This window comes from Rhodococcus sp. USK13 (genome assembly GCF_018343855.1).
Classification (GTDB): domain Bacteria; phylum Actinomycetota; class Actinomycetes; order Mycobacteriales; family Mycobacteriaceae; genus Rhodococcus_F; species Rhodococcus_F oxybenzonivorans.
The window spans coordinates 1,551,541-1,608,106 of the sequence record NZ_CP069242.1 but is presented as its reverse complement, the minus strand read 5'-3'; the positions used below and the strand labels follow the sequence as shown (position 1 = coordinate 1,608,106).

Sequence of the window (56,566 nt, the reverse complement as noted above, 5' to 3'; positions counted from 1 at the left end):
CGCCCCGAACGTGGTCGGACTGTCGACCGTGGTCACGACACGCTCCCATTCTTGGCCGCGGTCGACAATGCGGATTCGAGAGATCCGATGTCGCGGTTGACCGACAGCACCGCCTTCGCCTCCGTCGTGTCGAACGTCTCGGCCATCATGGCTTTCCGACGTGCCACGAACTCCGGGTGCCAGCCCTCTTCGATGTGGATCAGGCCCGGGCGGCCGGCGACGACACAGCGCCCACCGGCGTCGTGGGATTGGAGTCCGCCGGCCGGCCAGACCGCGAGCGCCGTGCGATCTTCGGCGACGATCTCGGTCTTCCGGCCCAGCGCGTCGACGAGGACGAATTCGGCTGCAGTGTAGGAGTAGTGCTCGAGGTCGCGCGTGATGTCGACATCGATCGAGGTGATCGGCGACTGCTGCCCGTCGCGGTCGACGTATCCGAGGTGATACGTCTGATCGAGTGCGGAGCCGTGCAGGAAGTTGATGGCGATGTCGGGACCCGACTGCACGTTGACCCACCGATATTGGTGGATCGCGGTCCAGTCGCGACGTCCCCACGAGTGGTCGCGATGTCCCGTCGTGTCGAACGGGATGACCCGGTCTCCCACCGTGAGCGTTCCGTGTACCTGCCCACTCTGCTCGAGCCGGTTGTCGGCCAGCCAACTGGGGCAGCCGCCCTCGTTGTCGTGGTACGTGAAAGCTGGTGTGGTGGAACTGAAGTGGTAGTCGAGGGCGACACCGTCATGTTCGAAGAAGACGTGTGCGTCCTTGTGTGGTGCACCGTGCCTCACGGTCAGGGGACCGACGGTCCAGTCGTCGAAGTCCGCGTCCGGTGACACGGGGACTCCTTCGGTGTGGAACTGTGCGAATCGCTCGTTGTCACGACCGAACACGAGTCCCATCGAGCCTGCTTCATGGGAACCGTTGACCCAGGTGTAGGCGATCACCCCGAGGTCGTGCTCGGGCAGGAACAGAATGAAAATGAGGCTCTCTCGCTCCAGCGGGCTGTCGGCGAGTCGGTGGCGGCGGTCGTCACGGTCGGTAAGTGTAGTGCTGGTCATGGCTTCCTTTCGATCAGAACTGATGGGGTCGGGTGCGTTGTCGTCGGCGACTGACCGTTCACGACTTCGGCCGGACGCTGGGGAAGCCGTCGCCCATCATGAACACGGGCGCAAGGATTTCACCGGCCCGTCCGCTCGCGAGAGTGGGCCATGCCTTCTTCGTGAGCTCGGTGGGTGCGTCGAACCCGCCCTCACGGATTCGGTCCCAGATCCCCACCCGCTGCGCGATCGGCCTGAGAAAGTCGTGGGAGTACACCGTGATTCCGTCCCAGATCTTTTCGTCGACGCTCTTCTTCGCGTACATCCGATAGAGGGCGAGCACACCTTTTTCCGCCTGCGCGGAGATCGCCCGCATTTCGTCGTCGTCGAGTATGCGCAGTTCCGACATCGGTGTGTCCATCGTGTCGCGTGCAAAGACGACGACGCTGTCGAGCCGGTCGAGGTAGGTCGACGGAGTGGTGAACGTGGTACCGATGTCGTTGATGGTGACGTCGATGGTGTCGTCTCGGAACACCATTACCTCGGTCACCGCGTACGGCATGCCCTCCGCGACATCGGCCCAGGGGTACGCCGGCTCGTGCAGGAAGTGGTCGCGCACGAGTGCGAACCCGCCGCCGGGCAGCGGGTACGGGCCGGTGTCGCCCATGCCGAGCCGATTGTCGTAGTGCAGCATGAAGCCGAAAAGTTCTGTGGCCGCGTTGAACCTGCGGAAGACGGCGCGGTGCTCCGGGTCCTCGACGGACACGGCTGCTGCAACCAGCGGATCGAGTACGTCGCGATCGAGGTGCGGAAGCGTGAAGCCGCGGCCCGACGCCAGCCCGGGACCGTCCCCCCACGTGCCGTGCCACAGCCTGCGACCGAACTGGATACACGTCTCCACGTCGGACCGCGACGCCACCGGATCGACGAGATCCAGCTTGACGCCCACGCCGCGTCCGAGAATCGCCATGAGCGAGCACGCGTAGTTCCGCAGGTGGTTCACCTTCGTTCCGACTTCGCGCTTGGAGACCCGGCCGAGGTCGACGAGACCGTCGACACCGACCTCGGCGGTGATCGCACGCATCGCCTCTGGGTAGACATCCCATTGCTGGACGAACGAGAGCGTCTCGTATTCCTGGCGCGGGATGAGCCCTGACTCGCCTTCCGTCGAGCGTGAGGCGATCAGCTCCCACAGATTCCACGCCATGTAGTCGAACCAGCTGTCAATCTGGTCGTCGTCGAGGTGGTCGGGCCTGATGTCGGCCGCGGTCGTGTCGACGAACGGATGCGGGTCCCGTCTCCGCATCTCCGCATCGCCCGCGACCCCACCGGGTACCTCAGCCATGAACTTCTCCACGAATGCAGCGAAGTCGATCATCTCAGTCATTGTGTCTCGCATTCTCGCCAGTTTCGGCATGACCATTCCGTATGTATGACCACACCGCGGTACACCTGTCACATTGCCCGCTGGGCGCCGCCGCGCCCATCCCCCGAAAGAGGGAACTGTGGCCTGTATCACGATTCAGGCTTCCGCCGTGCGGGTCGACGCTGTTACGTTACGGCCATTCCAATAACGGTCAGACCAAACAAATTCCCGGGAGGCAATTGTGACGTCGGGTGTCTATTCCTTCGATCACGACCACGGCGTGCCGGCTCGAGAGCTCGGCGAGCTTCTCGGCGGCAAGGGCGCCGGCTTGGCGGAAATGACTGCGGCACTGAGGTTCAGTGTGCCGCCCGGATTCACCATCTCGCTACCCGTGTGTCGCGAGTACCTGACCGACGGCTGGCCGGCCGCCCTCGACGACGCGCTCCGGGAACACGTGGACGCGCTGGGCGCGAGAATGGGCCGGCGCCTCGGCGATCCGCACGACCCACTCCTCGTCGCGGTCCGCAGCGGCGCACCCGTGTCCATGCCCGGCATGCTCGACACAGTCCTCAACCTCGGCCTGAACGACGCCACGGTCCACGGGCTGGCCCGATCGTCCGGTGACGACTGGTTCGCGTGGGACAGCTACCGCCGGTTCGTGACGATGTTCGCGACCACAGTGATGGGCATCGACGAGGCGACCCTACGCATCGGCGCCCCGGGGCGAACGGCCGACGAGGTCCGCACCCACGTCGGACGCCTGCGCGCACTCGTCGAGCAGCACGCGGGCCGGCCGGTCCCGCACGACCCCATGCAACAGCTGCGCGAGGCCGTGGAAGCGGTCTTCAGATCGTGGGGGTCGGACCGAGCCCACGCGTACCGCGCCCACGAAGCCATCGACGGTGACCTCGGCACCGGCTGCAACGTCCAGGCGATGGTGTTCGGTAACCGTGGACCGTCGTCCGGAACCGGTGTCGTGTTCACCCGGAACCCCGCGACCGGGGAACCCCGTGCGTACGGTGACTACCTTCCCCGAGCGCAGGGTGAAGACGTCGTCGCAGGCACCGCGAAAACCATGCCGGTCCAACACATGGCCGAACATCAGCCCCTGGCCTACGCCGACCTCACGGCGGCGCTGCGCCGACTCGAAGTGCACTACCGCGACATCTGCGACGTCGAATTCACCGTCGAGGACGGCCATTTGTGGTTGCTGCAGACACGCATCGGCAAGCGTGGCGCGGTCGCTGCAGTCCGGATCGCGGTCGACCTCGTCGACGATCCGGAGGTGAAGCTCACCGAGGCCGAAGCGCTCGACCGGGTGCCACCGACTCTGCGAGCGAAGGCCCGCGCGGAGATCATGGCCCGTTGCGGCGCAGACGGCCCCGAGGAAGACCTGCTCACGACCGGACTCGGTGCCTCGCCCGGACGAGTCACGGGACGGGTGGTGTTCACGGCCGACGAGGCCATGGACGCGGACGACGACGTAATCCTGGTCCGCGCCGAGACGAGTCCGGAAGACGTCGCCGGCATGGCGGCATCGGTGGGCATCCTCACCACACGCGGCGGACTCGTCAGCCACGCTGCCGTCGTCGCCCGCGGGTGGGGTGTCCCCGCGGTCGTCGGCGCCGACGAACTCACCCTCGACGGCAACACGATAGCCAGTATCAACGGAGTGAAAGTGACTGTCGGCGAGACGATCACGATAGATGGTGGGACCGGATCCGTATGGCGTGGGACCGTGGTCGGAACGTCGGCAGGTGACGACGTCGTGGCCGCGCAACTGCCGCAACTTGCCCGGCTCGAGCAGTGGGCACTCGAGCGAGAGGTGTCTCCGGCATGAGCGGCCCGCTTCCCGGTCACGTCGTGGTGGTGGGTGCTTCCCTGGCGGGGTTACGGGCGGTGACCACCGCCCGCGAGAACGGGTACACAGGACACATCACGCTGGTGGGCGAGGAGTCCCATCTGCCCTACGACCGGCCACCGCTGTCGAAGGAGTACCTCGCCGACGGCCCCCTCACCACGGCCCACCACCTCCCCGACGCCGACACCCTCGCCGACGACCTCGACGTCGATGTACGCACCGGTACCCGAGCGACGGGCATCGCCCTCGACGAGCACGTACTGACACTCCTCGAGGGCGAGATCCAATACGACGCAGCGCTGATCGCCACCGGCGTCCGGGCACGCACGCTGCCGGGGTCCGACCACCTCGAGGGTGTCCACACCCTGCGTAGCCTCGACGACGCGGCCTCGGTCCGCGCCGGACTGGACGCGGGCGCGCGCACCGTGGTGATCGGGGCCGGGTTCATCGGTGCCGAAGTGGCCTCGGCCGCCCGGCGCCGAGGTCTCCCGGCCACCATTCTCGAGATGCAGAACGCACCTCTCGTCCGGGCGGTGGGGAGCACCGCGGGCACCGCACTCGCGGCCCTGCACTCCCGGAACGGCGCGGACCTGCGGTGCGGGGTCACAGTCGAGGCGCTCCTCGGCGACCGCCGAGTGGAAGCGGTTCGACTCGGTGACGGGACGGAGATCGCAGCCGACCTCGTCGTCGTCGGGATCGGAGCCGACCCGGCGACCGAATGGTTGACATCCTCCGGACTCGGCCTCGACAACGGTGTCGTCTGCGACAGCACACTCCATGCCGGCCACGACGTGTGGGCGGCCGGAGACGTCGCGCAGTGGACCAACCGCCTCTTCGACCGCCGGATGCGTCTCGAGCACTGGACCAACGCCGGAGAGCAGGCGGCCCACGCCATGGTGAACCTGCTCGATCCCCCGCGGGCCACGGAGTACCACCATGTCCCCTACTTCTGGTCCGACTGGTACGGGCAACGCATCCAGTTCGCAGGCCTCCCGATCGGCGAACCCGTCGTCGTGAGCGGTCACTGGGGTGGCGACGCGTTCGTCGCGCTCTATCGCGAGTGCGATCGGCTGATCGGCGCGCTAGCGCTCAATCGACGCGGCGACATCATGAAATACCGTGCACTGCTCGCGCGCGGCGCCGACTGGAACGCGGCTCTCGACCTGGCCAGCCGACGCAACGCATCCGCTCCCATCCCGGCCTGACCAATCGACCAGGAGTCCATTCCATGCAGCAGCACACCGACGTCTTCATCGCAGGGCGCTGGGTCCCGTCACACTCGGGCGCCCGCACCGACGTGGTGAATCCGACCACCGAGGAGACGTGGGCCTCCGTCCCCGAGGGCGACGAGCAGGACATCGACGACGCCGTCACTGCGGCCCGCGACGCGTTGCCGAGTTGGGCCGCGCGCAATCCGTCCGAACGGGCAGAGTTTCTGCGTCGCCTCGCCGACGAGATCGACCGGCGCGCGGCCGAATTCACCCGGATCATCACCACCGAGAACGGCACCCCGATCGCCGAGAGCAGCGCGGCACCGGCACACAGCGCCGCACATCTGCGCCTCACCGCGGGACTCGCCGACCTGCTGACGGGACCCGATGTGCGGCCGAACCCGATGGCACCCGGAAGCTCGGTGGTCCACCGGCGGCCGGTCGGTGTCGCCGGACTGATCACACCCTGGAATTTTCCCCTGGGACTGGTCGTCATCAAGCTCGGACCGGCGCTTCTCGCCGGATGCACCGTGGTGATCAAGCCCGCCCCGGAGACCCCGATGGCGACGAGGCTGTTGATGGACGCTGTCGACGCCGCCGGCATTCCCGCCGGTGTAGTGAACCTGATTACCGGCGGCACCCGAGCCGGCACGGCACTTGTCGAGCACCCCGGTGTCGACAAGATTTCCTTTACCGGTTCGACGAACGTCGGGCGCACCATCGGCGCGTCGTGCGGTCGTCGGCTCCGATCGGTGACGCTCGAACTCGGCGGCAAGTCTCCGGCGATCGTGCTGGACGACGTCGACCCGGAGCTTCTGGCGCACAACATCTTGAAGGTGTCGATGCGCAACACCGGCCAGACCTGCAAAGCGTGCACGCGGCTACTCGTGCCGGCTTCCCGCCACGACGAGCTGGTGGATCTCGTCGGAGACGTCGTCTCCGCTGCACCGGTCGGCGACCCCTTCGACCCGGGCACGTTCTTCGGCCCCGTCGTCTCCGACCGGCAGCGCGAGCGTGTGCTCGGCTACCTCGACCTGGCTCAGCGCGAGGGCGCGAAGGCGGTGACCGGAGGCGGACCCGCGACCCGATTCGACCGGGGTTACTACGTGGAACCGACCGTGTTCCGCGACGTGACACCGGAGATGCGCATCGCGCGCGAGGAGGTCTTCGGTCCGGTGCTGGCAGTCGTCCCCTACCGGGATCTCGACGACGCCGTTGCCATCGCCAACGACTCCCCCTACGGACTTGCCGCCACCGTGTTCGGTGAGGACCTCGACCGCGCCGCGGCCGTCGCCGAGCGTCTCGAGACCGGGAACGTCGGGATCAACCACTACGGGTCGAACGCGGCGGCGCCCTTCGGTGGGCACAAGGACAGCGGACTGGGTACCGAGTTCGGGCCCGAGGGCCTCGCCTCCTACCTGCACTACACCTCGATCCACCGTCAATTCTGAGCAGAACGAGAGAAAGACACCATGAGAGCAGCAGTGATGTGGAAACCGGGCACACCGTTCGACGTCCAGGACGTGGATATCGCGGCCCCCGGCCCAGGACAGGTCTCCGTCGCGATCCACGCCTGCGGGGTGTGCGCCTCCGACCTGTCCTTGACCACTTCGTTCGGCCAGCCCACCCCGGTCGTCCTCGGGCACGAGGGGGCGGGCATCGTCACCGAGATCGGGGAGGGTGTCGACTCCGTCGCCTTCGGTGACCATGTGGTGCTGGTGTGGGTCCCCCCGTGTGGTCGTTGCGCACCGTGCCGGCGAGGTGACGACTACTTGTGTGCGAATCGACGATCCTCCGCGGATGCTCGCGCGGGCAAGGCGGCGGCGCGGCCCTCACCCCTCAGCGTCGACGGCAACGCGGTCCACCAAGGGATGGCCACCTCGACGTTCGCCGAACAAACCGTGGTCCCCGCCAACGCCGTCGTCCGCATCGACGACGACGTCCCCTTCCCCGTAGCCGCGATGATGGGCTGCGCCGTACCCACCGGCGTGGGATCCGCGCTGCGAAGCGCACGAATCGCCCCGGGTGACGATGTAGCCGTAATCGGCTGCGGAGCAGTCGGACTCAATGCCGTAATGGGTGCGGTCGTGGCCGGTGCAGCCCGCGTAATCGCGGTCGATCCCATGCCGGGCCGCCGCGCGCTGGCCGAGAAGATCGGCGCCACCGAAACTGCCTCGGCTGAGGAGTTCGGTGACATGCGCGGTCTCGACGTGGTCATCGACGCAGTCGGCCATCCGCCCACCGTGAGCGCAGCGTGGAAGGCGGTGCGACGCGGCGGCACCGTGACAGTGGTGGGCGCGGGCCGCCCCGACCAAGTTGTGGAGATCAACGCCTACGAACTCTTCCACGACGACAAGCGACTGACCGGAAGCTTCCACGGCGGCATCAGCATGCACCGCGACCTGCCCGTTCTCGTCGGACTGTGGCGCAGCGGCCGACTCCCGATCGAGGCGTTGATCGACGGCACGGCCGAGCTCGACCGAATCAACGACGTCGTCACCGCACAGCAGGCCGGCGCCGCACTCCGCGTCGTGCTCACACCGCGCCCCTGACCTCTGCAACGCGTTACACACGAAAGGATTTCACCGATGGGTATCACCCTCCTCGGCAACTGCGCCGAGCGGCGCCACATCTTCTTCGACGCCGATGCGCACCCCGACGTCCGCGAATCGCTCGCCTACCTGCTTCCGCTGCCGCATCTCGGTCTCGGCGTCATCTTCTACACCTGGGTGCACGCGCTCGGCCAGAACGGCCAAGGCCGCGCGGGTGTTGCGGGCATCGTCTTCGGCCCCGGAGTGGACGAGACGGTATTCGAGGTCCACGACCACATCGGCGTTCCCGACTCGATGTCCTTCGACGACTGGCAGGTCGGGCCGGGCCGGCTCACACTGTCCGACGACATGATGAAGTCCACCATCGAATTCCGCGGCCAACGCCTCACCATCGACTACCAATGGACCGGACTCAATCCCTCCTTCGGTTTCGCGGCCAACCGCAACGGCTGCCCGGACTGGCTGGCATGGGATCGCACCGAACAAGGCGGCCACGTGACGGGCACGCTCACCCTCGACGGCACCACACACGAGATCGACGGGTACGCCCATCGTGACCACTCGTGGGGCATGCGCGACTGGGGCGGACCCACCCACTGGAAGTGGTGGAACATCCTCACCGACGGCGGAACCGCCATTCACGCGATGGAACTGCAGTACCGCGGGAAAACCACCTTGCACGGGTACGTACAGAAGGACGACGTGATCGCGACCATCGTCGAAATGGACTCCGATATCACCTTCGACGAACGATTCATGCACACGCGGGTGGAAGCGCGAATCGTGGACGACGAAGGTCGGGTCACCGAAGTGACCGCTCGACAGGGCGCCGATCTGCAATGGCCCGTCAGTCCTCGGCTGTGGATCCACGAGGCCGCGATGCACACCACCGTCGACGGCGTCGAGGGTGTCGGATACATCGAATGCGCCTGGCCGCCCGAGTACGTCGCCCACCATCGCACCGACGGCATCGGGATCGGCGAACGCAGCGACCTCACCCTCGACCGCGACTGACCCCTCACGACAACTCGAAGGACGAACACATGAGCTACACGACCAAGGAGGAGTACGACATCCTCCACCGCCTGCGGGTCCGCGGCCTCGCCACGGCGCAACCGTTGACGCAGAGCACCGGCCACTCCCGGCAGACCATTCAGAGCATCCTCGACGACGCGGTCGCCCGCGGGCTTGCGAAGTCCCGGACCGGCGGCCGCGTCGAGGGATACATGCTCACGTCGACGGGACGTGAACGCCACACCGAACTCCGCTCGCAGCAGGTGTCACCGGATGAGGTGGACGCCCTGACGGTTGCCTACGAAGCCTTCCTCTCGCCTAACCGTGAATTCAAACAACTCACCACCGAATGGCAGACCGAAGCGGCGGGCGATATCAATCGGATCCTCCCTGGACTCCTCCAGTTGCACGAACAGCTGGGCAAGGTGCTGTTACTCGCGGTGTCCGCGACCCCCCGGATGAAGCACTATCAACCTCAGTTCGACACCGCACTCGCCGCTTTCCGCGGTGGCGACGCCGGTGCACTCGCCCGCCCGATGTCCGGCTCGTACCACGACATCTGGATGGAACTGCACGAAGACTTGCTCCTCACCCTGGGCAACGAGCGAACGGACGCAGACGAATGACCGACGGCCCGGTGCTCCGTCTCAGCGGAACGCTCGCGGACAGTCGTGTGCTGCTCCCCGGCACCACCAACGTCCGCGACCTCGCTGGGTATCCGGCGGGGCCGGACCAGGTGATCGGTCCGCACCGGCTGTTCCGGGGCGAAGTTCTCGCCGACGCCGACGCCTCCGAATTCCAGGGGTTGTGGGATGAGAAACACCGCACCGACTTCGAGGATCTCGGACTTCGGACGGTCATCGACCTCCGCGCCGAACACGAGGTGCGCCGGACGCCGTCAGCGTGGCGTCGTGCCACCGGAGCGGATGTCGTCACCCTGCCCATCGAAGAAGGCGGAGAGGGCACTGACACGAACTACATTCGGAAACTGCTCTCCGGCGAGATGCCCCGGTTCGACGAAGAGCACATGACGCAGTTCTACTGCGAGATGCTGGACCGGCGGGCGTCCACCTTCGCGTCGGCGATTGCCGTGCTCGCCGACACGCGACGCCTCCCCGCGTTGGTGCACTGCTCCGCAGGAAAAGATCGCACCGGCCTCCTCGTCGCGCTTGTGCTCGAACTTCTCGGCACTCCGCGCGCCCTCGTGGTGGAGGACTACGCGCTCACCGGCGTCTTCCGGCCCAACCGGATCGCCGCCTACGCCGCCCTCTTCACCGGCGTCGGGGTCGACCCCGACGCCGCGCGGGTACTCTTCGAGACGCCGGCAGTGAGTATGGACCGCGCACTCGCACACCTCGACGACTCCTACGGCGGCGCCGCCGACTACCTCGTCAACGTCGGCTCCGTGCTTCCTCGGGCCCTCGAGGACCTACGCAGTTCCCTGCTCGTGCCGGCGCCTGCACACTGACAGCCCGCGGCCTGCCGCTCTCCTACGAGTACACAGCAAAAGCCTTGTTGGAGTTGAAGACGTCGGTCACCACCAGGTCGGACCAGTCCCGGCGCAGGCCTAGTTCCTCGACCGCACCGAGCATGCAGAACCAGTTGAGGATCTCGTGCTGGCCGGCATCGACGACTTCTGTGCTGGTGTAGGCGCGCGTCAGGGCGAAATCGTCTTCCAGCAGCGCTTTGTATACGCGCAGGTCGGCTTCGGTATCGGGACGCAGATGCCACAACTTGTCGGTTAGGAACGCATGCGACCAGCTCGAGGAGGCGACGAACGCCACCCTGAGGTCGCGGTCGCGGAAATGTTGCGCTACCGCCCGACCGACTTGGAAACACCGCGCAGGCGTCGGCCCTGAGGGATCGAGGACCTCCGATTCGATCTCGGCGAATCTAGCCAATCCACCTTTACGCGCGATGGCGTGCTGCCCATAGCAATTGACGGTCATCGGGATGAACGGGTAGGACATCTCGGCGCCCGCATTGGCATAGTCGAGGAACAATTGTGTGTTGAGGATTGCGTGCGGAAAGTGTGCGCCGGCGCGCTTTTTGTACGAGTAGGCCATGTCGAACCCGCGTTCGATCAGACCGTCGGTGAGTTGTCTGGCTCCCGAGGCGTCACCGTGCATGACGATCTGGAAATCGTCCGGCTTTCCCCAGAAGTTGGGACTCCCTCTTTCGTTCATGACCTCGAAGGCGGGTACCTCGAGGTCACCGTAGGCGAGCACGCAGAAGGGTGGCACTACCTCCTCGCGGAAATTCTCGTACTGGTCGTCGCCCCACACCACGACGACATCGGGGGCGAACTCGTCGACCGCTTCACGCACCCGGGCCAGATTCGCCACCAACTCCGCGCGATGTGCCGCTGCGGCAGCGGTTCCACCGTCGTCGGACCATTCGCGACGCATGCGGTCCGGCCAGTGGGCGGGATCTTTCTCCTCGGCGGGGATGTCCGGGTCGGTGAGCGTCCATCGCAGCAGACCTGCCATGTGCTCGTCGGTTCCCGCCAACAGCGGGTAGTGGGTCATGCCGAGAGCGAGGAAGTCTCCCATTGGCCGTCCTTTCTGAGGTGGCGCCTCGGGCGCCGTCACACGCGCCGGGCGGATCGCCCCTCCATCGTGCGGCGTGCCTGTGACGCACGCACAGCAAGTTCCAGTGCCCGGAACGCGGCGTCAGTCGTCGAACGGAAAGAGGTTTGCTCTGCCCTGGGACAGCATCTGGGTGGTGTCGCGGCTGATGCGGTGGGCGGTCAGTTTGACGGCGTTGATGACCGACACCGAGACCTCCTTCGACGAGTCGAACTGAACGGCGACGGCACCCATCGGCCGGCCCTTGATCAGCACGGGAGCGGCAATGTTTCCCAGACCCAGAATCACACCATCCTTCTGTACGGCAACCCCCGACACTCGAACGTGCTTCAACTCGTGGCGAATTCGGACCGGATCCGTGATCGAGTTCGGCGTCAGTCCGACGAGAGGGCCGTCCAGCATTTCGGTGAGTTCCTCTTCACGCAGATGCGCCATCATCGCCCGGCCCATCGCGGACAGGTGCGCGGGGATCCGGGTGCCTACCTCCCCTATGGGTCGCGCGTGGTTCACCGCGAACAGCGCCTGCAGCACGACGACTTCGTTGCCTCTAAGGACGCCGAAGTGCACGGATTCCTTCGACCAGGCCTGCAACTGGGCCAAGTGCGGCAGCGCAACCTCGCGCATTCCGTCCACTGGCATGGATGAAACCAGCCGCAACAGTCGGATACCGAGTCGGTACCCCGCGCCGTGTTCCTCGATCACCGCCAGCTCACCCAAACGCTGCAGCAATCGGTGAACCGTCGACTTGGGCAGACCAGTCTTCCGGCTGATCTGGGTGAGGGTCAGAACCCGATCGCGCTCGTTGAACGCATCGATGATCGAGAACGCCTTTGCCAGGATCGAGGGCGGGGAACTCCCCGCACCGTCGTCGTCCTGCTTGTCTTGTTCCATGTGCATGATCCGGGCCTCCGCACTCTTCGCTCCGCCGACCCCGCGGGAGAACTACTGTAATGGCGGTCACAGCGCGCTGGCATTCAGGGTACGTGCCCGCCGATCGGTTCCAGCCCCCGGAACAGCAGCGGCCGCAGCCGCAGCCGAGCCCCTAACGTTCCCTCCGTCCGGCTTGTCCGACGACGTGGGCGAGCCGACGAACCAGAAACGGATGCGTGCGAAAGGAGACACCCTCGTGGTTCCACCCGGCACCATCGATGTGCATGCGCACTACTTCCCCCGTGACGCCCCTCCCGTCGAGGTCATCGCAGGTTTTCCGCGAGGACCTCGGTTGGTGGTCGACTCTGCTGCGGAGGGACGGTTGGTCCGCGGATCCGAAGACTTCCGCAGCGTCCGGCGCGCCCTCTGGGATGTGGAGGCGCGCTTGGCGGACATGGATCGGGCGGGCGTCGGGGTTCAGGTGATTTCTCCCGTGCCGGTCGTATTGGAATACGGTGCTCCGGCAGCACCGTTTGCCGCTTACTGCCGATGGATGAACGAGTCCATCGCCCGTGCGGTCGAAGCCGCTGACGGTAGGCTCGTCGGAATCGGAACCGCCCCCGTCGCATCACCGCGTGATTGCCTGCCCGAACTACGTTATCTGTCCGATGTTTTGGGTCTTCGCGGTGTCGAGATCGGCACGCGGATCAACGGAATGGAATTGGACGACCCAACGCTGGGGTACTTCTTCGACGCCGTCGACAGCCTCGGGCTCGCGGTACTCGTTCACCCGATCGACGGTGGTGGCGGCGCAGTGCGGCGTTCCGGCTTCACCTATGACTTCGGGCTGGGAATGCCGTCCGACACTGCGTTGGCGGCCACTGCCCTCGTCTTCGGCGGGGTTCTGGACCACCATTCAGGACTGCGGGTGGCCACGGTGCACGGCTGCGGAACCTTCCCATGGGCATATCCGAGACTTCGCCTCGGCGCCCAGCTTGCCGCCACGCACCTCCCGGACGAGCTGGATCGCCTCGTATCGCGCCTCTACGCAGACACCCTGGTGTTCGATCCGGCGCACCTGCCGAATCTGGTGCATCACTTCGGTCCGAACAGGGTCCTCCTCGGCAGCGACCACCCGTTCATCCCAGACCAACCCGAAGAGGGAATAGCGGACTTGTCCTCTATGGCAGCGCATTTACCGCCCGGGACCGTGCCGAGAATCCTCCGTGACAATGCACTCGAATTCCTCGGACTGTCATCCGGTGCGCTCGTCACCGCACACTTCTCACCGACAAAGGAAGACCACAATGGCACTTACTGATGAAAATCTCGTCGACGTCCCCGGAATGGCCAGCCGATGGGTACGCCTGGCGAACGGCGCCCGCGCGCACTACATGACTGCCGGCACCTCCGGCCCCGCCGTGATCCTGCTTCACGGCGGATTGCCCGGCTCGTCAGGCCTCGCGGGATGGCGCTTCATGGCCCCCTACCTCGGCGAGAACGGTTTCCGCGTCTATTGCCCCGACATGCCCGGCTTCGGACTGTCCGACACCCGGGAAGAATACTGGCCGGACGGCATGGAGTCCTTCGTCGACTTCATCGACCAGTTCGCCGCCGCACTGTGCCTCGACGAGTTCCACCTCGCAGGAAACTCCATGGGCTGCATGAACACGGTCAACTACACGGTTGCACACCCGGACAAGGTCAAGAGCTTCATTCTGATCGCGGGAGATGTCGGCGACGTGGTCCCGGAGCACTTGACCCCGCCGGCGGGCGAGTTCCGTCTGACGGCCTACGACGGCACACGTGAAGGCATGCGCACCATGATGGAGGCGATCATCCACCGCGGCGAGGCCATCAGTGACGATCTGATCGACATGCGTTACCTCTCTGCAAGGGACCGGATGGACGCGCACGCGAAGTTCTGGCCCACCCTCCTGCAGTACCGTCGAATTACAGACTGGACGGACGAGAACCGCGCCGCCCGGTTGGTCACCAAGGGGCGCCTCGACCGGTTGAGCACCCCCGGTCTCTACCTTTATGGCCGCCAGGACATCCTCACACCGGTCGAATGGGGGTACGTCCAGGAAGACCACCTGCCCAATGTCCAGTTCTTCTATCCCGACGAGTGTGGCCACCAGGGCCAGACCGACCGGCCCGACCTGTTCAACCCGGTCTTCCTCGAATTCTTCCGCGATGGGAAGGTCTCCGGAGATCTGGCCGACGCCGCTGGTGTTTCCGATCGCCGCCCAGAACTCCCTTTGATCGACCGTTCGCTGGTTTCTGCCTGAATCTCCGGCGGCGACCGATGGCCGACTCCGGGTCCATGATCCGGCGTCGGCCATCGGTCGTTGCCACCTCCGCGCACCGAGGAAGTGTCCGATGGCTCGACCGCACACTGTGCCGACCGCACTATCACCCACTGTTCCGGCAATGTCGGTGCGAACCGGTCGTCCTGACCGGACTTGGTTCTCGATTTGCGCGACAATGTTCGTGGTCGCGTGGGGTGGCAATCAATTCACTCCATTGCTGACCATGTACCGGACCGAACGCGGGTTCAGCGAACTCGCCGTCAACACCCTGCTTTTCGCGTATGTCGTCGGCCTGATCCCCTCGCTCTTGCTCGCACATCGGCTGGCGGCGCGCTGGGGCACCCGGGATCTTCTCGTTCTCGCCGCACCCCTCAGCGCACTGGGCTCGGTCCTGGTCGCGGCCGGGTCACACAACCCTGCCCTGATGTTCGCGGGGCGTATGTCGACCGGTGTGGCGCTAGGGATCGGGATGGTGGTCGGTGGGCTGGCGCTCGACTCGCTCTCGACCACATCTGGCCACGCCCCACGCGCAGCGGCAATGAGCCTGACCAGCGGGTTCGCGGTGGGAGCAGGTGCTGCGGGCGCACTCGCCCAGTGGGCTCCTGCACCGACCACCACGCCTTTCGTGCTGCACGGAGTGCTCTGCGCGGGTGGCGCCATACTGATTACGCGATCCACGACCGGTACTGCGCGCACACGGTCAGTGCCGCCGAAGCAAAACCGAACACCACTTCCGCGAGCATTCCATCTCCTGGTGATACCCGCCGCACCGTGGATCTTCGGCGCCCTGGGCATCGCCTACGCGATCCTCCCGCCCGTCGTGGCGTCCGAGTTGGCCGGCTTCGATTCAGCATTCTCCGGACTGCTGTGTCTGCTGAGTTTAGGACTGGGCTTCTTCGCGCAACGACTCGTGGGGCGCTCGCCGAGACGATCGGCTCCGACACGGGCGATCGGACTCATGTTGTTCGTCGCCGGCACGCTCGCTGCCGCCGTTGCTGCCGCAACCGCGTCGGTCTGGCTGGTCGTAGTCGCGGCATCCGTGCTGGGGATCGGATACGGATTGACGTTGGTCGGGTGCTTGCGCGACTGCGAGCGATCAGCCCCGCCCGGTCGGCTCGGGACGATGACCGGCCGGGTCTACTGTCTGGGTTATCTCGGGTTCGGACTACCGACCGTGATCGCATGGCTGCACAGTTCATTTGCGGTCGGCACGACGACCTCGTTGTTGTGGGTCGCCGCTGCGGCCGTCGTGACCAACATTGCGGGTACTGTCATTCTCGGCATCACGCGAAGGAAGCAGGCGGCCGACGTGTGCGCAGTTCCAGCGGTCGGAACTACGCACCACCTGGGCGTGTGACGTGGCTAGGTTTCGAGTATGTCCTTCCTGATCGTCGGCGCCTCAGTTGCAGGCACTCGAACAGCAATCGCTTTGCGGCAGCGCGGCTTCGCCGGGCACATAGTGCTCCTCGAGAGCGAAGAGCACTGGCCGTACGACAAACCCCCTCTGTCCAAGGACCTCCTGGCCGAGGGACCTGATCCGGACGTTCCGCGGCTCCTCACACCGGAGCTCGCAGCGGAGTTCGCCCTCGACGTCCGGCTGGGCGTGCGAGCGACCGCTCTGGACCCGGCACGGCGGGTGGTGGTCACCCACACCGGCGACGAGTTCTCGTACGAGCAGTTGGTGATCGCTACCGGCGCTCATGCGCGGTCCCTCCCCATTCCTGCCGTACCGGGGGTTCACACGCTGCGAACGCTCGACGACGCGACGGCTCTGAGAGAAGCTCTCGCCAGCAGGCCGCGGGTGGCCGTGGTGGGCGCCGGATTCATCGGCGCCGAATTCGCATCCGCGGCGCGTGGGCGCGGCCTCGACGTCACCCTGATCGAGGCACTCGAGATCCCGATGAGTCAGGTTCTCGGCGACGAGGTCGGACGCGAGATCTCCTCGATCCACGCGCTGGGCGGTGCCCAGCTCGTCGCCGGAGCGCGGGTGGAGCGTTTCCGCGGCAGTGAGCACGTCGAGGGCGTCGTCCTTGCCGACGGAAGCGAGGTACCGGCGGACCTCGTCGTCGTCGGCGTAGGCGCAGCACCGAACACCCAGTGGCTCGCGGGCAGTCGGCTTCCCATCGACGGCGGGGTGCACTGCGGCGACCTCTTCGAAGTCGAAGGTTTCCCGTCGATCTTCGCCATCGGCGACCTCGCCCTGCATCGACACCCGCTGCTCGGCGTCCGGGCGCGAATCGAGCACTGGACCAGTGCCGGCGAACAGGCCGATGCGGTCGCAGCGATCGTGACAGGTGCGGAACCTCCTGCGGCCCAGCTTCCGTACGTGTGGTCGGACCAGTACGGCTCCCGGATCCAGATAGTCGGGAGGCCCTCGCTCGGTGAACTCGCCCATCGCGAGGGATCGATCGCGGAGGGCCGCTTCCGTGCCGTCTACACCGACGCCGACCACAAACCGATCGCCCAGGTCAGCGTCAACGACGCCAGAGCAGTCGCTGCGTTTCGCAAGAACCACCGTCGCGGCGGGAGTCTCGAGGACCTCGTCGGCGGCCAGATCCCCGCCCGATAAAGGAGGCACCCATGCGTCAGATCCAGCATTTCAAGGACGGTCCGGACAAGATCCTTCATATCGAGACCGAGGGCTGCAAGGTCAACGTGATCATCGGGACGCACGACCTGAGCAACGAAGTCTTCACGACCATAGAGATTCTGCCCGCGGAACCGGACGACGACGGACGGAACTGGATGGCAATCGGTCCCACGGCCGTGCTGGTCGTCCCGGCCACCGGCTCCGATCCCGACAGTTGGCTCTTCCGGGACCTCGCCATGACCGATCCCAGCGTCGCCGACCACCACTAATACACGCCGCCGGCGCGGCCCGCACTCATCAGAACGGATCATCCCATGACCGCAGAGCAATTCATCATCGACGACCGCGACAACCACCTCTTCCGGGTCAACCGCGAAGCCTTCACTTCCGAGGAGGTGCTGCAGCGCGAGCGCAAAGAGATCTTCGACAAGACGTGGCTCTACGTCGGACACGAATCCGAAATTCCCGGCAAGAACGACTTCCAGACCCGGGACGTCGGCGGCCGACCGGTGATCTTCAACCGCGACCGCCACGGTGATGTCCGGGTGCTGCTCAACACCTGCCTGCACAGGGGATCCTCCGTCTGCCGGCACAGCTCCGGCAACGCCAAAATTTTCACCTGCTTCTACCACGGCTGGGCGTACCGGAACTCGGGCGAGTTGGTCAATGTGCCCGGCAACGAGGACTACAAGAGCGAGCCGGCAGCGGTGTACAAGGGTCTCCAGTCGCCCGCCCAGGTGGACTCCTACCGCGGGCTCTACTTCGTGAACTTCGATCCCGACGCGCCTGATCTGCTGACGTACCTCGGCGACGCCCGCTATTTCATCGATCTGGCAGCCAACCAGTCCCCCGAAGGCGTCGCGATCCTGGAGGGAACACACAAGTACTCGCTCAAAGCCAACTGGAAGCTCCTCGTCGAGAACAGTATCGACGGATATCACGCCAAGTCCGTTCACCACACCTACTTCGAAATGATGATGGAGCTCGGTGCCACACCACCGATGCTGGGCAAGGAGACCGTCAACGGTGTGGCGCCGGCCGGTATGGGTACCGAATTCCCCAACGGGCACGCAACATTGATGTATCCGGCCAACGGACTACCCCTGGCCACCGACAGTGTCAAGCGGACCCTCGCCGGCCTGCGGTCGCAGGCCGAACAGTCCTTCGGTGAGAACTATGCCAACGCGATGTTCGGCTTGGCGCGAAATTCGGTGTTCTTCCCCAGCCTCATCCTGATCGATCTCAGCTTCGGTTTGACGCTGCGCACGTTCTACCCGGTGAGTGCATCGGAGACACTCGTCACCGGTTGGCAGATCATCCCCAAGGGTGTCGACGAGGAGTTCGTCAGATACCGCATCAACAATGCACTCACTTTCTGGGGACCGGCGGGTCTCGCGACCCCCGACGACGTCGAGGCCCTCGAACAGGCGCAGAAGGGGTTCGGCGCACGCGGCGAGGTCGGCTGGTCCGACGTGTCGAAGGGAATGGGCAAGCCCGTGCCTGCGGCCAACGACGAACTGCAGATGCGGTCCTGGTGGCGGGAATGGAACCGGCGCGTCACCGGACAGCAACTCCCCACCGAAGGCACCTCGTTCGTTCCCTTCGACAAGCAGGCTGCCGATGCCTGACCTCGTTCGATAAGAGCCTATCCGCCAGTCACCTCAAAAGGACACCCCAATGACTTCCGTGTCAGAGACACCAACCATCACGACGCGTAACGCCGTCGAGGAATTCCTGTTCCACGAAGCCGGCCTGATCGACGAATGGCGACTCGAGGAGTGGCTCGACCTGTTCACACTCGACTGCACGTACGAAGTGCCCGCCACGGACCGGCCGGACGCGGACCCCGGTCTCACGTGGTCACTCATCCACGACGGTCGCACCATGCTCGAGCAGAGGGTGATTCGTCTGAAGAAGCCGGAAGCGCATGCCGAATTTCCCCATTCACAGACCAGTCGGATCGTCGGCAATGTGCGAATCCTGACGCAGAGCAACGAGTCGATCTCCGTCACAGCCAATTTCATCATCAGCCGCGCGAAAGCCGGCAAGTTCGACACATACGTCGGTCGCTACGACTACGACTTGACCCCTCACGGTTCCTCCTTCCTGATCCGCAGGAAACGGGCCGTTCTCGCTCACGACATGCTCGATCCCCAGGGCAAGATCAGCTTCATCATCTAAAACGAATCACACCGTACGCCACCCACGAATCGACACCGCCGGCGAAACGGCGATCCCGCATCCGCGCTTTACGAGAGGTCCGACCATGACACCGGAAATGTCCACCGAAGCACTGATCTTCGCGTGCAACGAGGAGGATCTGGCCGACGGCGAAACCCTACGCTTGGACGCCGAAGGTGGGATCGCCGTCTACCGCGTCGACGGCGAGTTCTTCGCGACATCCGACTCGTGCAGCCACGAGAAGTGGTCGCTCGGCGAGGAGGGCGAACTCGAGGGGCACGAGGTGCTCTGCACGCTCCACATGGCCCGGTTCGACGTCCGCACCGGTGCACCCCTGTGCTTTCCCGCGGTTCTCGCACTGAAGAAGTACCGAACCGTCGTAACCGACGGCCGGGTGTACATATCCCCGAACAACGACTGAACACGCTCGCGCCCAGCGCATTCCAGCGGAAGGTAGTACCACCACATGAACAGGTTCAAAGGCCGGACCGCGGTTGTCACCGGCGCAGGCAGCGGCATCGGCCGCGCCATCGCCATGCGATTGGCGGACGAGGGCGCCGATCTCGTCCTAGGAGACCTCAGTGCGGAAGCAGTAGAGGCGGTGGCCGAACACATTCGGCCCGGCAACGCGGCGTCGGTGACCACCGTGGTCGGAGACCTCTCGCAACGAGAGGATGCCGCCGACCTCATCCGTCGGACAGTCACCGAACGCGGCGCGATAGACGTGCTCGTGAATTGCGCTGGCGGCGGCGTCATCCTTCCCACGTTCGACCACACCGAGGAAACCTTACGGGCCACCATCGACCGCAACCTCTGGACGACCCTGTACACCACGCTCGAGGCACTACCCCACATGGTGGACGCCGGTTACGGCCGAATCGTGCACATAGGAGCCGAATCCGTACGCAATGGTCTGTACCGGCACGCGATCTACAACGCGGCTAAGGGTGGAGTTCATGCATTCGGAACCGGACTCGCGCGTGAGTTCGCGGATTACGGAATCACCGTCAACACGGTCGCTCCGGCGTGGATCGAGACGCCGGAGGCCGCCGCCAAGTTGGCCTCCGCACCGCCCGAGGTGAAAGACGACATGGCGATATTCGGCGCCCAGATGCGCAACCTCATTCCGATGGATCGTCCAGGAACGGTCGAAGAAGTAGCGGCCACAGTTGCCTTCGTCGCGTCCGAGGAAGCGTCCTACGTGACGGGTCAGGTGATCAGCGTGAACGGCGGCAGTTCCATGCTGTGACACGTCCCAGCGGTGGACGTGCCTTTGGAGCGCAGCGGGGAGGACGGCGATCAGTGCATCAGCCGCCTTATTCCCGATCCCTGGCGTCGGTGAGCGCACGGGTAATGCTCAGGGCGGTGGTATGCACGGCCGGTCCGACGCGTCGGATGTCGACCTTGCCGATCCATCCGGACGCGGAAACGGCGGCCACCGGTGGACCCTCGTCAATGCGGACGGCGCTGGCGACGCAGGCGACGCCGGGCGCTGACTCCTCGTGCTCGTAGGCGATGCCGCTCGAGGCTATGCGGCGCAGCTGCCGCACCAGCGGTCCGGGCGAGGTGATGGTGCGTGGACCCACCCGGACCAGGCCGGCCGCGAGTACCTCGGCGAGCACCTGCGGCGGTGATCCCGAAAGCAACGCCTTGCCCACCCCCGTGGCGTGCGCGGGTAGACGGCTACCCACACCGGACGGCAGCCACGGTGCGTCCCGCCCGGGAAGTATCTCGACGTAGACCACCTCGGTGCCGTCGAGGATCGCCAGATGCACGGTCTGCCGCGTCGCCTCCCGCAGATCGGCGAGGAACGGCAGCGCCACCTCACGGACCGACCGGCGGCGTGAGGCCCGTTCGCCGAGCTCGAACAGCCGCAGGCCGAGCCCCACCTTGACACCCCGACGTTCGAGGAACCCGACGCCTTCCATCTCCTTCACCAGCCGCGACACCGTCGCCTTCGGTATCCCGGTCCGCCGGGTCAGTTCGTTCACACCCAGCGCGGTGTCGGTGGGGCCGAATGCGGCGAACAGATCCGACATCCGCCGGACCACCGACGTCGGCTCGCCACCGGCCGGCGAAGTGTTCCGTTCTACGGGACTCACTCGTTGAGTATCACCATCCGGCCCGGCACAGTACAAGCCACACGCGCCGTCCGAATCCCACGAGCGAAAGCAATCGGAGGACACTGATGTCAGCTATCACGCCCACCACTCGACGAAGTTCGTCGATCCTGGACGCGGCCGCCCGCCTTGCGGCCGCAACCGCCCGACCGTGCGCACCCGTGCGGGACTTACTCGGAGTCACCGATATCGACTCCGCCTACGCGGTCCAGCAGCGGTTGACCGACGACCGGGTAGCCGCCGGCGGCACCATCACCGGCCGGAAGATCGGCCTCACCTCCCCCGCGGTGCAACAACAGCTCGGGGTGAATCAACCCGATTTCGGTGTGCTGTTCGCCGACATGGACGTCACCGGCTTACCCGAGGTGCCGAGTAGCCGGTTGCTTCAACCGAAAGCCGAGGCCGAGATCGCGTTCGAACTCGGTGCCGATCTCGTCGACGGCGACCTCGGCCTCGCCCAGGTGCGCTGCGCCGTCGCCCGTGCCGCAGCAGCGTTGGAGATCGTCGACTCCCGCATCGCCGACTGGGACATCACCATCACCGACACCGTCGCCGACAACGGCTCCTCCGGACTCTACGTCCTCGGTGAGAACTGGCTCACGCTAGACGATTTCGAGCCGCGTGAGGTGTCCATGCGCCTGTTCTCCGGCGAGGAACTGGTGTCCGAGGGCACCGGCGCCGCCTGCCTCGGTGACCCCCTCGAAGCCCTCTCCTGGCTCGCCCGCACCGCCCGCGACTACGGCCAGCCCCTGCGTGCCGGGCAGGTCATCCTCTCCGGGGCCCTCGGCCCGATGGTCCCCACCCCACCCGGCACCACCGTCCGCGCCGAACTTTCCACCCTCGGCACCGTCACCGCCACCTTCTCGAAGGACACCCACTCATGACCGACACCCCCAAGATCAAGGTCGCGATCATCGGATCCGGCAATATCGGCACCGACCTGATGATCAAGGTGATCCGCAACTCCGACATCCTCGAGATGGGCGCCATGGTCGGCATCGACCCGGCTTCCGACGGACTCGCCCGCGCCGCCCGACTGAACGTCCCGACCACCGCCGACGGCATCGACGGCCTGATCGGCCTCGACACCTTCGCCGACATCGCCATCGTCTTCGACGCCACCTCCGCCGGGGCGCACCGGGCCAACGCCGCCGCCCTCGCCCCCTACGGGAAGAAGCTGGTGGACCTCACCCCCGCCGCGCTCGGCCCGTACGTGGTGCCGCCGGTCAACCTCGAGCAGCACCTCGACGGTGACGTCGACAACGTCAACATGGTCACCTGCGGCGGGCAGGCCACCATCCCCATGGTCGCGGCCGTCTCCTCGGTCACCCCGGTCGCCTACGCCGAGATCGTCGCGTCCATCGCCTCCAAATCCGCCGGCCCCGGCACCCGCGCGAACATCGACGAATTCACCGAAACCACCTCGCACGCCATCGAACAGGTCGGCGGCGCCGCCCGCGGCAAGGCCGTGATCATCCTCAACCCCGCCGAACCACCCCTGTTGATGCGGGACACCGTCTTCGCCCTGATCGGCGACGCCGATCACGACGCGATCCGCGCGTCTGTCGCGGAGATGGCCGCCCGGGTCGCCGAGTACGTCCCCGGCTACCGGCTCAAACAAGACGTCCAGTTCACCCCGATTCCCGACGGGGAACCCGTGCATACCCTGCTGCCAGACGGCGCCGGCCCGGTCACCACCAAGGTGTCGATCTTCCTCGAGGTCGAGGGCGCCGCCCACTACCTGCCCGCCTACGCCGGCAACCTCGACATCATGACCTCCGCGGCCCTGCGCACCGCTGAGTCCATCGCCCGACGCATTCAGAACACGATTCCCGCGGAGGCCCGCTCGTGACCACTCCCCAGCTCTACATCCAGGACGTCACCCTCCGCGACGGCATGCACGCCGTCCGGCACCGCATCACCCCCGACGACGTCGGCCGCATCGTCGCCGCCCTCGACGCCGCCGGGGTCGACGCGATCGAAGTCGCCCACGGTGACGGTCTCGCCGGCGGCTCCCTCAACTACGGGCCCGGCTCCCACACCGACTGGGAATGGATCGAGGCCGCCGCCGACAACCTGACCCACGCCACCCTGACCACGCTGCTGCTGCCCGGCATCGGCACCATCGCCGAACTCGAACACGCCTACCAGCTCGGGGTGCGCTCCATCCGCATCGCCACGCACTGCACCGAGGCGGACGTGTCCGCCCAGCACATCGCCAAGGCGCGCGAGCTCGGCATGGACGTCTCCGGATTCTTGATGATGAGTCACATGAGCTCCGCCGACGACCTCGCCAAGCAGGCGAAGCTGATGGAATCGTATGGGGCGCAATGCGTTTACGTCACCGACTCGGGAGGCCGGCTCACCATGGACGGTGTCCGTGAACGCGTCCGCGCCTACCGGAACATTCTCGACCCCGGCACCCAGATCGGTATCCACGCCCACGAGAACCTCTCGCTGTCGGTGGCCAACAGCGTCGTCGCCGTCGAAGAAGGCGTCACCCGCGTCGACGCATCCCTCGCCGGGCACGGCGCGGGCGCCGGCAACTGCCCACTCGAGGCATTCATCGCCGTCGCCAATCTCCAAAGGTGGAAACACCGCTGCGACCTGTTCGCCCTCCAAGACGCCGCCGACGACCTGGTTCGCCCCCTCCAGGACCGGCCCGTGCGCGTGGACCGAGAAACCCTCACCCTCGGCTACGCCGGCGTCTACTCCAGCTTCCTCCGCCACGCCGAAACCGCCGCGAAGCAATACGGAATCGACGTCCGCACCATCCTCCAAGAAGTCGGCAAACGCGGACTCGTCGGCGGACAGGAAGACATGATCACCGACATCGCCCTCGACATGACGGCCCTGTAGGGCGGGTTCGTCATGACGGAGATCGTCTCGCGCTGCCGTGCACGTATGTCGCGAGCGATATCGTTCACGGACGCGCCCTTCAGTTGTCGTCCGACGGACGGATCTCACTGATCGCAGGGGAAATCCTCCGAGCGGTCGCTCGCATCTGTGCGACGAGACCGGACCCGAGAGCGGCGTGGAATCGGATTGTCGGCATCGCGACGACCAGTGCCCCGAGGACCGCTCCATCGCCGTTACGCAAACAGATTGCCACAGAGGAAAGTCCGACCTCTACGGAGTCGACCGCTGTCGCATAACCGTTCTCGACTATCGTCCGCAGCTCCTTCTGAAGTAGTTCGAACTCTGCGGCCGACATGTGATCGGGCGCGAGAGCGTAATCCGAACGGTATAGCTGGGCGAGCGCATCCTCGTCGAGTTGGGCAAGCAAAATCTTGCCTCCGGCAGACATCCGCGCTAGCGGCACATGTCCTTGACGGTTTCCGACCCTGAGCAGTTTCTCGGATTCGACGGTACCGATCACACGGGACTCGACTCCGGTACGAACCACGAGATTTACTGTCTCGCCGGTGCAAGAGGACAATTGGTTCATCGGCTCGAGGCAAGCATCGCGGAACGTTCGAGTCCAAGACGAGCCTGTGGGGCCGACCCCTATCGACGGACCTGGAAGGTACCGTCGAGACTCGTCCTGGACGACAAAGCCGTGGTAGATCAGCATGGCCAAGAGCCGGTGAGCGGTCGATTCGGCCACCCCGATCTCCTCGGCTGCATCTTTGAGCCGGAGGCTGCCGTGGTCTCGGACGGCGTTCAGGAGCAGAAGCGCGTTGTGGACAGACTCGATCATATAAGTCGGCTTACTGATCGGCCTCGTCTTCATACCGGGATGATAGTCCGACATCGCTCCGCCCGAAATGCCTGCGTGCGGGTCTCCGGCCCTCGCTCTACCCGCTCCACTCAGACATTGACAAGCCCCCGCGTGTCTGACTGGAACCGCCCGAACTTCTGGTTTAACTCGGACAGGTGCCGAGTGCTCATGACTACCCCGTAACCGTCCCTGCCCGAGCACGTCCACTTCATCAACGCGTTGTGCACCATCGCGGTCGGCGCCGCAATCCAGGGTGCACCGACATGCGGCGTGGCCTGGAGCCGGAATTTCTTCCCGCGCACGTCTGTGACGGTCATATCAATGCCGGTACACACCATCCCGAGGTGGTTGCTGGTCATCTCGAGCTGGTCGGTGAGGCCGTACACCTCTCCGTTCTCCATGACGTACCCGTGCGAAAGCTGGAACGCGTCCGGATTCGCCGTCTCGGGGCTCCACGGGCAGATCATGTGAAAGGCCAGGTCCTCCCCGAAGGTTGCGGAGACGATGTGATTCGGCTTGCCGGCCTTCATCGGATCGCGGGGACCCCAACTGCGATCCATGCGCTCGATGGAATCGACAACGTACTCCCGACCTCTGACGATCATCGTGCCGGTCGCCCGTCCAGTCGCGTCCGCATGACCCACGACCTGCTTCTTCCCTGACTCCAAGTCTGCGTGGATATCGAGGACCGAACCCGCCTGGGGGCTGTGCGTCGGATCGTGAATGTCGAATGGGTCCATCAAATTCGTCCAGTCGACGTGAATCTCCGTGCCGTCGTCCGCAACGTAGTCGATCCGGAACTTACGCGGGGCGTCCACCGCATCGATCGACAGGCCGATCGGAGAGTCGATCCGACTGAATCGCACCGGCGCGGGTAGATGCGGATTCTCGTTGTAGTGCAGTAGTTCCGCACGAGTATCGGTAAGCGATCCGCAGACCATTACCTGGTTCCACATCACTCCTAGGCCAGGGCGCACGTTCGTGTAGATCAATGCATAGAGATCGGCCTCCGGAACCACGATCGGGAATAGGATCGTCTCGACCCACAAGTAGTCTGCCTCGGGCGGGTTCTGATATTCGAAGTGCTGAGCATCGAATGCCATTGTCGTTTCACTCCTCAGTTGTCGGTCGTTCGGTCAGTTGGATCGGGGTTTCGCCAAGGTCCGGGCAGCGATAACGCCGGCGACGACAGTGATGGCAACGACACCGATCGCGTAGAAGGACGGTGCGGTCGCCCCACCGAGTCCGGCGATGGCCGCAAGGATGATCGGCGTCGGACCCGCGAATATCGTTGTGGCCGTCTGCCATCCAAGCGACAGTCCCGTGTATCGGGTGTCGGTCGCAAACATTTCCGACAGCAGTGGGGTCACCGCGGCGATGTTCGCCGCAACCACCGGGGTGACAACCACCATTGCGGCAACCGCAAGGGCAAGCACCCCACTAGACAGAAGCACGAGGGACGGGTAAATCAGCACGATCAACGTTGCCGAGGAGGCGAACAGGAGCGGGATCCGGCCCACCCGGTCCGACAGTCGCGCAAACGGTAAGACGGCGGTGCAGTAGGCGACCAGGCCGACGAAGGTGATCAGTTGAGCATCCGCAGACGAGAAGTCCGTGAATTCCTTCAACGCGGAGGGTAAGTAGATGAAGTACAACGCCATCATGCACGAGTTCGTCGCCGCGATGCCGATCCCGATCAGAACAGAACGGTAGTCTCGGCGCAGCGTGGTCAACAGCGGCGACTTCTGCACGCCACCTTCCCGGGACAGCGCGGTGAACGCCGGTGTCTCCTCCAGCTTGAATCGGATGTACAAACCGATCAGCCCCAGCGGCAGCGACATCAGCAATGGTAACCGCCACCCCCACTGCGACATCGACTCGGCCGACAGTGTCCGGGTCAGCACCATCGCCGTCCCCGATCCGAACAACATCGCCCCACCCACGGTCAGTGAGATAAACCCGACGAAGAACCCCCGCCGGGACGGCGGTGCGAACTCCGCAACCAGCGAGGCGGCTCCCCCGAACTCACCGCCCGCAGAAATACCCTGTACGAGGCGCAATATCATCAGCAGAATCGGTGCCGCGACACCGATCTGGTAGTACGTCGGCAGGACCCCGATTCCAGCCGTCGCGAGCGTCATCAAGAGAATGACGACGGAAAGGACGGTCCGCCGGCCGTACCGGTCCCCCAACGGTGCGAAAATCACCGCACCGAGTGGACGGGCCAGGAAGCTCACCGCGAACGCGCCGAACGTCAGCAGCAGGCTCACGAACGAGTTCCCGGTCGGGAAGAATGCCTGGGCGATGAACGTCGCCACATAGCCGTAGATGACGAAATCGTAATACTCGACGAAGGTTCCGAAGCTGGCAGCCACGATCGCTCGCCGGCGAACAGCGGTCGCGACCGTACTATCGGGTGTGGTGATCACCGCTGATGGCATATCTCCTCCTGATGCATGCGTATGAACGACGGGGCTAGTGCGCACTGTTCGTGGCTATCGGGGTGCCGAGTAGGGAGCTCAGGGGCGGAACTGCATCCGGGTCCGGATCGACTCCCTGGGGAAGAAACCACGACCGCTGCATCTCGACGAGCGGTCGCGAATGGTCGAGAACGAGCCGAGAGACCTCGGCGAAAATGCCCGAATCGGAGGTGTGTGCAGATCTCACGAAGTCGGAAATCGCTCGCGTCAGAGAGTCTGTCACCCGATCAAGAAGTCCATACTCCGGAATCGCGACTTGCTCAGCGGCATAAGCTTCCTCGAGTACATCGGCGAGCCGGACTCGCGCGCCATGCTCGACGTCATAGCAACTGAGGCACTCTGCCAGAACGCGATACGTCCGAAACTCGTACAGCTTCCGTGGATACTCGTATTGCGCCCGGTCTCGATAGAAATCGAGAACGCCGGTGATCACCCGTACCTGCTCGGCGGCCAGCGAGTTCGAGCCACCCAACGCCGGCGTGACCGTCAGGCGCAGCGAGCGAGAGGCGGCTTCGAACGTGTTCGCAGATTTGTTCACCATCACAAAACCTCCTCGAGATCCTTACCGAGTTGAAGAGCCATCAGGTATCCGGTCGCCTCGAGCCCAGTCAGCAGTACGTCCTGATGTGTCTTTCCAAGCTTCGAAACGCGGTAAGCCGACCCCAGGGCGGTGACGACCGACTGGTACTCGTTCAAGATCCGGTAGAAAGTCAACTTCTCGGGATCGACGGTCAAGCCCGACGCCTTCTCGTACCGTTCGAAGAAGGCGGTGGTCGGCAGCAGCCCTGTAGCCAGGAATTCGGAGCCGTCCTCGGTCGGGTGGCCGAACGGGTATAGCGTTGCCCACGCAAGGTCTCGGTGGCGATCACCGAGGAAGCTGCGCTCCCAGTCGAGGATTGCGGTTATCCGTCCGGTGTCTTCGTCGAACAGGAAGTTCCCGCCGCGGTAGTCACCGTGGACGAGACTGACATGGTCGAGGGCCGGAAGGTTGTCCATGAGCCACCCTGCTGCCACATCGAGAAGCGGAAGATCTTCACCGCGATCCTCCTCCCACACCCGTCTAGCGCGGTTCACCTGCCATCGGGCACTTTCGCTGCTGCCGACGCTCGGCCATTCGTAGTGATCGAGCGACACCGACTCCAGGTCGAATGTGTGAATACGCGCCAAGAGGTCGACGAACTGTGGCGCCAGCGCGGCCCGCAGATCGGCACCGTAGTTGATGCCGATGCCGGCGATCCGGCTTTGCGCGCGACTCGGCTTCGCAGATCCAGGTACCCAGGTGTAGACGAGGGCGGGTTCGGGGAACCATCGACCGTCCTCGTCGACCCAGCGGACTGTAGGAACAGGCACTGTTCCTGCGAGGGCGTTGATGACCTCGAACTCGCGCACCCGACTCGTGGCGTTCAGAGACTCCGGCGGTTCCATACGGAGCACCAGGTGTTCGGTGACCGGACCGTCGTCGGGACCGTCATAGGTCAGAGTAAAACCCACCTGGATCTTCGAGGCACCACCGGTCAGCCACCGTAGGTCCTGAATCTCGAATTTCGACGGTAGAACGTCTCGCAGCATGGCTTCGAGTGCCTTCGCGAGGAGGCCGAGATCGTAGTTGCGAAATCCCGCCCCGGTCCGGCGCTCCATTTTGCGCGTAAGCATCCGGTCGTATTCGGTTTCGGTGGGAAACCGCGCTCGAATCCGCTGGATGAGATCCGGCATGGGTTCGTCTCGATCGGCGTCCGAGATCACTACGGGAGCGTGCCGATCCCAATTGACGGTTGCACTCATAAATTCCTCATCGCGCTCAGGGCGGGAAACGCCGTGATCGGAGACCTGCGTTTCGGCTCCGGGAAGTTGGCCTTGCAAGTCGGACGGTGATCGCCTCGACACACGAAACGCTAATGTGACCGGCCCCACAGGTACAGAAGGTTCTGCTGTGCAGAAGATGGGAGACCGGGCACTTCCACCAATCCGAAGGGCAGCAGCTCAATTGGAACTCGCCGGTTCGCGTAATCACGAACGGGCTCCGCCGCGAGCATCCACCAGCGGCAGTCCTTAACTGGACATGACACGGAGCATGCGTGCGAAGTAAAGAAGTACTCTGGTGTCGTCCGCCTGATCTCCGAAGTGAGTCGGATCGACGGCCGATACACCCCGCACGCCTATCGGCGACCCCTCGTGGAGCGTTATCTGCAAATCATCGCGGTCCTTGCAACGGCCGTCTGAGCAGTTTATGGTCAGTCCATTCGCATGAGAGGAGATCAGCGTGTCGATCAGAGTGGGGTTGTCGGTCACTGATGCACTCCTCGTCCCGAAACCCGCAGATCGGCGGCTTCTTCTCGATTCCGCGGCCGAAGCCGGGCTCGACCACATCACCGTCGGTGACCACATCAGCTTCCACGGCGGTACCGGGTTCGACGGCATGGTGTCGGCCACGACCGTGCTGTCCAGCCACGACACTCTGTCGGTGATCATCGGTGTCTACCTGCTCGGCCTGCGGCACCCGATGCTCGCCGCCCGTCAGATCGCGACGCTCTCGCAGATCGCGCCCGGACGGTTGGTCGTCGGTGCCGGCGTCGGCGGCGAGGACCGATCCGAGATTTCGAACAGCGGGGTCGACCCCAGCACCCGCGGCCGTCGGCTCGACGAGACCCTCGAGGTTCTGCGTGCCGTTCTCACCGGTGAAGAGGTCACCCATCACGGTGAGTTCTTTACCCTCGACCAGGCACGAATCTTGCCGGCGCCGCGGCCCGCGGTCCCGATCCTCATCGGCGGCCGAGGTGAATCCGCCATTCGCCGCACCGCCCGCTACGGCGACGGCTGGCTCGGAATCTTTTGCACACCGCGACGGTTCTCCGAGACGCGTACCGCAATCCTTGACGCCGCCGCACGGGAGAACCGCGCTCCCGACTCGTTCGGCGTGAACGTCTGGTGTGGCCTCGACACCGACGCCGATGTTGCGGATCGTCTGGTGGGCGAGAAGATGCAGGCGTTGTATCAGTTGCCGCGCGACAAGTTCCGTCACCTGGCACCTTCCGGAACATCCGAGCAAGTGGCCGAGTGGCTGAACTCGTTCGTCGAGGCAGGTGCCGACAACATCACCCTGGTCCCGGCAGCCACCTCTATGGAAGCGGCGATCGAGCACACGGCCTCGGTCCGTGCACTACTGCTCGAGCATCACAGCTGACCGGGCACACAGCACCACTCGTCCCACGACTACGCGACCATCCGTCGCTACACAGGGAAAGTCGTTGCGTCGAAACGAAGGAACACACGGTTCCACTTCCCGACGAACGGAGATCCGCATGACCGACCCGCACCGCCGCAAGGCATTGGTGACCGGTGCCGCGCGTGAGGGTGGAATCGGCAAAGCCATCGTCGCCCGGCTCGAGGCCGATGGGATGGAGGTGGTTACCCTCGACCGTGCACCCGGGTGCACGTACCAGGCCGACATGTCCACCGACGAACTGCCCCCGCTCGACGACATCGACGTCTACGTTGCGAATGCCGGTGTGACGACGATGTTCGGGGCCGCACACAGTATGTCGATCGACAAGTGGCGGAAGGATCTCGACGTCAACCTCACCGGGACATTCCGGTTGCTTCAGCAGTGCCTGCCCGGGATGCGCGAACGACGGTATGGCCGCGTCGTTGTCATCTCCAGTACCGCAGGCACGCAGGGCATGCCGGCTCAGGTGTCGTACAGCACCACCAAGGCAGGGTTGCTCGGTCTGGTCAAGACGGTCGCGGCAGAGAACATCGCTTTGGGCATCAGCGCAAACGCCGTCCTGCCCGGAATGACCGCCAGTTCCGGAATTCTGTCCATGCCGCAAGACATCCAGGACGCCTGGCTCGCGTCGATGCCCAACGGATTCGTCGACCCCGCCGACATCGCCGACGCCGTCGCGTTCTTCGCCTCCCCCACCGCCCGCAGCGTCACCGGCCAGTTCCTCACCGTCGATGCAGGTGACAGTCTCAACACCCGAACGGTCACCTCCTCGGTTGCACAGCACTGACGGAGTGCGCGCACGCTGACCGGTCATAGAACGAGCTCTACCGCGATCTCAGGGTTCCCCGATTAACCCACTGCAGGCGTTCCTACCGTCCCACGCGTCGGTTCCCGACTCGGAGGACGCTTCGACTTCCCGCGCCGTCGCATGTAACCCCTTTTGGACAGTCCTTTACATTGGACTATCCATATGGTGTCATCTGTGACAGGCGCCACCCGGAGGGGGTCTTCCTCCGCGGCATCCCGCCCCCATTACAGATTTCGATCGACAGGAGCTTCCATGAGCGCAGTCGGCACGACTGGGTTGCAGGCGCCCACGCGGCATCTGAACCGCTGGTGGTATGTAGTGACGGGCTTTCTGACTCTGTTGTTCGGCACGACCGCGGTGAATGTCTTGTTCAACATCCTCGGCAAGCCGATGACCGAGGAATTCGGCTGGGAACGAAGCGTCATCAGCAACGGTCTGTCCATCGAAACGGTGTTCGTGGGTATCAGCATCGTCATCTTGGGCTTCCTCGTCGACCGGTACGGTCCCAAGATCCCGTCGGTTCCGATGTCGCTGGCATTCGGAATCGGTTTGATGCTGATGTCCGTCCTGCCGAACAACCAGCTCGCGTTCTATCTGCTCTGCGTGGTGATCGGCGCCGGAGCGGGCGCCGTGAATCCGGTGGCGCACTCGACCGTGGTGAGCGCGTGGTTCCAGGACCGTCGCGGTATGGCGCTGGGCATTCTCATGGCCGGCCTCGGCTCGTGCGGGGTGCTCATGCCGTATCTGGCCAACTGGGTGCTCGGGTTCGGCGGCTGGCGCATGGCGTTCCTGGTCATCGGCACCCTCTGCACGGTGATCCCGGCCTCGGTCTACGCGTTCGTCACCCGGATGCCAGCCGAACACGAAGCCGAGCGTAAGGCGGCGCGTTCAGAGGGGCGGATGGCCGGAGAATCGCTACTCACCGTGGCGAGGAAGTACCGGCAATTCTGGCTGCTGTCCATCGCGATCTTCCTCGTCTCCTCCGCAACGTTCGGCCTGATGTCCCAGGTCGTGCCCATGACCACCGACAAGGGCATCAGCCAGGGGACTGCGGTCTCCATTCTGTCCGTCCTGAGCCTGGCGTCGATCGCTGCACGACTGTTGGTGGGCTACCTGCTCGACCGGTTCTACGCCCCTGCCATCGGCTCGATCATCTTCGCGCTGTGCGGGGTCGGGGTCTTCGTCATGATCTCGTCGTCGCAGACCGGCCTGCTGTTCGTCGGCGCGGCTCTGATCGGCCTGGGCCTGGGGTCCGAGGGTGATCTCGCCGCCTACATGGTGAGCCGATACTTCCCCAAGCACTCCTACGGCCGGGTGCTGGGATTCATCTACTTGCTCTACGCGCAGGGGTCGGCGTTCGGCATCTTCCTGCTCGGACAGGTGTACAGCGCCACCGGTTCCTACAGTGCCGGCGCGCTGCCGATCATCGTGCTGGTCGGAATCGCCATCGCCTGCCTGCTGATGATGGGTTCCTATCGCTTCACCCTGGACCATCGCGAGATCGGCGCCGACAATGTCACCGTCGAAGAAAAGGAGCACGTATGACCGACGGATTTCATGACGCCTTGGTGACTCGCGCCACTGAGGACATGCCGGAGAAATTCTTCGACCGATTCATGTTCAATCTCCATCCGGACGGAGATACCGCGCCGTCGGTGATCCTCGGTGCTGGCGTCTATCCGCCGCGAAACGTCGTGGACGGTTTCGTCGTTCTCACCACCGGGACCGAGCAGCGCAATCTCCGCTACTCCACCGAACACTCCGAGACCGACGGCGCCTCCGTCGGACCACTGAGGTGGGAGACGGTCGAAAACAATCGCACCTGGCGAATCCAACTCGGCGAGAACAAGACCGGACTCGAACTCAATCTGCTGTGGCAGGCTCGCGCACCGTATTGGCTCGGGTCGGTGGACGTGGAGAACACCGACGGGAACGTCACCTCCTTCGATCATCTGTTCCAGCCCGGTCGCTACGAGGGCACGCTCACCCTCGACGGAACCACTACCGACGTCGGGGGCTGGTACGGACTGCGGGACCGCTCTCGCGGGGTACGCACGATGTCCGGGGGCCAGGGTCTACATATCTGGTACCAGGCCCAGTTCCCGGACCGCACGTTCGGATTCTTGCTGGTCGAGGACCGCGAAGGCGGCCGAATCCTGTTGGAGGGCGCCGTCATGCACGACGACGGACGACTCGACGACGTCATCGACGTCCGGCACGACTTGGTGTTCACCGCGGGCAACGACCTCGCCAGTGGCACGGTGGAGGTCGTGACTGCCCGCGGCGCGACCTACCGCATCGATTCGGACGCCTCGGCCGGCGGCGGTTATATGGCGGGCGGCGGCTACGGCGGCCATCACGGCAAGGTCCGTGGTCGCGACCACGAAGAGTTCGACGTCTACCCCCTCGACGGATCCGTCGGCCCGAAGACTCTCGACTCCGCCCTCACCGACCGTTGCTGCACGTTCGGATGGAACGGGGAGACCGGCTACGGAATCTTCGAGTTCGCCCTGTCGCGATCGTCGTCGTACACCTACCGCGCCACGCTGACGCGCTGACCCACGCCGGCCACTGTCCCTGCACCGACCGAAAGGTGCAGGGACAGTGTTATTCGGGAGCAGAGCGCTATTGACGGAAGGCGTCCAGGCCCTCGGTCGCCATTCGCACCATGTGGTCGGCGAGCCCGGCCGTACGGGTCACCTTGGCGGGCCAGTACGCGATCGAGAAGATCATGCCCAAGCACGACTGGGTGGCCACGGAGACCTCGGCCGGTGACGCGGCGGGGATCGCCCGCGCGACCGCAGTCTCCCAACCCTGGACGTACTGCTTACGCCGGCGGTTGATCGCCTTCCGCCACGGATCGACCAGCGACCGGTCTTCGCGCTGGCTGACGTTGACAAGGTGGCGGTGCCTCGCCGCGAAGAGCGCATGATGACGGATCATCCGCTGAAGATCGAGGTCCGCGTCGTCGAGTACCGGCTCGGTGGCGCCGATCAGCTCGTCCATCGCCTCACCGAACAGAGTAGCCAGGATCTCGTCCTTGCCGGAGAAATGACGGTAGATTGCGGGGCCACTCAGGCCGGCCCGCGACCCCAATTCGTCGACACTTGTGCCGTGAAATCCCTTCTCGTAGAAAAGCTCTGCGGCAGTGTCGAGAATCTTACGGTTACGGTCCACCGAGCCATTCTAGCACCGGACTGTGAACGATCGTTATGATGTGTCGATGACGTCACCAGCAGAAATCCCCTCCTACGTTCAGGTGATAGCACTGCCCCGCGAGTGTGGGCCGGTGCCCATCCCGTTCGCCTACGAGGACGAGAACGGCCATATGAATATCCGCCACTATTTCGATCTCGAGGCGCGGGCGATCGCCGTCGTGTTCGACAGAATGGGTATCACCGACGATTATCGCGCTACTCGGGAACAGGGCTTCTTCACCGCCGAGCACCACATCCGGTATTACGCGGAGGTGCACGTCGCCGACCAGGTGTCGGTTCACGCACGAATCGTCGAACGTTCCGACAAGATCGTCCACGCCATGGCGTTCCTCGTCGACGACACCACCGAACGCCTCGCGAGCACACTCGAGGTCACCGCGACCCACGTCGACCTCACCACCCGCCGGGTCGTGCCCTTCGCCGACGACGTCGCGGCCGCCGTCGACCAGGAACTCAACCGCACCGACGTCGACTGGCCCGCCCCGGTGTGCGGTGCAATGGGCATCCGAACCCGCGCCTGACCCACATTCCTTACGCAGCTCCCCTTTCACAGCGTCGGGGGCAGACGCCATCTTCTCGGTTCACGCACGCGTTCTAGGGGCCAAAACCGGTGCGTCTACCGACATCATGCGCGGCTGCAGATGCGCGGCTGCAGCAAGACGCGACCCGACGACAGCTCGGCGATCCGGCTGCGGACCCATCAACATCCGGCCGTGTTACCCCTTTTGCAGAGAGATCAGAAATTATCGTCGCAGGTGAGAGCCTTTTTCGCCATCACTCTTGAAAACGCTCGTTATCAGCGCTACATTCGTCATAAGGTAAGACCAAAGCGAATTCGCGGACGGACTCCGCTCCGCGTGCAACACGAAAGGACCAACAGGTCGATGAGTGACTTCACGAGTGACTTCACGGATGTGACGTACGAGGTCGAGAACGGACTCGCCTGGATCACGATCAACCGGCCCGATCGGTACAACGCGTTCCGCGCGCGCACCGTCGACGAGTTGGTGAAGTCGTTCAAGAAGGCGTGGGGCAGCTCCGAGGTCGGGGCGATCGCGCTGACCGGAGCCGGCGAGAAGGCGTTCTGCTCGGGTGGCGACCAGAAGCAGCGCATGGAGACCGGCGACTACGGCCCGTCCGACAGCGGACTGTTCGAGGTCGAGGCGCTGCACCGCGTCCTCCGGGACGTTCCCAAGCCTGTGATCGCCGCGGTCAACGGTGTCGCAGTCGGCGGCGGCCATGTGCTGCACCTGCTGTGCGACCTGTCCATCGCCGCGGACCACGCCATCTTCGGCCAGAACGGTCCGCGTGTGGGATCGTTCGACGCCGGACTCGGCACCGGATACCTGGCCCGAGCGATCGGCGAGAAGCGTGCCCGGGAGATCTGGTTCCTCTGCCGCCGCTACAGCGCCGAGCAGGCCCTCGACTGGGGTCTGGTCAACAAGGTGGTGCCCGGTGACCAGCTGCGTGCGGAGGTCCGCGCTTGGGCCGACGAGATCCTGCAGCTCTCACCGACGGCGCTGAAGGTGCTCAAGCAGTCCCTCAACGCCGACACCGAGCACTTCATCGCGCAGGGCAACATGGCCTACTCGACCCTCAAGCTGTTCGGTGAGTCCGCCGAGGCCATCGAGGGCATCAGCGCGTTCAACGAAAAGCGCAAGCCCGACTTCTCCAAGTTCCGCGGCGCCTGACCCTGAACTTCCGGACGGCGGGGCTGTCTTCCGCCCCGCCGTCCGGCAACTCACTCCCCAGGACCCGTCACAGAGAGCAGTCGCCCACATGCGTTTCACCCGGGAGCAACAGGATTTCGCGGTGGCTGTCCGTGAACTCTGCGACTCCGAATGTAAGACACTCCAGCAGCGTGACGCCCTGACCGAGGGCGGCACTGTGGCCAACAGCTCCGCCCTGCTCGAGAAATTCGCCGGCCTCGGCTGGCTCGCCGTGTCGCTGCCGGAAGAGTATGGCGGGGGCGGCGCCGGAATGGTCGAGGAATGCATCTTCCTCGAGGAAACCGCGCGTGGGCTCGCCCCGATCATCGCCTATTCCACGGGACTTACGGCCGCACAGACCTATTTGCGCTACGGCACCGAGGAACAGAAGCGCACGATCGTGGGCAACATGGCATCCGGAAAGATCGAGGCGATCGCCCTCAGCGAGCCCGGTGCGGGTTCCGACCTCGGTGGTGTCCGGATCAAGGCGGAACTGGTCGACGACCACTACGTCATCAACGGTCAGAAAACGTGGATCTCCGCGGCACACGTCGCCGAGCACATCCTCCTCCTCGCCCGGACCGACGCGTCCGGGAACAAGCACCAGGGTTTGACCCTTTTCATGGTGCCTGCCGATTCGCCCGGCCTCGAGATCCACGGCATCGAGACCATGGAGGCCCGCACCTGCAATGACCTGTACTTCACCGATGTCGCCGTGCCCGCAAGCGCGGTGGTCGGTACACCGAACCAGGCGTGGCGTCACCTCATGCGGGGACTCAGTGTCGAGCGCCTCATCATCGCGACGATGGCGCTCGGCGGGGCCCAGCGCTCACTCGACGACGTCATCGCCTTCGTCACCGAGCGTGAACAATTCGGTCAGAAGATCAGCAGCTTCCAGGCCATCCGTCACCGCATCGCAGATCTCGCCACGGAGATCGCCTTCGCGAAGTCGTTCGTGTACGAGGTGGCCGAACGGATCGATGCCGGGGAGGAAGACAACCTCAACCGCGAGGGGTCGATGGCTAAGCTGAAATGTACCGAAATCGCGAAGAAGACCGCACTCGAGGCGATGCAGATGATGGGCGGCTACGGCTATACCCGCGAATACGGCATGGAGGAACAGGTTCGCCGCTCTCTGGCTCCGCCGATCTATGGCGGTACCAACGAGATTCAGCGCGAAATCATCAGCAAGAGCCTGGGCCTGTAGCCCTCGTTCCCGACCAGAGGACCATTCCATGACCACTTCTCCCTTCACTCCCGACGCCCTCGCGGGCAAGCGCGTGCTGATCACCGGCGGCGGCACCGGGCTCGGCCGCGGCGTCGCCCGGCACCTCGTCGATCACGGAGCCGAAGTCCACCTGTGGGGCCGTCGGCCCGCTGTCCTCGAGGAAGCGGCGGCGGAGGCGTCCGTCTCCCGGCCGGGCTCGGTCCACTGGCAGACCGTCGATGTCCGCAAGGCTGACCTCGTATCGGCGGCCATGGACGAGATCTGGACCCTTCACGGACCACTGACCGGCGTGATCAACAACGCCGCCGCGAACTTCATCGCCCCCACCGAATCGCTCAGCGCACGCGCCTTCGAGGCCGTCACCTCCACCGTGATGAACGGGTCGTTCAATACCACCCACGCCGCGGGCCGCCGCTGGATCGAAGGCGGTAACAAGGGCGTCGTCCTGTCCACCCTGACCACCTGGGTGTGGAGCGGATCCGCGTTCGTCGTTCCCTCCGCGATGGCGAAAGCCGCCGTGCACTCGATGACGATGTCACTCGCGGTCGAGTGGGCCCGTTACGGCATCCGCCTCAACGCACTCGCCCCCGGACCGATCCCCACCGACTACGCATGGGAAATGCTCAACCCCACCGACAAGAGTGCAGTCGGCGCAACGCAGGCCGACCAGGTGCCGATGGGCCGAATGGGCACGATGGAAGAACTTGCCAACCTCACTACCTTCCTCCTGTCGGACGCCTGCGACTACCTCACCGGGCAGACCATCGCGATGGACGGCGGTCAGATGCTCGCCGGGCCAGGCACTTTCGCTGGTCTGACATCGATGACCAACGAGGACTGGGCCACCGCCCGGGAAAAGAGCAAGGCCGCGAGCGAAGCAGCAAAGGCGCAGCGCGGAGTCTGACCCCACCTACGAGGCCTGCCTGCCGGTGACAACGAGGTCCCGGCGGGCAGGCCTCTTCTGTGTGACCTCGTTCCACTTCGCACCTACCGTCCAGGAGAGACCTGATGATCGAGAACATCACCGCCCCTCCGTTCATCGCGACCGGCGTCGAAGCGCTGTTCCAGGTAGCACCCGTGACCGGTGACGGCGCCCACGGCAGGTCGGAGATGCCGACCGGACCGTGGCTGTCCGACCACCGCGGACTGCCCTGCCGTGGCGCTCTCGGTGTTCTGATGGACGACGTGACAGGCTATCCGATCACCGCGCGATGTCCGGCCGGACACTGGTCCGTCACAACGGAATTACACATCAATTTCACCCGCAATCCACCGCTCGACGGATCGATCCTGCGCGCCGACAGCCAAGTCGTCACGACAGATCCGGTCGGCGGTCTGGCGAGCGGCCGAATCGTAGACGAGAGCGGGCGGATCGTTGCCCTCGGAAGCGCCCGCTTGCGATTCGTCGCGGCCGCCTCACCGTCGGGATCCGTATCCGACGACGTCATCCGATCTCGAGCGAACGCATCCTCGATCATCGAACTCCTCGGCGCCCACCAGCGCCGAGACAACGCTTGCGCCGGCCTGGAACTGGATCCGTCGGATTCGCTCTGCAATCCGCTGGGCAACGTTCACGGCGGCGTCCTTCTGTGTGCATCCGAGATCGCCGGCCACTCCGCGGTGGCGCCACACGCCGATTTCCAGACGACGTCGATTGCGATGACATTCGTACGGCCCAGCCCTGGAACCGAGCCGATCACCTTCGCACCCCGAGTGGTCTACCGCGGCCGCAGCTTTGCCGTCATCCACGTCGTCGGACGCAATCGAACCGGAAAGACCTGCACCACAGCGACGCTCACGTGCCACCGCACCTGATCCGATACGACTGGGGCGGTCGGTACTCGCGTACCGACCGCCCCAGTCTCGGAGTCACACTACCGACGGCGCCAATCCCGCTGCGCGGTGGGCGGCGCCGAGGAACGCACGCACGAGGGCCCCGTCGCGGTAGTACTGGTCGCCGACTCCGGCGACAGCTCGACGACGTCCGTACTCGTACAGCACCGCCAGCTTCCACAAGGCCAGCGCGGTATACCAGGGCAGGTTCGACAGGTCGGCTCCCGTGGCGGCCGCGTACCGCTGCGCCAGCTCGTCGCGGGTGGGATACCCCTCCTCGAGCACTGCTACAGCGAGATCCTCGGTCGGTGTGCGTTCCTCCCCCTCGATGGGATACGACGCGAGGAAGTATCCAAGGTCGAACAGGGGGTCACCGATCGTCGCCAACTCCCAGTCCAGGACTGCAGCAATGCGTCCTGGCGAATCGGGAGCGAGGATGACGTTGCCGATGCGATAGTCGTTGTGGATGATCGCCGCACCGGACTCTGCGGGCACGTGAGCGGCGAGCCAGGAGTCGATCTCCGCAAACTCCGGCGGCGGTGTTCCGTCCTCCGCTGCCACCAGTTTGCCCATGCGGCGCAGGTGACGCTCGTTGAACCCGTCGGGCCGGCCGATGTCCCCCAGACCGGCCGCCTGCCAGTCCACTGCGTGCAGTGCGGCGAGAGTGTCGATCAATGCCTCGCCGATCCGGCGACGATCCGCGGGGGCGCTCAACGCCGGCGGTGTCTCGGTAGTGACCACCGGACCGGGAAGGTAGTCCATCACGTAGAACGGGACGTCGAGCACGTCACCGGCCTGGCCGACGGCGAGGACGTCCGCCACCGGCACGCCACTGCCGGCGAGGGCGCCGACAAGGCGCGCCTCCCGCAGCATGTCGTGGGCGCCCGCCGGGACGGGTGGTGGAGGCGGTCGTCGGACGATCACCTGACGAACCCCGTCGGAGACGAGGAACGTCAGGTTGGAATGCCCGTCGCCGATGCGCGCAGTCGTGAGCGGTCCTTCGGTGATCCCGCGCTCGCGCAGGAACGTCTCCAGCGCGCCGAGCGTGTCGGGCGTCCATTCCCAGGTCATGCGCTCGCCTCCATCCGTGTGGTCATTCGTCGATTCTTACTGTCCCGTGAAGCGCGGCGCCCGCTTCTCCTTGAAGGCGGCGAGCGCCTCCGGCATGTCGGCGCAGCGGGTGAGCAGCGCCTGACCCCGGTTCTCCAATTCCAGTGCCGCCGCATACGACGTCACTTCCTGGTTCCGCTGCAGCGCACGCTTCGACATCCGAATGCCGCCAGGGGAATTCGAAGCGATCGCCTCGGCCACCGCGATGGCCTCGTCGAACAGATCCTCACTGGGGACTACCCGGTTTGCCAGCCCGATCCGGGCAGCCTCCTCGGCGCCGACGAAACGCGCGGTGTACGCGATCTCCGCCGCCCGGCCCGGTCCGACGAGCCGGGTGAGCTTCCACGACGTGCCGAGTTCCCCGACGGACAATCCGACCTTGACGAACGCCGCGTTGAACTTCGCGGTCGGCGCCACGAGGCGGATGTCTGCGGCGAGCGCGAGAGCCAGCCCACCGCCCGCCGCGGCACCGTGAATCGCCGCGATAACCGGGAACGGCAGGTGGTACAAAGCCGCCAGCCCACCGGTCGCAGTTTCCTGGAACTTCAGGAAATCACGCACACCCATTTCGGTGATGACGTGGATTTCGTCCAGGTCGAACCCGGCACAGAACGACTGCTCGCCCGCTCCCCGAATGATCAGCGCCCGCGCATCGGTGTCGCGCAACGCGTACGCGGCAGTGTTGAACTCAGTGAACATCTTGACCGTCATCGAGTTCATTCGGTCGGGTCGATTGATCGTGAGGACCGCGATCTTGCCCTCGAGTACTTCGAGGGTGAGGGTCTCCAGCTGCGGCGGCTCGTAGTTGCTCAGCACCGCCGTATTCTCCCGCACTTCGGTCTGCGTCATCTGGCTCACCTTCCCGTGAACTTAGGGTTGCGCTTCTCTTTGAACGCAGCTAGCGCCTCGGGCATGTCCTCGCCACGGGTGAGCAGTGCCTGACCCCGGTTCTCCAACTCGAGTGCCGCTGCGTACGACGACACCTCCATATTGGCGTGGAGCGCCCGCTTCGACAACTGCACTCCGGCAGGAGAATTCGCGCGGATGAGGCGCGCCATCGCGAGCGCCTCGTCGAGCAGTGACTCGGCGGGAACGACCGCATTGAGCAGTCCGAGTGACTCAGCCTCGACGGCCTCGATGAAGCGGCCCGTGTAGGCGAATTCCGCTGCCCGCGCCGGTCCGATGAGCCGGGGCAGGTGCCAGGAGGCGCCTAGATCACCGGCGGACAGGCCGATCCGTACGAAGGCCGCGTTGAACCGTGCGGCCGGCGAGCCGATCCGGATGTCGGCGGCAAGCGAAAGGGACAGGCCTCCACCGGCGGCCGCACCGTTGACGGCCGCGATCACCGGGACGCGAATGCTGCGGATCGCCGAGAGCGCCCGGGCGGCCAGTTCCTGCTGGTCGAGCATGCCCATCGGTGTCAACGACGACAGTCCGTCGGCATCGTCAAGGTCGAAGCCACCGCAGAACGCCTTGCCGGCCCCAGTGAGGATCACGACGCGGAGGTCGTCCTCCTGATCCAGAAGCAGCGCCACCTTCTCCAGTTCGACGAACATGGTGTTCGTCATCGAGTTCATGCGTTCGGGGCGATTCAACGTCACAACGGCGATGCCGGGTTCCGGCCGCTCGAGCGTGAACGTTTCCCATGTCGTGGGCTCGGTCACGAGTTCACTCCTTCTCCAGTTCGGCGACTCCAAGCGATCGCCCTCAGTTCGTGGCCGGACGCGGCGCGTCCGGATGGTCAGGTCTCTGTGGAGGTCTTTCAGCACCGCACCCGCATCGGCTACCCGCCTCCGCACACTTTTTGGTCTGATAATAATACCTTGAAATCGGTCGCGGAGGAATCCTCCCGAACTCGCGTCCGGGCATGCGCACCGACGACCAGCACGACAGACACCAGTACGATCGCTCCCCCGATCACCAAGGCGGGGGTCACGGGTTCGGAGAGAACTAAGGACCCGAGTGCCACAGCCACCACCGGATTCACATAGGTATGCGTGGCCACCAGCGACAGAGGAGCGTGATGCAAAAGCCACGCGTACGCCGTGAAACCGATGATCGAGCCGAAGACGACGAGGTAGCCGAACGCTCCCCATGCCCGGGACCCGATCGCCCCGTCCAGCCTTTCGCCAGTCGCCACCGACGCGAGCGACATAGCCGCTCCGGCCGCCAGAAGCTGGTACGCCGCAGTCACATACACGTCCCGCGGCAACCAGACCCTCGGCTTGATCCACGACCCGAACGACCACGACGGACTGGACAGGACGATGACCGCCACACCTACGAGCGGGAGTCCGGACCGGTCACCACCGTGCGGCAGAACCAGGATTGCGAGTCCGATCAGCCCCACACCGACGCCGGCCAGTTCCAGAACCCGTGGGCGGTCACCGGACAGGGTGCGGTAGACGCAGATCCACAGCGGCACCATCGCGATGAGGAGCGCCGTCACCCCGGAGGGCACTCCGTGCAGCTGACCGACCGAGGTCAGGCCGTTCCCGCACGCGAGCAGGAGCACTCCCAGGAACGCGGCTCCTGCCGCCTCGCGCCACGTGAGGCGCAGCCGCCCCCAGCCGCCGCGACAGGCCAGGAAGGCGGCCATCAGCGCACCGGCAAGGAGGAACCGCGCACCCATCGAGCCCAGGGGCGGCGCTTCCTCGATGACCAGACGGATCGCGAGGTAGACCGATCCCCAGATCACATAGACGAGGAACAGGGCGAACGCGATCGGACCCCTTCCGACACTCCCGGGCGACATGACGCTCAGGAGAACCGCGGAGCGCGCTTCTCCAGGAAGGCCGTGATGCCCTCCTTCGCCTCTCCGTTCTCGAACAGATCCTGCTCCTGGGCCACCTCGAATCGGAAGCCCTCCCCGAGTGGCGTGTCGAACGATGCGTCGACCGTGCGGATGACGGCGCGCTGCGCGGGCAGCGACATCGTGCACAACTCGGCGGCGAGTGCCAGCGCGGCCTCCGTGGCGGCGCCGGCCTCGACGAGGCGATCGATCAAGCCGATCGCGTGCGCCTCGGGGGCAAGGACCTGGCGGGCGCTCAGCATGATGTCGAGGGCACGGCCGCGACCGACCAGACGCGGAAGGCGCTGCGTCCCTCCTGCTCCGGGAATCAGCCCGAGCTTCACCTCGGGCAATCCGAACTTGGCGTCCGCACCACCGACCCGCAGCGTGCAGGCCATCGCGAGTTCGAGGCCGCCGCCCAGCGCGAGGCCGTCCACCGCGGCGATCGAAATTCGGTCGGCCGAGGCGAGCCGGTCCAGCGCCCCACGGAGTCGATCGCCGTACGCGGTAAACGACTCCGCGTCCACGGACGACATGTGCTTGATGTCCGCGCCTGCCGCGAAGAATCCGGGAATATCCGAGCGAACGACGACCACCTTCACGGAGCCGTCGGCGTCCGCCGCATCGAGTGCAGCATTCAGACCGTCGATGATCGGCAACCCGAGAGCATTCGCGGGCCTGCGTTGCAACGTGATCGTCATGACCCCGGCCTCGACGTCGCTCCACGCGACTGCGGGCGTTGCGGTTTCCGACATGCACACCATCCTTCTCGGTCCTGTATTGACCCAACCATACTAATTGTCGGACCGAAATGGAAGATCAGGGTCTACGCGGGAACTTCTCGAACTCGGGGCGCCGCTTGGCCTTGTACGCCTCGCGGCCTTCCTTCGCCTCGTCCGTAGAGTAAAAGAGCAGATTCGCGTCGTGCGCGAGCTGCTGAATACCGGCCATGCCGTCCTCGGCGGCGTTGAAGCTCGCCTTCATGAGCCGCAGCGCGAACGGCGAGAGCTGCAGCATCTCGCGGCACCACTGCACGGTTTCCCGCTCCAGGTCGGCGAGAGGGACAACGGTATTGACAAGGCCCATCTCGCGTGCCTGCTGCGCGTCGTACTGCCGGCACAGGAACCAGATCTCCTTGGCCTTCTTCACCCCGACCAGTTCCGCGAGCAACCCCGCGCCGTAACCGCCGTCGAACGACCCGACCTTCGGGCCCACCTGACCGAACCGGGCGTTGTCCGCCGCGATCGTGAGGTCACAGACCAGGTGCAGGATGTGCCCGCCGCCGATCGCGTAGCCAGCGACCATGGCCACTACCGGCTTCGGCAGGCGTCGGATCTGAATCTGCAGATCGGTGACGTGGAACCGTCCGACGCTGCCCGCCTTACCGGGCTCGGTGAGGTAGCCGGTGTCGCCGCGCACCCGCTGATCGCCGCCCGAGCAGAAGGCGTCAGGCCCCTCCCCTGTCAGCACGATCACGCCGACCGAGGAGTCTTCGCGGGCGTCGACCAGAGCGTCGGAGATTTCCATCAGCGTCTGTGGCCGGAACGCGTTGCGTACCTCCGGACGGCAGATCGTGATTTTCGCGATCCCGTCACCACTGTGTTCGTATCGGATGTCCTCGAACTCACCGACTGCAGTCCAGGACACGAAATCCGTTGTATCACCGTTGTTCGTCATAGAGCGATCATAGGCACACGCGCTAACGATCGTTATCGGCCGAGCCTGCGAATGCCGAAGGTGCGACCCGGAAAACCGAGCCGCACCTTCGCGTCCTATATCCGCATTTCTGTCAGGACATTGTCAGGCCACCGCTGACGGACAGCGTCTGGCCGGTGACGAATTCCGCCGCGTCGGAGGCGAAGTAAGCCACCGCCGCGCCGATGTCTTCCGCCTTGCCGAGACGCTTCATCGGCACGGCGCGGGTCATGCCTCCGATCACCTTGTCGGCATCCTGGCCTGAGCTGTCGGCGAACTTGCGCAGCGCCGGAGTATCGGTGGGGCCGGGGCACACGGTGTTCGCGGTGACACCCTTGGTCGCGACCTCACGGGCGAGGGTCTTGGTGAAGGCGATGATGCCACCCTTGGCGCCCGAGTACACGGCCTCGAGCGAAGAGCCGACGCGGCCCGCGTCGGAACCGATGTTGATGACACGGCCCCAGCCGCGCTCGACCATGCCCGGGACAGTTGCCTGAATTACACGAAGCTGGCCCTTGAAGTTAATGTCGAGGATCCGGTCCCAGAACGCCTCGTCCGTCTTCAGGAACGGCATGAAGTCGTCCCAGCCGGCGTTGTTCACGACGATCTCGACCGGGCCGAACTGCTCGGCGACCTGCTTCACCGCTGCCTGCACCGACGCGGTGTCGGTGACGTCGACGGGAACGGCGATCGCCTGTCCACCGGCGTCGCGGATGCCGGCCGCGGTCTTCTCAGCGACCTCCAGGTTGAGGTCGGCGACCGCGACGCGGAAGCCGGCAGCACCCAGTGCGTCGGAAATTCCCTTGCCGATGCCCTGCGCACCGCCGGTCACGAATGCAACGCGATTACTCATGTTCTTCTCCGATTTGTGTGTCGTTGTTCGAGGTTCGGTCGATTTCAGCGCAGGCTCGATGCCCACTCGATGGGGCCCGCGACGATCGAATGACTGGTGAGCTTGCGGCCGAGCACACTCTGCGCTTCCCGGGCCGCGTCGATGACACGAGGAAGGTCGAGGCCCGTCTCTACGCCCATTTCGTGGAACATGCTCACCAGGTCCTCGGTGGCGATGTTGCCGGTCGAGCCCGCCGGAACGGGGCAGCCGCCGAGCTCCCCGAAGCTGGATTCGAAGCTGGCACAACCTGCTTCGAGGGCCGCGTAGGCATTGGCAAGGCCCTGACCGCGGGTGTTGTGGAAGTGGGCGGTCACCTCGACGCCGGGCAGCCGATCGAGCGCTGCCGAGAAGAATTCCGAGGCATACGCCGGGTTGCACATGCCCGTCGTGTCGCCGAAGCCGATCTCGGTGGCGCCGGCTTCCGCGAACCGTTCGGCGAGGTCGAGCACCCGGGTCAGGTCGACCTTGCCCTCGAACGGGCAGCCGAACGACGTCGCGATCACGGCGGCGCAGTCGAGGCCCTCGGCGACGATCCGTTTGGCCATGACGTCATTGTCCGCCATCGTTTCGTCGACCGTCCGATTGACGTTCTTCTTGTTGTGGGTCTCCGACGCGCTGACGAAGATCGCGACCTCGTGGAACTTGTCGCGAACCTTCAGGGCGTTCTCGAGGCCCTTGCTGTTGGGGACGAGCACCATCAGCTTCGTCTCGTCGGGGACCTCGATGCGCTCTAGAACCTCGACGCCGTCCGCGAGCTGCGGAATGACGTCCGGCCGAACGAAACTGGCCACCTCGATCCGGGTGAATCCCGCCCGCCCGAGAGCATTGATCAACCGCACCTTGTCGTCGGTCGGGATGTGTTCCGGTTCGTTCTGGAAACCGTCACGCGGTCCGACCTCCCGGATCTGGACCCGCTGGGGACGCGTCATGGCGTCGACTCCTTTCCCCTCACTCCGCTGTGGATGCAAGGTCGTATTCCTCGAGATCGAATTCCAGACTCTCGCGGTGCTCGGGTGCTGCCACGGCAATCATGCGGCGCGCGCGCTCACCCAGGGAGCACCCGCGCAGTGCCGCGGCACCGTATTCGGTGACCACGAAGTCGACGTCCGCGCGGGCGGTGGTCACCGCGCCGTACTCGAGGGCTGTCTTGATCGTCGACTCCCCGCGAGAATCCGCGCGCATCGCGATGATGGAGCGGCCGCCGGTCATCGCCGCGGCCCGGGAGAAGTCGACCTGGCCCCCGACCGCACCGGCGTAGGTCGTGTTGCGGAGCTCCGCGCCGACCTGACCGGTGAGGTCGACCTCGATCGCCGAGTTGATGGACACGAACGACTTCAGTTGCGAAAGAATCTGCGGTGCATGGGTATAGCTTGCCGGCCGGAACGCCACCGGAAGTCCGGGAAGCCGGTCGTAGAGTGTGGCCGTTCCGAGCGCGGCTCCCGTCACGTGCAGTCCAGGGTCGATCTCTTTCCGCGCCCCGGTCAGCACTCCTCGGTCGATCAGTCGCAGTGCCGCATCGGAGATCATGCCGGAATGCAGTCCGAGGTCCTTGTGTCCCGCGAGAGCGGTGAGGACGGCGGACGGCAACGTTCCGACGCCGATCTGGATCGTGTCGCCGTCCGCCACGAGATCGGCGACGTTCCGTGCTATCGCCAGTTCCACGTCCGCGGGCTCGCGGTCCGGTGCCTCGAGCAACGGCCGGTCGGTCTCGACCACCGCGGCGAACCGCGACAGAGAAATCTTCGGTGCGCCGAGAGTGACGGGCATGCGCCGGTTGATCTCGGCGATCAGGACCGGCGTGTGATCGAGGGCATCGGCGATGTAGTCGACACCGACGCCGAGCGAGCAGTTTCCTGCCGAGTCCGGCGGTGAGACCTGCACGAAGCCCACGTCGCACGGCAGTCGCCGTTCGGCGAACAGTCGCGGCAGGGCCCCGTAATGGCAGGGCACGACCTCGAGGTGGGCAAGGCGGCGCAGTTCACCGAGGCCACCATAGGAGACGATGGACAACTCGTCCGGCAGTTCGCTCGTCAGCCGCCGATTCCAGGTGAGCCCGACAAAGGCCCGGACGGGGCCGATCGACGGCACCTGGTCGAGCAGGGCATGTACGAGCGAGGTGGGTTCCGCGCTCGTCTGGCTCCACCAGATCCCGTCGCCGGGCCGGATGTGCTGCGTCAGGTCGATCATCAGCCGATCCGCTGAATAAGGGTCGCCGTTCCCAGACCGCCGCCGCAGCACATGGTCACCAAGCCGATTTCGGCGTCGCGCCGCTCGAGTTCCGCGACGATCGTGGCGATGAGACGCGCACCCGTCGCACCGACGGGGTGCCCGAGCGCGATCGCGCCGCCGTTGACGTTGACCCGGTCCATGTCCGGCTTCAGTTCCCGCTCCCAGGCCAGGACGACCGAACTGAACGCCTCGTTGACCTCGAAGAGATCGATGTCGTTGATGCTCATCCCGTTGCGGTCGAGCAACTTCTGGGTCGCCGGGATCGGGCCGGTCAGCATAATGATCGGATCGACCCCGACTGTGGTCTGATCGAGGATACGGGCCCGCGCACGGAGTGCGTGGGTATCGACCGCCTCCCGGGAGGCGAGCAGCACACCGGAAGCCCCATCGGAGATCGGCGACGAACTGCCTGCCGTGATGCGACCGTCCTTCCGAAACGCAGTCTTCAGGCCCGCGAGGCTGTCGAGAGTCGTTCCTGGACGGACCGTCTGGTCGGTGGCTCGTGTCTCACCGGCGAGGTCGAGTGGAATCATCTCGGCGTCGAAGCGACCGGCCTCGATGGCCTCGGTCGCGAGACGATGTGACCGGACAGCGAACTCATCCATATCCTGCCGGGAAATTCCCCACCGATCCGCGATGAGTTCGGCGCTCTCACCCTGGTGTACGAAGTCGTAGCGCTCACGCAGCGCTTCCGGCCATGGGTCGCCGTACAGTTCGGAAATCTTCGCGGGTGAGGTGATCGGCACGTGTCCCATGTGCTCCACACCACCGGCGAGGACGACGTCGTGGGTGCCGGAGCCGACCAGCGCCGCGCCCATCTCGACTGCGGTCTGCGCAGACCCGCAACGGCGGTCCAGCACCACGGCCGGGACCTCCGGCGGGTAGCCCACCTGCAGCCAGGCGTTGCGGCCGATGTTTCGGGACTGCTCGCCGAACGGTGCCGTGCAGCCGATCACGAGGTCCTCGACGACGGCCGGGTCGAGCCCGCTGCGGCGGATCAGGTCCGTGTACACCGCGCCGAGCATGTCGTTGGGGTGGGTGTCGCGGAACCAGCCACGCTCGGGGTGCGACTTGCCCATCGGAGTGCGGGCCGCTTCCGCGATGACGACCTCGCGCGCGGAACGCTGGAAGGGGTTGCGCTTCTCAGCCATCAGATCACCGTTCCGCCGTCGACGGGCAGTACCTGGCCCGTGATGTACGACGCTCCGGCGGACGCGAAGAACACGAAGCTCGACGAGATTTCGTCCGGTTCGGCCCAGCGGCCCAACGGGATCCGCGCGAGCGTTTTCGCGGCAAGCTTCTCGTTGCTGCGGATGTTCGCCGTCATCTTGGTGGCGGCGAGCGGCGCGATCGCGTTGACCGTGATCTGTTTCTTGGCGAGTTCACGCGCCAGCGACTTCGTGAGTCCGATGATGCCCGCCTTCGCGGCACCGTAGTTGGCCTGCCCGATGGTGCCCTGGAGTCCGGCGGCGGAAGTCACGTTGATGATGCGACCGCTGCCGTCGGAAGGCAGGTACGGCAGGGCGGCCTTGCTGCAGACGAAGCTACCGACGAGGTGTATGTCGACGATGCGGCGGAAGTCCTCTTCTTCGAGGTTCGGGAACATCGCCGGCGCGATGGCACCCGCGTTGTTGACCAGAATGTTCAGGGTGCCGTCGTTCAGCGCAGCGGCCTGCTCCGCCGCAGCCGCAGCCTGATCGCCGTTGCGGACGTCGAGGGCCGCGGACTTCGCAGCACCGCCTGCTGAGGTGATCTCCGCTGCCACGGCCGCCGCGGCATCGGCGTCGACGTCGGTGACGAGCACCGCCGCACCTGCTCGCGCGTAGGCATGCGCCACCGAGGCGCCGATTCCACTACCCGCACCGGTGACGAGTGCGGACTTTCCGGTGAGTTCGAACATCAGTAGCTCCTGGGGAGGCCGAGGACATGCTCGCCGAGGTAGTTGAGAACCATCTCCTGGCTGAGCGGGGCGATCTTGGTGAGGCGGGCTTCGCGGAAGTACCGGGCCACGTGGTACTCCTCCGAGTAGCCCATGCCGCCATGGGTCTGGAGAGCGCGGTCGGCGGCCTGGAATCCGGCGTCGGCGCACAGGTATTTGGCCATGTTGGCTTCGCGGGCGCACGGCTTTCCGCTGTCGTAGAGCCACGTCGCCTTACGCAAGACGAGTTCGGCGGCGTCGAGGCGAGCGAGGGAATCCGCGAGCGGGAACTGCAAACCCTGATTCATGCCGATGGGGCGACCGAATACTTCACGCTCGTTGGCGTACTGGACGCCCCGGCGAAGAGCGGCCCGGCCGATACCGAGCGCCTCGGACGCCACCAGCATGCGCTCCGGGTTGAGGCCGTCGAGAATGTACTTGAAGCCCTTGCCCTCCTCGCCCACCCGATCCTCGACGGGAATCTCGAGGTTGTCGATGAACAATTCGTTCGACGTGACCGCGTTGCGCCCCATTTTCTTGATCGGGCGGATGTCGACCTTCGAACGGTCCAGGTCGGTGAGGAACAGCGTCAGGCCGTCCGTCTTCTTCTTCGCATCCTCGAACTTCGTTGTGCGCGTGAGGAGAAGGATTTTCTCCGACTCCATCGCCTTGGAGATCCAGACCTTGCGGCCGTTGACGATGTACTTGTCACCCTCGCGTCGCGCGAAGGTGGTGATCCTGGTGGTGTCCAAACCGGCGCCGGGCTCGGTGACACCGAAGCAGACGTGCAGGTCGCCGTCGACGATCCGGGGAAGGGTGCGCTGCTTGAGTTCCTCCGAGCCGTGCACGATCACAGGGTGCATCCCGAAGATAGACAGGTGCATCGAACTCGCACCGTTCATGCCGGCGCCGGAAGCGGCCACTTCCTCCAGCAGGATCGAGGCCTCGGTGATACCCATACCGTGCCCGCCGTACGCCTCGGGCGTGGTGATGCCGAGCCAGCCGCCCTTGGCGAACGCGTCGTAGAACTCGGTGGGGAACTCGTGCTCGCTGTCCTTCTCCACCCAGTACTGCTCGTCGAACTTGCCGGCCAGCTCTCGCACCGCATCTCGGATCGTTGCCTGATCCTCGGTCAGATCAAAGTCCACAGCACGTCCCATCGTCGTCGAAACTGTTTGGACTTAAGTTACTAAAGGACAGACCAAAAAGTCAACGGTGCATCAGACCGCGGGCAACAGCGGCAGATCCCCGGCCAGACGCTCGTTCCACACGTCCGGGCCACCGAACAACTTCTCGTCGAGCTTGGCGCGCTTGTAATACAGGTGCAGGTCGTGTTCCCACGTGTAACCGATCGCGCCGTGCATCACGAGAGCACTGTCGGCTGCCTGCACCGCATTTCGCGGCACCTGCGCCTTGGCGACCGCGGCATGCATCGCGCGATCACCGAGACCGAGATCCACCGACGCCGCAGCGTAGTAGGCAATGGACCGGCCGGCCTCGACCGAAACGAGAATGCTTGCCGCAGCGTGCTTCACGGCCTGGAACGAGCCGATCGGCACGCCGAATTGCTGGCGTTGCTTGCTGTAGTCCACCGCGAGATGGAGCATGCGATCCATCGCACCGAGCGCATCCGCGGCCACGAGCACGGCCGCGCGGAGTCCGGCGTCCTCGAGGGCCGTCGCCGCCTCGACGTCGAGGCGCTGTCCGGCGACGCCGTCGAACAGGACATCCGCGGCAGCGCGGGACGGATCGAGGAAGCGCCGCGACTTCACCGTGACGCCAGGGGCGTCGACGCGCACAAGGTAGAGGGCAACCTTCCCGTCAGCGTCCACCGCCGGGACGACCAGAAGCTTTGCTCGTTCTGCACCGAGCACCACCGCGACACGACCGGTCAACGTGCCACTCGAGTCGGCGCGCACCGAGTCGGTCACACCGAACGGCCGGGTCGAATCGACGGCGACCGCCGCGAATCCCTCCCCCGACAGCACGTCGGTGGCAACATCGGCGGGCAGCAGGGGGGCCGCGAGGACGGACGCGGTCCAGGCACTCGACGGCGCGGCGTACCGGGCCAGCGCCTCGGCGGTCAACGCCAGTTCGAGTAATCCACCGCCCTGACCACCGATTTCCTCGGCGAGGCCGGCGGAAAACCAGCCCTCCTCGACAAATTTGTGCTCGAACTCGGCAGGATCGCCCGATTCGCCCCACTTGCGGACTTGTGCCGGAGCAGCGAACCGCTCGAGCCAGCCGTCGAGGGCTTCGGTGAACATTTCCTGCTCTTCTGACAGCTCCCAGCGCATAGAACTGGTCCTCCCGATGAGACGAAGAATAGGCTGCAATACGAACGCAGCGAGAACCCAATGGTATATTAGGTCTGACCGTTAGACCAGAGAGGGCGGGGAGCCATGCCAACAGCCGTGCCGAACACCACCCGGAACGGACGTTCCTCCATCCAGTTGACACCGATGGCGGTACCGAAGGCGTCGGACGTCCTCGCGAACGAGCTGCGCGAGCGCATTCTCAGCGGCGACTACGTCGAAGGCACACCGCTGCCGCCGGAGCGCGAACTCGTCGTCCAGACCAAGATGAGCCGCACCACCGTCCGCGAAGCCCTCCGCATCCTCGAGGTGCAAGGACTCGTGCGCATCAAGGCGGGACGAGCCGGAGGCGCCTTCGTTCAGCGGCCGGGCGAACAATCCATGGCGGACACGGTGGCTCTGCTCATCCGCGGCCGCCAGATCCGTCTCGCCGCACTGCTCGAGACCCGCGAGGCGATCGAGCCCTTCTGCGCCCAACTCGCCGCCCGCCATCGCACCGACGAGGATCTCGCTCGACTCGATGCCGCCAACGAGGATATCGCCGGCGCAGGCGACAGCCTCGATGCCTTCCTTCAGGCGAACATCGACTGGCACGTCGCTGTCGCGAGCGCCAGTCACAACGAACTGTTGTCGGGTCTGATGATCTCGCTGTCCCGCGCCATCTACGCCGCCACCGAGAACGAGGGCTTCATCGACGACAAGGTTCGCGAGATCACCGTCCGGGCCCACCGCTCGGTCACCAAGGCCATCCGGGACAAGGACGCCGATGCTGCCGTGCGGCGCATGAGCCGGCACGTCCACTCGTACGCCGAGTCGATCAAGGACTTCGAGGAGCGCACCGACATTCTGCTCGACGAATGAACATCGCTGCATAATTTCATCCAGTAGCGAGGAGGGCCCCACACCGTGTGCCGGTGTGGGGCCCTCGTCGCAGTCACGTCGCCGAACTGCCGGTCACCACGGCGCGGATCTCGTCCACGGCTTCCGGGTTCTCCGCACCCGACAAGTCACCGGGATCGGTACCCAGCGCGGCGGCGCGCACCGCGCGGCGCAGGATCTTCGCCGACCGGGTCTTCGGCAACCGCGATACGCGGTGTACCACACTGGGCGCGAAAGGTTTTCCGAGTTCGGCAGCCACACTGGCGATCAACTCGGCCGAGATGTCCGCCGTGTCACCGACCTCGTCCGCGCGAGGCACCCAGAACGCCCACACCGCCTCACCCTTCTTCGGGTCCGGGACGCCGACCGCGGCCGCCTCGGACACCGCCGGATGTGCGGTGAGCACCGCCTCGACCTCCGCGGGCGCAAGCCGCTTCCCGGCCACGTTCATCACGTCGTCCGAACGGCCCCGGATGTACCACTGGCCGTCGTCGTCGACGAGCGCATAGTCACCGTGCCGCCACATGCCGGGGAACGTCGACCAGTACGCCTCCAAATAGCGTTCCTCGTCCTTCCACACCCCGCGCGTCATCGATGGCCACGGCTGCCTGCAGACGAGTTCGCCCTGTTCGCCGCGCAGCGAGCGTCCCGCGTCGTCGACGACGTCGACGTCCATACCCAGCGAGGGCCCGCCCAGTGAACAGCTGTGGATCGGCTCCACCGGGTACGGCGCGAGGAACGACCCGCCGACCTCCGTGCCCCCGGAGAAGTTGATGACCGGTACGCGCCCACCGAAGACGTCCTTCGCCAGCCAGTCGTACGAGTCCGGGTCCCACGGCTCACCGGTCGACCCGATCGTGTGCACCGAGGACAGGTCGTACCGCGCCGCGACATCCGTCTCCCGTCCACGGAGGGTGCGGATCAGCGTCGGAGAGACGCCGAGCATCGTCACCCCATGCCGCTGCGCGAGCTGCCACAGCCGGTCCGTGTCCGGTACGTCCGGGGAGCCTTCGTAGAGAACGAGAGTTCCGCCGTTGGCGTGCGTGCCGACGATCGACAGCGGCCCCATGATCCAGCCCATGTCGGTGATCCAGCAGAAAGCGCCGCCAGGCTTCAGATCGAACGAGTACGCGACCTCGCTTGCCGTCTTCACGAGGAAACCGGCGTGGGTGTGGACGGCGCCCTTCGGCTTGCCGGTCGTGCCGGACGTGTAGGCCAGCGCGAACGGCTCACCTGCGTCCATCGCCTCGACCGGACCCGGGTCACCGCCGTTCCCGAGAAGCTTGGCCCAAGCAATGTCGCGGCCGGTGGAAGCTACAGGCGCACCGACGTTCTCGACCACGACGACCGATTTCACCGTCGGGCAGACGGCCAGGGCTTCGTCGAGCGCCGGCTTCATCGTGACGGTCTTGCGCCGCCGCACCGTTCCGTCCGCGACGATCACCACCTTCGCGTCCGCGTCCTGGATGCGGGACGCGATCGCGCTCGGCGCGAATCCGGAGAAGAGCGGCACGAGGACCGCACCGAGCCGCGCGACCGCGTACACCGAGACGACCGCCTCTGGAATCATCGGCAGGAACAGGGCGACGGCGTCGCCCTTGCCGACGCCGAGTTCGCGCAGGCCCGCGGCTGCCCGCTCGACGTCCGCTGCGAGCTCGCGGTACGACAGACTGCGGACGGTGCCGTCCTCTGCTTCGTGGGCCACGGCCACCCGATCGGCGGCGGCCGGGTCGGCCAGCCAACGCTCCAGACACGCGTCGACGACATTCGTCCTGCCGCCGACGAACCATTCCGGATGCTCGATCCCGCGGGAGGTATCGAGAACCTCGCGGTACGGCGACTGGAACGGCAGACCCAGATCTCGGACCACCGCGTCCCAGTACCACCGCACATCGGCGACGGAGCGGGCGCGGAGCTCGGCGAGGCCCGAAAGGCCGTGGGCGCGGGCGAGCCGCGTGACATTCGCATTCTCGACGTAGTCGTCGGTGGGGTGCCAGGTGTAGTCGGACACGGTCAGCTCCTCGGCATGTCGAGCATGCGCTCGGCGACGATGTTGCGCTGGATGAAGGTGGAACCGCCGGCGATGGCGGTGCCGCGTGCCTGATAGGCGAGCCGGAGCCACCGCGCGGCCTGCTGTGACTCCTCGTCCAGGCCGAATTGCCCGCCGGCCGGCTCGAGAGACAACCGGAAATCGGCGAGTTCCTCGACGAGGGGGCAGAAGAACAGCTTGCCGATAGAAGTGACAGGGCCGGGTGGGCCGTCGTTCGCCGCGAGTGTGATGACACGCTGACCGATGAGGTAGTGCATGAGAGCTCGGCCGTACAGGTCGGCGACTTTCTGCCTGATCACCGGATCCTCGCCGAGTGGGCGGCCCATGTCGTCGGTCATTCCCGCGATATCGGTGACGATGTCGTCGACGGCCCGTTTGGTGTTGACGCGGCCCGTCGCGATCGCCACCCGCTCGTAGGCGAGGGTGCCCATCGCGACCTTCCAGCCGCCGTCCACCTCCCCGACCACGAGGTCGTCGGGAATGAACACGTCGTCGAGGAACACCTCGTTGAATTCCGCCTCGCCGAGCATGTGCGCGAGCGGCCGCACCGTGATGCCCTCACTGTCCATCGGCACCAGGAAGAACGTGATGCCCTTGTGCCGCGGGCCGCCGCCGGTGCGGGCCAGCAGGATTGCGTGGGCCGCGATGTGCGCGCGACTGGTCCAGATCTTCTGTCCGTTGACCTTCCAGCCCCCGTCCACCTTCGTGGCCTTGGTGCGGAGCGAGGCGAGGTCCGATCCGGCGTCCGGCTCGGAGAACAGCTGGCAC

General features: G+C 65.3%; 56 protein-coding genes (2 of these 56 running past the window's edge). 29 read left to right on the top strand and 27 right to left on the bottom strand.

From position 1 onward, the window contains the following. The 3 genes in view from JQT59_RS10220 to JQT59_RS10210 are tightly spaced (at most 58 nt apart) and all read right to left on the bottom strand, a layout consistent with a single transcriptional unit that may run on beyond the window. Positions 1 to 36 carry the 5' end (the start) of a PEP-utilizing enzyme gene (locus tag JQT59_RS10220; protein ID WP_249354329.1) on the bottom strand. It extends 1,710 nt beyond the left edge of the window, so only the first 36 of its 1,746 coding nucleotides appear in the window; the start codon lies at positions 34 to 36; its stop codon lies off the left edge, out of view. Next, positions 33 to 1,055, bottom strand: a complete 1,023-nt coding sequence (locus JQT59_RS10215; RefSeq protein ID WP_213576033.1) for a DUF7064 domain-containing protein — start codon at positions 1,053 to 1,055, stop codon at positions 33 to 35. The genes JQT59_RS10220 and JQT59_RS10215 overlap by 4 nt, the downstream gene beginning before the upstream one ends. Positions 1,056 to 1,113: 58 nt before the next feature. Next, complete coding sequence (locus JQT59_RS10210; RefSeq protein WP_249354327.1) at positions 1,114 to 2,421, bottom strand: hypothetical protein; 1,308 nt, start codon at positions 2,419 to 2,421, stop codon at positions 1,114 to 1,116. Positions 2,422 to 2,641: 220 nt separating this feature from the next. On the opposite strand from JQT59_RS10210, the gene JQT59_RS10205 reads away from it, so the two are divergent. The 7 genes from JQT59_RS10205 to JQT59_RS10175 are packed head-to-tail and all read left to right on the top strand — an operon-like array spanning position 2,642 to position 10,506. Further along, positions 2,642 to 4,240, top strand: coding sequence for a pyruvate, phosphate dikinase (locus JQT59_RS10205; RefSeq protein ID WP_283254057.1), 1,599 nt, complete (start codon positions 2,642 to 2,644; stop codon positions 4,238 to 4,240). Further along, positions 4,237 to 5,466 (top strand): NAD(P)/FAD-dependent oxidoreductase, encoded by a 1,230-nt coding sequence (locus JQT59_RS10200; RefSeq protein WP_213576031.1) that lies wholly within the window; start codon positions 4,237 to 4,239, stop codon positions 5,464 to 5,466. Before JQT59_RS10205 ends, JQT59_RS10200 begins: the two co-directional genes overlap by 4 nt. Positions 5,467 to 5,489: 23 nt before the next feature. Continuing rightward, positions 5,490 to 6,923 (top strand): aldehyde dehydrogenase, encoded by a 1,434-nt coding sequence (locus JQT59_RS10195; RefSeq protein WP_213576030.1) that lies wholly within the window; start codon positions 5,490 to 5,492, stop codon positions 6,921 to 6,923. A gap of 21 nt (positions 6,924 to 6,944) precedes the next feature. Beyond that, on the top strand, positions 6,945 to 8,024 hold the full coding sequence (locus tag JQT59_RS10190; protein ID WP_213576029.1) for an alcohol dehydrogenase catalytic domain-containing protein: 1,080 nt from the start codon (positions 6,945 to 6,947) through the stop codon (positions 8,022 to 8,024). A 36-nt stretch (positions 8,025 to 8,060) separates the two neighbouring features. Beyond that, positions 8,061 to 9,038 carry a DUF7064 domain-containing protein gene (locus JQT59_RS10185; protein ID WP_213576028.1) on the top strand — a complete coding sequence of 326 codons (978 nt, stop codon included), beginning with the start codon at positions 8,061 to 8,063 and terminating at the stop codon, positions 9,036 to 9,038. Positions 9,039 to 9,067: 29 nt separating this feature from the next. Further along, positions 9,068 to 9,664, top strand: coding sequence for a MarR family transcriptional regulator (locus JQT59_RS10180; RefSeq protein WP_213576027.1), 597 nt, complete (start codon positions 9,068 to 9,070; stop codon positions 9,662 to 9,664). Further along, positions 9,661 to 10,506 (top strand): tyrosine-protein phosphatase, encoded by an 846-nt coding sequence (locus tag JQT59_RS10175; protein WP_213576026.1) that lies wholly within the window; start codon positions 9,661 to 9,663, stop codon positions 10,504 to 10,506. The genes JQT59_RS10180 and JQT59_RS10175 overlap by 4 nt, the downstream gene beginning before the upstream one ends. Before the next feature lie 22 nt (positions 10,507 to 10,528). Here JQT59_RS10175 and JQT59_RS10170 read toward each other — a convergent pair whose 3' ends face one another. Both JQT59_RS10170 and JQT59_RS10165 read right to left on the bottom strand, forming a co-directional pair. Further along, on the bottom strand, positions 10,529 to 11,590 hold the full coding sequence (locus tag JQT59_RS10170) for a DODA-type extradiol aromatic ring-opening family dioxygenase (RefSeq protein ID WP_213576025.1): 1,062 nt from the start codon (positions 11,588 to 11,590) through the stop codon (positions 10,529 to 10,531). A gap of 120 nt (positions 11,591 to 11,710) precedes the next feature. After that, the gene (locus JQT59_RS10165) at positions 11,711 to 12,523 is read right to left on the bottom strand and encodes an IclR family transcriptional regulator (RefSeq protein ID WP_249354326.1); all 813 of its coding nucleotides are present in this window, start codon (positions 12,521 to 12,523) and stop codon (positions 11,711 to 11,713) included. Positions 12,524 to 12,752: 229 nt separating this feature from the next. Between JQT59_RS10165 and JQT59_RS10160 the strand changes: the two genes are divergently transcribed. The 9 genes from JQT59_RS10160 to JQT59_RS10120 all read left to right on the top strand — a co-directional run bounded on the left by JQT59_RS10160 (position 12,753) and on the right by JQT59_RS10120 (position 20,828). Continuing rightward, a complete protein-coding gene (locus JQT59_RS10160) occupies positions 12,753 to 13,817 on the top strand; it encodes an amidohydrolase family protein (RefSeq protein WP_213576024.1) in 1,065 nt (354 codons plus the stop codon). Next, complete coding sequence (locus tag JQT59_RS10155; protein WP_213576023.1) at positions 13,804 to 14,787, top strand: alpha/beta fold hydrolase; 984 nt, start codon at positions 13,804 to 13,806, stop codon at positions 14,785 to 14,787. The genes JQT59_RS10160 and JQT59_RS10155 overlap by 14 nt, the downstream gene beginning before the upstream one ends. A gap of 142 nt (positions 14,788 to 14,929) precedes the next feature. After that, the gene (locus JQT59_RS10150; protein WP_213576022.1) at positions 14,930 to 16,165 is read left to right on the top strand and encodes an MFS transporter; all 1,236 of its coding nucleotides are present in this window, start codon (positions 14,930 to 14,932) and stop codon (positions 16,163 to 16,165) included. Between the two features lie 18 nt (positions 16,166 to 16,183). Next, positions 16,184 to 17,377, top strand: a complete 1,194-nt coding sequence (locus JQT59_RS10145) for an NAD(P)/FAD-dependent oxidoreductase (protein WP_213576021.1) — start codon at positions 16,184 to 16,186, stop codon at positions 17,375 to 17,377. An 11-nt stretch (positions 17,378 to 17,388) separates the two neighbouring features. Then, positions 17,389 to 17,667, top strand: coding sequence for a hypothetical protein (locus JQT59_RS10140; RefSeq protein WP_213576020.1), 279 nt, complete (start codon positions 17,389 to 17,391; stop codon positions 17,665 to 17,667). 45 nt (positions 17,668 to 17,712) lie between these two features. After that, positions 17,713 to 19,026 carry an aromatic ring-hydroxylating oxygenase subunit alpha gene (locus JQT59_RS10135; protein WP_213576019.1) on the top strand — a complete coding sequence of 438 codons (1,314 nt, stop codon included), beginning with the start codon at positions 17,713 to 17,715 and terminating at the stop codon, positions 19,024 to 19,026. Between the two features lie 49 nt (positions 19,027 to 19,075). Further along, positions 19,076 to 19,579 (top strand): aromatic-ring-hydroxylating dioxygenase subunit beta, encoded by a 504-nt coding sequence (locus JQT59_RS10130; RefSeq protein ID WP_213576018.1) that lies wholly within the window; start codon positions 19,076 to 19,078, stop codon positions 19,577 to 19,579. Between the two features lie 97 nt (positions 19,580 to 19,676). Next, positions 19,677 to 20,000: a non-heme iron oxygenase ferredoxin subunit gene (locus JQT59_RS10125; RefSeq protein WP_249354325.1), complete on the top strand. Its 324-nt coding sequence runs from the start codon at positions 19,677 to 19,679 to the stop codon at positions 19,998 to 20,000. A gap of 45 nt (positions 20,001 to 20,045) precedes the next feature. After that, entirely contained in the window at positions 20,046 to 20,828 is a 783-nt protein-coding gene (locus tag JQT59_RS10120) for an SDR family NAD(P)-dependent oxidoreductase (protein WP_213576016.1), read from the top strand. A 67-nt stretch (positions 20,829 to 20,895) separates the two neighbouring features. On the opposite strand, the gene JQT59_RS10115 is transcribed toward JQT59_RS10120, so the two are convergent. Continuing rightward, a complete protein-coding gene (locus JQT59_RS10115; RefSeq protein WP_213576015.1) occupies positions 20,896 to 21,681 on the bottom strand; it encodes an IclR family transcriptional regulator in 786 nt (261 codons plus the stop codon). A gap of 86 nt (positions 21,682 to 21,767) precedes the next feature. Here JQT59_RS10115 and JQT59_RS10110 point away from each other — a divergent pair, with 86 nt between their 5' ends. The 3 genes from JQT59_RS10110 to dmpG are packed head-to-tail and all read left to right on the top strand — an operon-like array spanning position 21,768 to position 24,558. Continuing rightward, a complete protein-coding gene (locus tag JQT59_RS10110; protein WP_213576014.1) occupies positions 21,768 to 22,583 on the top strand; it encodes a 2-keto-4-pentenoate hydratase in 816 nt (271 codons plus the stop codon). After that, positions 22,580 to 23,551 (top strand): acetaldehyde dehydrogenase (acetylating), encoded by a 972-nt coding sequence (locus tag JQT59_RS10105; RefSeq protein WP_213576013.1) that lies wholly within the window; start codon positions 22,580 to 22,582, stop codon positions 23,549 to 23,551. The genes JQT59_RS10110 and JQT59_RS10105 overlap by 4 nt, the downstream gene beginning before the upstream one ends. Then, entirely contained in the window at positions 23,548 to 24,558 is a 1,011-nt protein-coding gene (gene dmpG / locus JQT59_RS10100) for a 4-hydroxy-2-oxovalerate aldolase (protein WP_213576012.1), read from the top strand. Before JQT59_RS10105 ends, dmpG begins: the two co-directional genes overlap by 4 nt. A 79-nt stretch (positions 24,559 to 24,637) precedes the next feature. Here the strand turns inward: dmpG and JQT59_RS10095 are convergent, their stop codons facing one another. The 5 genes from JQT59_RS10095 to JQT59_RS10075 form a co-directional block, all read right to left on the bottom strand. Continuing rightward, positions 24,638 to 25,399 carry an IclR family transcriptional regulator gene (locus JQT59_RS10095; protein WP_213576011.1) on the bottom strand — a complete coding sequence of 254 codons (762 nt, stop codon included), beginning with the start codon at positions 25,397 to 25,399 and terminating at the stop codon, positions 24,638 to 24,640. 110 nt (positions 25,400 to 25,509) lie between these two features. Next, complete coding sequence (locus JQT59_RS10090; protein WP_213576010.1) at positions 25,510 to 26,523, bottom strand: DUF7064 domain-containing protein; 1,014 nt, start codon at positions 26,521 to 26,523, stop codon at positions 25,510 to 25,512. Between the two features lie 33 nt (positions 26,524 to 26,556). Then, on the bottom strand, positions 26,557 to 27,861 hold the full coding sequence (locus JQT59_RS10085) for an MFS transporter (protein WP_213576009.1): 1,305 nt from the start codon (positions 27,859 to 27,861) through the stop codon (positions 26,557 to 26,559). Positions 27,862 to 27,895: 34 nt separating this feature from the next. Then, positions 27,896 to 28,441 carry a hypothetical protein gene (locus tag JQT59_RS10080; protein WP_213576008.1) on the bottom strand — a complete coding sequence of 182 codons (546 nt, stop codon included), beginning with the start codon at positions 28,439 to 28,441 and terminating at the stop codon, positions 27,896 to 27,898. After that, complete coding sequence (locus JQT59_RS10075) at positions 28,441 to 29,682, bottom strand: phosphotransferase family protein (RefSeq protein WP_213576007.1); 1,242 nt, start codon at positions 29,680 to 29,682, stop codon at positions 28,441 to 28,443. Before JQT59_RS10075 ends, JQT59_RS10080 begins: the two co-directional genes overlap by 1 nt. A gap of 478 nt (positions 29,683 to 30,160) precedes the next feature. Between JQT59_RS10075 and JQT59_RS10070 the strand changes: the two genes are divergently transcribed. The 4 genes from JQT59_RS10070 (at position 30,161) to JQT59_RS10055 (ending at position 34,489) form a co-directional block, all read left to right on the top strand. Beyond that, the gene (locus JQT59_RS10070; RefSeq protein WP_213576006.1) at positions 30,161 to 31,081 is read left to right on the top strand and encodes an LLM class flavin-dependent oxidoreductase; all 921 of its coding nucleotides are present in this window, start codon (positions 30,161 to 30,163) and stop codon (positions 31,079 to 31,081) included. A gap of 118 nt (positions 31,082 to 31,199) precedes the next feature. After that, entirely contained in the window at positions 31,200 to 31,910 is a 711-nt protein-coding gene (locus JQT59_RS10065; RefSeq protein ID WP_213576005.1) for an SDR family NAD(P)-dependent oxidoreductase, read from the top strand. 273 nt (positions 31,911 to 32,183) lie between these two features. Further along, positions 32,184 to 33,476: an MFS transporter gene (locus JQT59_RS10060; RefSeq protein ID WP_213576004.1), complete on the top strand. Its 1,293-nt coding sequence runs from the start codon at positions 32,184 to 32,186 to the stop codon at positions 33,474 to 33,476. Next, positions 33,473 to 34,489, top strand: coding sequence for an Rv3169 family protein (locus JQT59_RS10055; protein WP_213576003.1), 1,017 nt, complete (start codon positions 33,473 to 33,475; stop codon positions 34,487 to 34,489). Before JQT59_RS10060 ends, JQT59_RS10055 begins: the two co-directional genes overlap by 4 nt. 67 nt (positions 34,490 to 34,556) lie before the next feature. Here JQT59_RS10055 and JQT59_RS10050 read toward each other — a convergent pair whose 3' ends face one another. After that, a complete protein-coding gene (locus JQT59_RS10050) occupies positions 34,557 to 35,108 on the bottom strand; it encodes a TetR/AcrR family transcriptional regulator (protein WP_109334123.1) in 552 nt (183 codons plus the stop codon). 46 nt (positions 35,109 to 35,154) lie between these two features. Here JQT59_RS10050 and JQT59_RS10045 point away from each other — a divergent pair, with 46 nt between their 5' ends. The 5 genes from JQT59_RS10045 (at position 35,155) to JQT59_RS10025 (ending at position 39,901) form a co-directional block, all read left to right on the top strand. Continuing rightward, complete coding sequence (locus JQT59_RS10045) at positions 35,155 to 35,670, top strand: thioesterase family protein (RefSeq protein WP_213576002.1); 516 nt, start codon at positions 35,155 to 35,157, stop codon at positions 35,668 to 35,670. A 363-nt stretch (positions 35,671 to 36,033) separates the two neighbouring features. Continuing rightward, positions 36,034 to 36,840, top strand: a complete 807-nt coding sequence (locus tag JQT59_RS10040) for an enoyl-CoA hydratase-related protein (RefSeq protein WP_213576001.1) — start codon at positions 36,034 to 36,036, stop codon at positions 36,838 to 36,840. Between the two features lie 88 nt (positions 36,841 to 36,928). Further along, positions 36,929 to 38,065, top strand: coding sequence for an acyl-CoA dehydrogenase family protein (locus JQT59_RS10035; protein WP_213576000.1), 1,137 nt, complete (start codon positions 36,929 to 36,931; stop codon positions 38,063 to 38,065). Between the two features lie 28 nt (positions 38,066 to 38,093). Next, positions 38,094 to 38,990, top strand: a complete 897-nt coding sequence (locus tag JQT59_RS10030) for an SDR family oxidoreductase (RefSeq protein WP_061700710.1) — start codon at positions 38,094 to 38,096, stop codon at positions 38,988 to 38,990. Between the two features lie 104 nt (positions 38,991 to 39,094). After that, on the top strand, positions 39,095 to 39,901 hold the full coding sequence (locus tag JQT59_RS10025) for a PaaI family thioesterase (RefSeq protein ID WP_249354324.1): 807 nt from the start codon (positions 39,095 to 39,097) through the stop codon (positions 39,899 to 39,901). A 54-nt stretch (positions 39,902 to 39,955) separates the two neighbouring features. Here the strand turns inward: JQT59_RS10025 and JQT59_RS10020 are convergent, their stop codons facing one another. From JQT59_RS10020 to JQT59_RS09960, 13 genes are all read right to left on the bottom strand, one after another. Further along, positions 39,956 to 40,990 carry a phosphotransferase family protein gene (locus tag JQT59_RS10020; RefSeq protein WP_213575999.1) on the bottom strand — a complete coding sequence of 345 codons (1,035 nt, stop codon included), beginning with the start codon at positions 40,988 to 40,990 and terminating at the stop codon, positions 39,956 to 39,958. Between the two features lie 36 nt (positions 40,991 to 41,026). Then, positions 41,027 to 41,878 (bottom strand): enoyl-CoA hydratase/isomerase family protein, encoded by an 852-nt coding sequence (locus tag JQT59_RS10015; RefSeq protein ID WP_213575998.1) that lies wholly within the window; start codon positions 41,876 to 41,878, stop codon positions 41,027 to 41,029. 5 nt (positions 41,879 to 41,883) lie between these two features. Then, positions 41,884 to 42,693 carry an enoyl-CoA hydratase/isomerase family protein gene (locus JQT59_RS10010; protein ID WP_213575997.1) on the bottom strand — a complete coding sequence of 270 codons (810 nt, stop codon included), beginning with the start codon at positions 42,691 to 42,693 and terminating at the stop codon, positions 41,884 to 41,886. A gap of 119 nt (positions 42,694 to 42,812) precedes the next feature. Next, positions 42,813 to 43,784, bottom strand: a complete 972-nt coding sequence (locus JQT59_RS10005) for an EamA family transporter (protein ID WP_213575996.1) — start codon at positions 43,782 to 43,784, stop codon at positions 42,813 to 42,815. Between the two features lie 5 nt (positions 43,785 to 43,789). Beyond that, positions 43,790 to 44,575, bottom strand: coding sequence for an enoyl-CoA hydratase-related protein (locus tag JQT59_RS10000; RefSeq protein WP_213575995.1), 786 nt, complete (start codon positions 44,573 to 44,575; stop codon positions 43,790 to 43,792). Between the two features lie 64 nt (positions 44,576 to 44,639). After that, entirely contained in the window at positions 44,640 to 45,497 is an 858-nt protein-coding gene (gene menB, locus JQT59_RS09995) for a 1,4-dihydroxy-2-naphthoyl-CoA synthase (protein ID WP_213575994.1), read from the bottom strand. 112 nt (positions 45,498 to 45,609) lie between these two features. Further along, complete coding sequence (locus JQT59_RS09990; RefSeq protein ID WP_213575993.1) at positions 45,610 to 46,368, bottom strand: SDR family NAD(P)-dependent oxidoreductase; 759 nt, start codon at positions 46,366 to 46,368, stop codon at positions 45,610 to 45,612. 44 nt (positions 46,369 to 46,412) lie between these two features. Beyond that, positions 46,413 to 47,336 (bottom strand): hydroxymethylglutaryl-CoA lyase, encoded by a 924-nt coding sequence (locus tag JQT59_RS09985; RefSeq protein ID WP_213575992.1) that lies wholly within the window; start codon positions 47,334 to 47,336, stop codon positions 46,413 to 46,415. A gap of 19 nt (positions 47,337 to 47,355) precedes the next feature. Beyond that, positions 47,356 to 48,594, bottom strand: a complete 1,239-nt coding sequence (locus tag JQT59_RS09980) for an acetyl-CoA hydrolase/transferase family protein (protein WP_213575991.1) — start codon at positions 48,592 to 48,594, stop codon at positions 47,356 to 47,358. Next, positions 48,594 to 49,787: a thiolase family protein gene (locus JQT59_RS09975; protein WP_213575990.1), complete on the bottom strand. Its 1,194-nt coding sequence runs from the start codon at positions 49,785 to 49,787 to the stop codon at positions 48,594 to 48,596. Before JQT59_RS09975 ends, JQT59_RS09980 begins: the two co-directional genes overlap by 1 nt. Beyond that, a complete protein-coding gene (locus JQT59_RS09970; RefSeq protein ID WP_213575989.1) occupies positions 49,787 to 50,536 on the bottom strand; it encodes an SDR family NAD(P)-dependent oxidoreductase in 750 nt (249 codons plus the stop codon). Before JQT59_RS09970 ends, JQT59_RS09975 begins: the two co-directional genes overlap by 1 nt. After that, the gene (locus JQT59_RS09965) at positions 50,536 to 51,702 is read right to left on the bottom strand and encodes an acyl-CoA dehydrogenase family protein (RefSeq protein ID WP_213577604.1); all 1,167 of its coding nucleotides are present in this window, start codon (positions 51,700 to 51,702) and stop codon (positions 50,536 to 50,538) included. The genes JQT59_RS09970 and JQT59_RS09965 overlap by 1 nt, the downstream gene beginning before the upstream one ends. A gap of 72 nt (positions 51,703 to 51,774) precedes the next feature. Beyond that, entirely contained in the window at positions 51,775 to 52,851 is a 1,077-nt protein-coding gene (locus JQT59_RS09960) for an acyl-CoA dehydrogenase family protein (RefSeq protein WP_213575988.1), read from the bottom strand. Positions 52,852 to 52,968: 117 nt separating this feature from the next. Here JQT59_RS09960 and JQT59_RS09955 point away from each other — a divergent pair, with 117 nt between their 5' ends. Continuing rightward, the gene (locus tag JQT59_RS09955; protein WP_213577602.1) at positions 52,969 to 53,730 is read left to right on the top strand and encodes a FadR/GntR family transcriptional regulator; all 762 of its coding nucleotides are present in this window, start codon (positions 52,969 to 52,971) and stop codon (positions 53,728 to 53,730) included. Positions 53,731 to 53,803: 73 nt separating this feature from the next. Here JQT59_RS09955 and JQT59_RS09950 read toward each other — a convergent pair whose 3' ends face one another. Both JQT59_RS09950 and JQT59_RS09945 read right to left on the bottom strand, forming a co-directional pair. Further along, positions 53,804 to 55,759, bottom strand: coding sequence for an AMP-binding protein (locus tag JQT59_RS09950; protein ID WP_213575987.1), 1,956 nt, complete (start codon positions 55,757 to 55,759; stop codon positions 53,804 to 53,806). Positions 55,760 to 55,761: 2 nt separating this feature from the next. Continuing rightward, positions 55,762 to 56,566: the 3' portion of an acyl-CoA dehydrogenase family protein gene (locus JQT59_RS09945; RefSeq protein ID WP_213575986.1), read on the bottom strand. The gene runs 371 nt beyond the window's last position; 805 of the gene's 1,176 nt are visible here — the last part of the coding sequence; its start codon lies off the right edge, out of view — the gene reads right to left on this strand; its stop codon occupies positions 55,762 to 55,764.

Excerpts from the sequence above, each read along its gene's own strand:
- JQT59_RS10215 (WP_213576033.1), bottom strand. The coding sequence starts at position 1,055 with ATGACCAGCACTACACTTACCGACCGTGACGACCGCCGCCACCGACTC.
- JQT59_RS10210 (WP_249354327.1), bottom strand. The coding sequence starts at position 2,421 with ATGACTGAGATGATCGACTTCGCTGCATTCGTGGAGAAGTTCATGGCT.
- JQT59_RS10200 (WP_213576031.1), top strand. The coding sequence starts at position 4,237 with ATGAGCGGCCCGCTTCCCGGTCACGTCGTGGTGGTGGGTGCTTCCCTG.
- JQT59_RS10195 (WP_213576030.1), top strand. The coding sequence starts at position 5,490 with ATGCAGCAGCACACCGACGTCTTCATCGCAGGGCGCTGGGTCCCGTCA.
- JQT59_RS10190 (WP_213576029.1), top strand. The coding sequence starts at position 6,945 with ATGAGAGCAGCAGTGATGTGGAAACCGGGCACACCGTTCGACGTCCAG.
- JQT59_RS10185 (WP_213576028.1), top strand. The coding sequence starts at position 8,061 with ATGGGTATCACCCTCCTCGGCAACTGCGCCGAGCGGCGCCACATCTTC.
- JQT59_RS10180 (WP_213576027.1), top strand. The coding sequence starts at position 9,068 with ATGAGCTACACGACCAAGGAGGAGTACGACATCCTCCACCGCCTGCGG.
- JQT59_RS10175 (WP_213576026.1), top strand. The coding sequence starts at position 9,661 with ATGACCGACGGCCCGGTGCTCCGTCTCAGCGGAACGCTCGCGGACAGT.
- JQT59_RS10170 (WP_213576025.1), bottom strand. The coding sequence starts at position 11,590 with ATGGGAGACTTCCTCGCTCTCGGCATGACCCACTACCCGCTGTTGGCG.
- JQT59_RS10165 (WP_249354326.1), bottom strand. The coding sequence starts at position 12,523 with ATGCACATGGAACAAGACAAGCAGGACGACGACGGTGCGGGGAGTTCC.
- JQT59_RS10155 (WP_213576023.1), top strand. The coding sequence starts at position 13,804 with ATGGCACTTACTGATGAAAATCTCGTCGACGTCCCCGGAATGGCCAGC.
- JQT59_RS10150 (WP_213576022.1), top strand. The coding sequence starts at position 14,930 with ATGTCGGTGCGAACCGGTCGTCCTGACCGGACTTGGTTCTCGATTTGC.
- JQT59_RS10145 (WP_213576021.1), top strand. The coding sequence starts at position 16,184 with ATGTCCTTCCTGATCGTCGGCGCCTCAGTTGCAGGCACTCGAACAGCA.
- JQT59_RS10140 (WP_213576020.1), top strand. The coding sequence starts at position 17,389 with ATGCGTCAGATCCAGCATTTCAAGGACGGTCCGGACAAGATCCTTCAT.
- JQT59_RS10135 (WP_213576019.1), top strand. The coding sequence starts at position 17,713 with ATGACCGCAGAGCAATTCATCATCGACGACCGCGACAACCACCTCTTC.
- JQT59_RS10130 (WP_213576018.1), top strand. The coding sequence starts at position 19,076 with ATGACTTCCGTGTCAGAGACACCAACCATCACGACGCGTAACGCCGTC.
- JQT59_RS10125 (WP_249354325.1), top strand. The coding sequence starts at position 19,677 with ATGTCCACCGAAGCACTGATCTTCGCGTGCAACGAGGAGGATCTGGCC.
- JQT59_RS10120 (WP_213576016.1), top strand. The coding sequence starts at position 20,046 with ATGAACAGGTTCAAAGGCCGGACCGCGGTTGTCACCGGCGCAGGCAGC.
- JQT59_RS10110 (WP_213576014.1), top strand. The coding sequence starts at position 21,768 with ATGTCAGCTATCACGCCCACCACTCGACGAAGTTCGTCGATCCTGGAC.
- JQT59_RS10105 (WP_213576013.1), top strand. The coding sequence starts at position 22,580 with ATGACCGACACCCCCAAGATCAAGGTCGCGATCATCGGATCCGGCAAT.
- JQT59_RS10095 (WP_213576011.1), bottom strand. The coding sequence starts at position 25,399 with ATGATCGAGTCTGTCCACAACGCGCTTCTGCTCCTGAACGCCGTCCGA.
- JQT59_RS10090 (WP_213576010.1), bottom strand. The coding sequence starts at position 26,523 with ATGGCATTCGATGCTCAGCACTTCGAATATCAGAACCCGCCCGAGGCA.
- JQT59_RS10085 (WP_213576009.1), bottom strand. The coding sequence starts at position 27,861 with ATGCCATCAGCGGTGATCACCACACCCGATAGTACGGTCGCGACCGCT.
- JQT59_RS10080 (WP_213576008.1), bottom strand. The coding sequence starts at position 28,441 with ATGGTGAACAAATCTGCGAACACGTTCGAAGCCGCCTCTCGCTCGCTG.
- JQT59_RS10075 (WP_213576007.1), bottom strand. The coding sequence starts at position 29,682 with ATGAGTGCAACCGTCAATTGGGATCGGCACGCTCCCGTAGTGATCTCG.
- JQT59_RS10065 (WP_213576005.1), top strand. The coding sequence starts at position 31,200 with ATGACCGACCCGCACCGCCGCAAGGCATTGGTGACCGGTGCCGCGCGT.
- JQT59_RS10060 (WP_213576004.1), top strand. The coding sequence starts at position 32,184 with ATGAGCGCAGTCGGCACGACTGGGTTGCAGGCGCCCACGCGGCATCTG.
- JQT59_RS10055 (WP_213576003.1), top strand. The coding sequence starts at position 33,473 with ATGACCGACGGATTTCATGACGCCTTGGTGACTCGCGCCACTGAGGAC.
- JQT59_RS10045 (WP_213576002.1), top strand. The coding sequence starts at position 35,155 with ATGACGTCACCAGCAGAAATCCCCTCCTACGTTCAGGTGATAGCACTG.
- JQT59_RS10040 (WP_213576001.1), top strand. The coding sequence starts at position 36,034 with ATGAGTGACTTCACGAGTGACTTCACGGATGTGACGTACGAGGTCGAG.
- JQT59_RS10035 (WP_213576000.1), top strand. The coding sequence starts at position 36,929 with ATGCGTTTCACCCGGGAGCAACAGGATTTCGCGGTGGCTGTCCGTGAA.
- JQT59_RS10030 (WP_061700710.1), top strand. The coding sequence starts at position 38,094 with ATGACCACTTCTCCCTTCACTCCCGACGCCCTCGCGGGCAAGCGCGTG.
- JQT59_RS10025 (WP_249354324.1), top strand. The coding sequence starts at position 39,095 with ATGATCGAGAACATCACCGCCCCTCCGTTCATCGCGACCGGCGTCGAA.
- JQT59_RS10020 (WP_213575999.1), bottom strand. The coding sequence starts at position 40,990 with ATGACCTGGGAATGGACGCCCGACACGCTCGGCGCGCTGGAGACGTTC.
- JQT59_RS10015 (WP_213575998.1), bottom strand. The coding sequence starts at position 41,878 with ATGACGCAGACCGAAGTGCGGGAGAATACGGCGGTGCTGAGCAACTAC.
- JQT59_RS10005 (WP_213575996.1), bottom strand. The coding sequence starts at position 43,784 with ATGTCGCCCGGGAGTGTCGGAAGGGGTCCGATCGCGTTCGCCCTGTTC.
- JQT59_RS10000 (WP_213575995.1), bottom strand. The coding sequence starts at position 44,575 with ATGTCGGAAACCGCAACGCCCGCAGTCGCGTGGAGCGACGTCGAGGCC.
- menB (WP_213575994.1), bottom strand. The coding sequence starts at position 45,497 with ATGACGAACAACGGTGATACAACGGATTTCGTGTCCTGGACTGCAGTC.
- JQT59_RS09990 (WP_213575993.1), bottom strand. The coding sequence starts at position 46,368 with ATGAGTAATCGCGTTGCATTCGTGACCGGCGGTGCGCAGGGCATCGGC.
- JQT59_RS09985 (WP_213575992.1), bottom strand. The coding sequence starts at position 47,336 with ATGACGCGTCCCCAGCGGGTCCAGATCCGGGAGGTCGGACCGCGTGAC.
- JQT59_RS09980 (WP_213575991.1), bottom strand. The coding sequence starts at position 48,594 with ATGATCGACCTGACGCAGCACATCCGGCCCGGCGACGGGATCTGGTGG.
- JQT59_RS09975 (WP_213575990.1), bottom strand. The coding sequence starts at position 49,787 with ATGGCTGAGAAGCGCAACCCCTTCCAGCGTTCCGCGCGCGAGGTCGTC.
- JQT59_RS09970 (WP_213575989.1), bottom strand. The coding sequence starts at position 50,536 with ATGTTCGAACTCACCGGAAAGTCCGCACTCGTCACCGGTGCGGGTAGT.
- JQT59_RS09960 (WP_213575988.1), bottom strand. The coding sequence starts at position 52,851 with ATGCGCTGGGAGCTGTCAGAAGAGCAGGAAATGTTCACCGAAGCCCTC.